Origin of the sequence: Marinobacter alkalisoli (assembly GCF_045449795.1) — a bacterium.
In the GTDB taxonomy this organism is placed as follows: domain Bacteria; phylum Pseudomonadota; class Gammaproteobacteria; order Pseudomonadales; family Oleiphilaceae; genus Marinobacter.
Map to the genome: position 1 here is coordinate 57,672 of NZ_JBJJLB010000021.1, position 57,671 is coordinate 115,342.

48 protein-coding genes and 1 riboswitch (2 of these 49 cut by a window edge) are annotated in these 57,671 nt (G+C 57.1%); of the genes, 17 read left to right on the forward strand and 31 right to left on the reverse strand.

Annotated elements, in window-relative coordinates:
• The 9 genes from gltB to ACJO3M_RS09985 form a co-directional block, all read right to left on the reverse strand.
• A protein-coding gene (gene gltB / locus ACJO3M_RS09945; protein ID WP_407001236.1) for a glutamate synthase large subunit crosses the window boundary here: on the reverse strand, positions 1-3,494 show its 5' portion. 955 nt of this gene lie to the left of the window's left edge; the window shows 3,494 of its 4,449 coding nt (coding positions 1-3,494); it begins with the start codon at positions 3,492-3,494; the stop codon falls past the left edge of the window.
• A 247-nt stretch (positions 3,495-3,741) separates the two neighbouring features.
• Positions 3,742-5,208: an AAA family ATPase gene (locus ACJO3M_RS09950; protein ID WP_407001237.1), complete on the reverse strand. Its 1,467-nt coding sequence runs from the start codon at positions 5,206-5,208 to the stop codon at positions 3,742-3,744.
• A gap of 32 nt (positions 5,209-5,240) precedes the next feature.
• Entirely contained in the window at positions 5,241-6,341 is a 1,101-nt protein-coding gene (aroB, locus tag ACJO3M_RS09955) for a 3-dehydroquinate synthase (protein WP_407001238.1), read from the reverse strand.
• Entirely contained in the window at positions 6,334-6,900 is a 567-nt protein-coding gene (gene aroK / locus ACJO3M_RS09960) for a shikimate kinase AroK (protein WP_407001240.1), read from the reverse strand. Before aroK ends, aroB begins: the two co-directional genes overlap by 8 nt.
• Positions 6,901-7,025: 125 nt before the next feature.
• Positions 7,026-9,101 carry a type IV pilus secretin PilQ gene (locus ACJO3M_RS09965; RefSeq protein ID WP_407001241.1) on the reverse strand — a complete coding sequence of 692 codons (2,076 nt, stop codon included), beginning with the start codon at positions 9,099-9,101 and terminating at the stop codon, positions 7,026-7,028.
• A 65-nt stretch (positions 9,102-9,166) separates the two neighbouring features.
• Positions 9,167-9,715, reverse strand: coding sequence for a pilus assembly protein PilP (locus ACJO3M_RS09970; protein WP_407001242.1), 549 nt, complete (start codon positions 9,713-9,715; stop codon positions 9,167-9,169).
• A 2-nt stretch (positions 9,716-9,717) separates the two neighbouring features.
• On the reverse strand, positions 9,718-10,329 hold the full coding sequence (locus ACJO3M_RS09975) for a type IV pilus inner membrane component PilO (protein ID WP_406988135.1): 612 nt from the start codon (positions 10,327-10,329) through the stop codon (positions 9,718-9,720).
• Positions 10,329-10,892, reverse strand: coding sequence for a PilN domain-containing protein (locus ACJO3M_RS09980; RefSeq protein ID WP_407001243.1), 564 nt, complete (start codon positions 10,890-10,892; stop codon positions 10,329-10,331). Before ACJO3M_RS09980 ends, ACJO3M_RS09975 begins: the two co-directional genes overlap by 1 nt.
• Positions 10,892-11,956 (reverse strand): pilus assembly protein PilM, encoded by a 1,065-nt coding sequence (locus ACJO3M_RS09985; RefSeq protein ID WP_407001244.1) that lies wholly within the window; start codon positions 11,954-11,956, stop codon positions 10,892-10,894. Before ACJO3M_RS09985 ends, ACJO3M_RS09980 begins: the two co-directional genes overlap by 1 nt.
• Positions 11,957-12,151: 195 nt before the next feature.
• On the opposite strand from ACJO3M_RS09985, the gene ACJO3M_RS09990 reads away from it, so the two are divergent.
• Positions 12,152-14,641, forward strand: a complete 2,490-nt coding sequence (locus ACJO3M_RS09990; protein ID WP_407001246.1) for a penicillin-binding protein 1A — start codon at positions 12,152-12,154, stop codon at positions 14,639-14,641.
• A gap of 73 nt (positions 14,642-14,714) precedes the next feature.
• Here the strand turns inward: ACJO3M_RS09990 and ACJO3M_RS09995 are convergent, their stop codons facing one another.
• On the reverse strand, positions 14,715-15,980 hold the full coding sequence (locus tag ACJO3M_RS09995) for a malic enzyme-like NAD(P)-binding protein (protein ID WP_407001247.1): 1,266 nt from the start codon (positions 15,978-15,980) through the stop codon (positions 14,715-14,717).
• Positions 15,981-16,209: 229 nt separating this feature from the next.
• Positions 16,210-16,431 (reverse strand): 50S ribosomal protein L31, encoded by a 222-nt coding sequence (gene rpmE, locus ACJO3M_RS10000; RefSeq protein ID WP_406988142.1) that lies wholly within the window; start codon positions 16,429-16,431, stop codon positions 16,210-16,212.
• Positions 16,432-16,694: 263 nt separating this feature from the next.
• Here rpmE and ACJO3M_RS10005 point away from each other — a divergent pair, with 263 nt between their 5' ends.
• From ACJO3M_RS10005 to hslU, 5 genes are all read left to right on the forward strand, one after another.
• Complete coding sequence (locus ACJO3M_RS10005; protein ID WP_407001248.1) at positions 16,695-18,881, forward strand: primosomal protein N'; 2,187 nt, start codon at positions 16,695-16,697, stop codon at positions 18,879-18,881.
• A gap of 112 nt (positions 18,882-18,993) precedes the next feature.
• Complete coding sequence (gene argS / locus ACJO3M_RS10010; RefSeq protein ID WP_407001250.1) at positions 18,994-20,679, forward strand: arginine--tRNA ligase; 1,686 nt, start codon at positions 18,994-18,996, stop codon at positions 20,677-20,679.
• Positions 20,680-20,697: 18 nt separating this feature from the next.
• Positions 20,698-21,354 carry an SPOR domain-containing protein gene (locus ACJO3M_RS10015; protein ID WP_407001251.1) on the forward strand — a complete coding sequence of 219 codons (657 nt, stop codon included), beginning with the start codon at positions 20,698-20,700 and terminating at the stop codon, positions 21,352-21,354.
• A 114-nt stretch (positions 21,355-21,468) separates the two neighbouring features.
• Complete coding sequence (hslV, locus tag ACJO3M_RS10020) at positions 21,469-21,999, forward strand: ATP-dependent protease subunit HslV (protein WP_406988147.1); 531 nt, start codon at positions 21,469-21,471, stop codon at positions 21,997-21,999.
• Between the two features lie 12 nt (positions 22,000-22,011).
• On the forward strand, positions 22,012-23,343 hold the full coding sequence (gene hslU, locus ACJO3M_RS10025; RefSeq protein ID WP_407001252.1) for an ATP-dependent protease ATPase subunit HslU: 1,332 nt from the start codon (positions 22,012-22,014) through the stop codon (positions 23,341-23,343).
• A gap of 195 nt (positions 23,344-23,538) precedes the next feature.
• Here hslU and ACJO3M_RS10030 read toward each other — a convergent pair whose 3' ends face one another.
• The 3 genes from ACJO3M_RS10030 to ACJO3M_RS10040 form a co-directional block, all read right to left on the reverse strand.
• Entirely contained in the window at positions 23,539-24,783 is a 1,245-nt protein-coding gene (locus ACJO3M_RS10030; protein WP_407001253.1) for a patatin-like phospholipase family protein, read from the reverse strand.
• Positions 24,784-24,883: 100 nt separating this feature from the next.
• Entirely contained in the window at positions 24,884-27,190 is a 2,307-nt protein-coding gene (gene ptsP / locus ACJO3M_RS10035) for a phosphoenolpyruvate--protein phosphotransferase (RefSeq protein WP_407001255.1), read from the reverse strand.
• A gap of 15 nt (positions 27,191-27,205) precedes the next feature.
• Entirely contained in the window at positions 27,206-27,736 is a 531-nt protein-coding gene (locus tag ACJO3M_RS10040; RefSeq protein WP_406988152.1) for an RNA pyrophosphohydrolase, read from the reverse strand.
• Positions 27,737-27,910: 174 nt separating this feature from the next.
• On the opposite strand from ACJO3M_RS10040, the gene ACJO3M_RS10045 reads away from it, so the two are divergent.
• Complete coding sequence (locus tag ACJO3M_RS10045) at positions 27,911-28,567, forward strand: histidinol-phosphatase (protein WP_407001257.1); 657 nt, start codon at positions 27,911-27,913, stop codon at positions 28,565-28,567.
• A 142-nt stretch (positions 28,568-28,709) separates the two neighbouring features.
• On the opposite strand, the gene ACJO3M_RS10050 is transcribed toward ACJO3M_RS10045, so the two are convergent.
• The 3 genes from ACJO3M_RS10050 to ACJO3M_RS10060 form a co-directional block, all read right to left on the reverse strand.
• Entirely contained in the window at positions 28,710-29,906 is a 1,197-nt protein-coding gene (locus ACJO3M_RS10050; RefSeq protein ID WP_407001259.1) for a class I SAM-dependent rRNA methyltransferase, read from the reverse strand.
• Between the two features lie 201 nt (positions 29,907-30,107).
• Complete coding sequence (gcvH, locus tag ACJO3M_RS10055) at positions 30,108-30,500, reverse strand: glycine cleavage system protein GcvH (protein ID WP_407001260.1); 393 nt, start codon at positions 30,498-30,500, stop codon at positions 30,108-30,110.
• Between the two features lie 44 nt (positions 30,501-30,544).
• Positions 30,545-31,435 carry a LysR family transcriptional regulator gene (locus tag ACJO3M_RS10060; protein ID WP_407001262.1) on the reverse strand — a complete coding sequence of 297 codons (891 nt, stop codon included), beginning with the start codon at positions 31,433-31,435 and terminating at the stop codon, positions 30,545-30,547.
• A 136-nt stretch (positions 31,436-31,571) separates the two neighbouring features.
• Here ACJO3M_RS10060 and metE point away from each other — a divergent pair, with 136 nt between their 5' ends.
• Positions 31,572-33,845 carry a 5-methyltetrahydropteroyltriglutamate--homocysteine S-methyltransferase gene (gene metE / locus ACJO3M_RS10065; RefSeq protein ID WP_407001264.1) on the forward strand — a complete coding sequence of 758 codons (2,274 nt, stop codon included), beginning with the start codon at positions 31,572-31,574 and terminating at the stop codon, positions 33,843-33,845.
• Between the two features lie 40 nt (positions 33,846-33,885).
• Here metE and cpdA read toward each other — a convergent pair whose 3' ends face one another.
• The 4 genes from cpdA to thiC form a co-directional block, all read right to left on the reverse strand.
• The gene (gene cpdA, locus ACJO3M_RS10070) at positions 33,886-34,692 is read right to left on the reverse strand and encodes a 3',5'-cyclic-AMP phosphodiesterase (RefSeq protein ID WP_407001266.1); all 807 of its coding nucleotides are present in this window, start codon (positions 34,690-34,692) and stop codon (positions 33,886-33,888) included.
• A 213-nt stretch (positions 34,693-34,905) separates the two neighbouring features.
• Positions 34,906-35,391 (reverse strand): DUF1249 domain-containing protein, encoded by a 486-nt coding sequence (locus ACJO3M_RS10075; RefSeq protein ID WP_407001268.1) that lies wholly within the window; start codon positions 35,389-35,391, stop codon positions 34,906-34,908.
• A complete protein-coding gene (locus ACJO3M_RS10080; protein ID WP_407001270.1) occupies positions 35,391-36,008 on the reverse strand; it encodes an NUDIX domain-containing protein in 618 nt (205 codons plus the stop codon). The genes ACJO3M_RS10075 and ACJO3M_RS10080 overlap by 1 nt, the downstream gene beginning before the upstream one ends.
• Positions 36,009-36,502: 494 nt before the next feature.
• Complete coding sequence (gene thiC, locus ACJO3M_RS10085) at positions 36,503-38,380, reverse strand: phosphomethylpyrimidine synthase ThiC (RefSeq protein ID WP_407001271.1); 1,878 nt, start codon at positions 38,378-38,380, stop codon at positions 36,503-36,505.
• Positions 38,381-38,500: 120 nt separating this feature from the next.
• Positions 38,501-38,612, reverse strand: a riboswitch (TPP riboswitch).
• Positions 38,613-38,784: 172 nt separating this feature from the next.
• Between thiC and ACJO3M_RS10090 the strand changes: the two genes are divergently transcribed.
• Positions 38,785-40,167, forward strand: coding sequence for a TolC family outer membrane protein (locus ACJO3M_RS10090; protein WP_407001272.1), 1,383 nt, complete (start codon positions 38,785-38,787; stop codon positions 40,165-40,167).
• A 41-nt stretch (positions 40,168-40,208) separates the two neighbouring features.
• Here the strand turns inward: ACJO3M_RS10090 and waaA are convergent, their stop codons facing one another.
• The gene (gene waaA, locus ACJO3M_RS10095; RefSeq protein WP_407001273.1) at positions 40,209-41,471 is read right to left on the reverse strand and encodes a lipid IV(A) 3-deoxy-D-manno-octulosonic acid transferase; all 1,263 of its coding nucleotides are present in this window, start codon (positions 41,469-41,471) and stop codon (positions 40,209-40,211) included.
• 137 nt (positions 41,472-41,608) lie between these two features.
• Between waaA and lpxL the strand changes: the two genes are divergently transcribed.
• The 8 genes from lpxL (at position 41,609) to ACJO3M_RS10135 (ending at position 49,377) form a co-directional block, all read left to right on the forward strand.
• A complete protein-coding gene (gene lpxL / locus ACJO3M_RS10100; RefSeq protein ID WP_407001274.1) occupies positions 41,609-42,559 on the forward strand; it encodes an LpxL/LpxP family Kdo(2)-lipid IV(A) lauroyl/palmitoleoyl acyltransferase in 951 nt (316 codons plus the stop codon).
• The gene (locus ACJO3M_RS10105; protein WP_407001275.1) at positions 42,560-43,495 is read left to right on the forward strand and encodes a mitochondrial fission ELM1 family protein; all 936 of its coding nucleotides are present in this window, start codon (positions 42,560-42,562) and stop codon (positions 43,493-43,495) included. It abuts the gene before it with no gap.
• Positions 43,492-44,613, forward strand: coding sequence for a glycosyltransferase family 4 protein (locus ACJO3M_RS10110; protein ID WP_407001276.1), 1,122 nt, complete (start codon positions 43,492-43,494; stop codon positions 44,611-44,613). The genes ACJO3M_RS10105 and ACJO3M_RS10110 overlap by 4 nt, the downstream gene beginning before the upstream one ends.
• Positions 44,603-45,643: a glycosyltransferase gene (locus ACJO3M_RS10115; RefSeq protein WP_407001277.1), complete on the forward strand. Its 1,041-nt coding sequence runs from the start codon at positions 44,603-44,605 to the stop codon at positions 45,641-45,643. The genes ACJO3M_RS10110 and ACJO3M_RS10115 overlap by 11 nt, the downstream gene beginning before the upstream one ends.
• Positions 45,636-46,304, forward strand: a complete 669-nt coding sequence (locus tag ACJO3M_RS10120; RefSeq protein WP_407001278.1) for a YrbL family protein — start codon at positions 45,636-45,638, stop codon at positions 46,302-46,304. Before ACJO3M_RS10115 ends, ACJO3M_RS10120 begins: the two co-directional genes overlap by 8 nt.
• 81 nt (positions 46,305-46,385) lie before the next feature.
• Entirely contained in the window at positions 46,386-47,294 is a 909-nt protein-coding gene (locus ACJO3M_RS10125) for a lysophospholipid acyltransferase family protein (protein ID WP_407001279.1), read from the forward strand.
• 101 nt (positions 47,295-47,395) lie between these two features.
• Positions 47,396-48,226, forward strand: coding sequence for a glycosyltransferase family 2 protein (locus ACJO3M_RS10130; RefSeq protein ID WP_407001280.1), 831 nt, complete (start codon positions 47,396-47,398; stop codon positions 48,224-48,226).
• A complete protein-coding gene (locus ACJO3M_RS10135) occupies positions 48,223-49,377 on the forward strand; it encodes a glycosyltransferase (protein ID WP_407001281.1) in 1,155 nt (384 codons plus the stop codon). Before ACJO3M_RS10130 ends, ACJO3M_RS10135 begins: the two co-directional genes overlap by 4 nt.
• On the opposite strand, the gene ACJO3M_RS10140 is transcribed toward ACJO3M_RS10135, so the two are convergent.
• The 9 genes from ACJO3M_RS10140 to ACJO3M_RS10180 form a co-directional block, all read right to left on the reverse strand.
• Positions 49,374-50,027 carry an HAD family hydrolase gene (locus ACJO3M_RS10140; protein ID WP_407001282.1) on the reverse strand — a complete coding sequence of 218 codons (654 nt, stop codon included), beginning with the start codon at positions 50,025-50,027 and terminating at the stop codon, positions 49,374-49,376. The two genes, ACJO3M_RS10135 and ACJO3M_RS10140, sit on opposite strands and share 4 nt — an antisense overlap.
• A 21-nt stretch (positions 50,028-50,048) precedes the next feature.
• The gene (locus ACJO3M_RS10145; RefSeq protein ID WP_407001283.1) at positions 50,049-50,555 is read right to left on the reverse strand and encodes a PAS domain-containing protein; all 507 of its coding nucleotides are present in this window, start codon (positions 50,553-50,555) and stop codon (positions 50,049-50,051) included.
• 227 nt (positions 50,556-50,782) lie between these two features.
• Positions 50,783-51,865, reverse strand: coding sequence for a glycosyltransferase (locus tag ACJO3M_RS10150; protein WP_407001284.1), 1,083 nt, complete (start codon positions 51,863-51,865; stop codon positions 50,783-50,785).
• Positions 51,866-51,915: 50 nt separating this feature from the next.
• Complete coding sequence (locus tag ACJO3M_RS10155; RefSeq protein WP_407001285.1) at positions 51,916-52,638, reverse strand: protein kinase family protein; 723 nt, start codon at positions 52,636-52,638, stop codon at positions 51,916-51,918.
• A gap of 9 nt (positions 52,639-52,647) precedes the next feature.
• Complete coding sequence (locus tag ACJO3M_RS10160) at positions 52,648-53,925, reverse strand: hypothetical protein (RefSeq protein WP_407001286.1); 1,278 nt, start codon at positions 53,923-53,925, stop codon at positions 52,648-52,650.
• A 15-nt stretch (positions 53,926-53,940) separates the two neighbouring features.
• The gene (locus tag ACJO3M_RS10165; RefSeq protein WP_407001287.1) at positions 53,941-55,557 is read right to left on the reverse strand and encodes an aldolase catalytic domain-containing protein; all 1,617 of its coding nucleotides are present in this window, start codon (positions 55,555-55,557) and stop codon (positions 53,941-53,943) included.
• Positions 55,558-55,583: 26 nt separating this feature from the next.
• Positions 55,584-56,270, reverse strand: coding sequence for an acylneuraminate cytidylyltransferase family protein (locus ACJO3M_RS10170; RefSeq protein ID WP_407001288.1), 687 nt, complete (start codon positions 56,268-56,270; stop codon positions 55,584-55,586).
• 54 nt (positions 56,271-56,324) lie between these two features.
• The gene (locus ACJO3M_RS10175; RefSeq protein WP_407001289.1) at positions 56,325-57,620 is read right to left on the reverse strand and encodes an O-antigen ligase family protein; all 1,296 of its coding nucleotides are present in this window, start codon (positions 57,618-57,620) and stop codon (positions 56,325-56,327) included.
• 20 nt (positions 57,621-57,640) lie between these two features.
• Positions 57,641-57,671, reverse strand: the end of a protein-coding gene (locus ACJO3M_RS10180) for a 3-deoxy-D-manno-octulosonic acid kinase (RefSeq protein WP_407001290.1). It continues 695 nt past the right edge of the window; only the last 31 of its 726 coding nucleotides appear in the window; the start codon falls outside the window, past its right edge — the gene reads right to left on this strand; it ends in the stop codon at positions 57,641-57,643.

Here is a 57,671-nt window from a genome sequence, read left to right on the forward strand (position 1 = left end):
CGACCCACCAGCTCTTCCAGACTGCGAACTCCCAGCTTGGCCATCCACTCGCGGGTTTCTTCAGCAACGAAGCGGAAGAAGTTCATGGCCATTTCCACCGTACCCTTGAAGTGCTCTTCACGGAGGTGCTCATTCTGGGTGGCCACACCGGTGGCACAGTTGTTCAGGTGACAGATTCGCAGGTATTTACAGCCCAGCGCCACCATCGGCGTCGTACCAAAGCCGAAGCTTTCGGCGCCGAGAATAGCGCCCTTAACCACGTCCAGACCGGTTTTGATGCCGCCGTCAGTCTGCAGGCGAATCTTGCCACGCAGATCGTTGGCGCGCAGGGCCTGCTGGGTTTCCGTCAGCCCCAGCTCCCAAGGGGAACCGGCGTAACGGATGGAGGTCAGTGGGCTCGCGGCGGTACCACCGTCGTAACCGGACACGGTGATCAGGTCGGCGTAAGCCTTGGCCACACCAGCGGCAATCGTGCCCACACCCGGCTCGGAGACCAGTTTCACAGACACCAGCGCGTTCGGATTCACCTGCTTCAGATCGAAAATCAGCTGCGCCAGATCCTCGATCGAGTAGATGTCATGGTGCGGTGGTGGCGAAATCAGCGTGACGCCGGGCACGGAGTACCGCAGCCGCGCGATCAGGTCGTTTACCTTGCCACCCGGCAGCTGGCCACCCTCGCCGGGCTTCGCACCCTGGGCAACCTTGATCTGCATGACATCGGCACTTCTCAGGTACTCGGCGGTGACACCGAAACGACCGGACGCCACCTGCTTGATCTTGGAGCGCTTTTCGGTGCCATAACGGGCGGGGTCTTCACCACCCTCACCGGAGTTGGAGCGCCCGCCCAGGGTGTTCATAGCGACCGCCAGCGCCTCGTGCGCCTCCGGGGACAACGCCCCCAGGGACATGGCTGCGGAATCGAAGCGCGGGAAGATATTCTCAACCGGTTCAACCTCGGCAATATCAATGGCCTTGAGGTCCTGACGGAAACCAAGGAGATCCCGCAGGGTCGCCACTGGCCGCTCGTTTACCAGGCCCGCGTATTCCTTGTAGTGACCGTATTCACCGCTGATCACTGCTTCCTGGAGCTTGCCGACCACATCCGGATTGAAGGCATGGTATTCCTGACCATGGACGTACTTCAGCAGGCCACCCTGGGATACCGGCTTGCGGGGCTTCCAGGCTACCGCTGCCAGTTGCTCCTGATCCTGCTGGAAATCAAAGAATCCAGCGCCCTGGATACGACTGGGGACACCTTTGAAGCATAGGTCGACCACTTCATCAGCAAGGCCGATGGCCTCGAACAACTGGGCGCCACGGTAAGAGGTCATGGTCGAGATACCCATCTTGGACAGGATCTTCAGCAGCCCCTTGTTGATGCCCTTGCGATAGTTGTTCTTGGCCTCGATCGGATCCATCAGCAGTTCACCGGTACGTATCAGGTCATTCAGTACCTGATACGCCAGGTACGGGTAGACCGCTGTCGCACCGAAGCCGAACAGGACGGCGAACTGATGGGGATCCCGTGCCCAGCCGGTTTCCACAATGATGTTGGAATCACAGCGCAGGCCCTGCGCAACGAGGTGGTGATGAACCGCGCCGGTTGCCATCAGGGCGTTCACCGGCAGTTCACCTTCCTTGAGATCCTTGTCGGAAAGGATCAGCAGTACCTTGCCGTTGCGAGTCGCTTCCTCGGCCTCTTCGCAGACACGGCGTATGGCTTGCTCCAGCCCCATCTCCGGGCTGTACCCCATGGAAATGTAGGCAACCTCGAACCCCGGGCGATCATTGTTGGCGATCTTGAGGAACTTGGCCGGCGACAGCACCGGTGTGGTCAGAATGATCCGGTCCGCATGTTCCGGTGTTTCCTCGAAGACATTACGCTCAGAACCCAGACAAGTCTCGAGCGACATGACAATCGCTTCCCGAAGCGGATCAATCGCCGGGTTTGTTACCTGGGCAAATTTCTGACGGAAGTAGTCACCAACGTGACGAACCTTGCTGGACAATACCGCCATCGGGGTATCGTCGCCCATGGAACCAACGGCCTCCTGGCCATTCTCCGCCAGCGGGCGCAGCACCTGATCACGCTCCTCGAAGGACACCATGAACATCTTCTGGTGCACCAGAAGCTCGTCGGCGTCCATCAAACGGAACTCAGGGGTGTCCTGATTCAACGTGGATTCAACCCGCAGCGCATTCTCCCGCAGCCACTGCTTGTACGGGTGGGCATTCTTGAGGCGCTCGTCAATGTCCGGGGTATGAAGGACTTCGCCCGTCTGGGTATCTACGGCCAACATCTGGCCCGGCCCTACCCGGCCTTTCGCCACGACGTCATCGGGCTCATAGCTATAGGTGCCGATTTCCGATGCCAGTGTAATAAAGTCATCCTTGGTGATGACCCAGCGAGCCGGGCGCAGGCCATTCCGGTCCAGCATACAGACCGCGTAGCGGCCATCCGAGAATACCAGGCCGGCCGGCCCGTCCCACGGCTCCATGTGCATGGAGTTGTATTCGTAGAAGGCACGCAGCTTGGAATCCATGGTGTCCACGTTCTGCCACGCGGGCGGAATCATCATCCGCACCGCACGGAACAGATCTACCCCACCGGCCAGCAGCACTTCCAGCATGTTGTCCATGCTTGAGGAGTCGGAACCGGTCAGGTTCACCAGCGGTTGCAGGGTCTGAAGATCCGGCAGGTCCGGAGAGCTGAACTTGGCCGCACGAGCAATGGCCCAGTTGCGGTTACCATCGATGGTATTGATCTCGCCGTTGTGCGCCAGGAAACGAAATGGCTGGGCCAACGGCCAGCGCGGCATGGTGTTGGTGGAGAAGCGCTGGTGGAAGACGCATATGGCGGTCTGGAGGTCCGGATCGCCCAGATCCTTGTAGAAGTTCGCCAGATCAGCCGGCATCATCAGGCCTTTGTAGGCCAGCGTGCGGTGGGAAAGGCTACAGATATAGAATTCGGAATCATCCGCCATGTCGCGCTCAGCGTAGCGGCGGCCAATAAACAGGCTGATTGCAAACTCTTTCTCTGCCTTGTCAGCCGGTGCCACAAACACCTGCTCGATACGAGGCAGACAATCCAGAGCCATGGGCCCCAGGCAACTGTTGTCCGTCGGCACTTCCCGCCAGCCCAGAATTTCCAGGCCCTGCTCGGTCAGACGCTTCTCAATGGCATCCCGCCCGGCTTTTGCCTTGGATTCGTCCGGGTTCAGGAAAACCTGACCAACGGCAAACAGGTCTCCGGGTTCCTTGCCAAACGCCGCCTTGGCGGCCTTGCGCAGGAAGGCATCGGGACTTTGAATAAGCAGGCCGCAACCATCACCGGTCTTTCCGTCTGCCGCAATACCACCGCGGTGGGTCATGCAGGTCAGCGACTCGATGGCAGTTTGCAACAACTTGTGGCTGGCATCGCCTTTCATATGGGCGATCAGTCCGAAACCACAGTTGTCCCTGAATTCTTCGGGATGATACAAACCTGTCATCATAAGCGTTCTCTCACATAGAAATGCTTTTCAATCAAAGAGTTATAATAAAGTACCGTTAAAGCCACCCTTTGACACTGAAAATGGGGGGTGGACATTCTACACACGTACAAATACGTACTCAATCTAAAGTCTGGTTATTTTAGGGGTGAGGAAAGGCCAAAGATGCATTAACCCCATTGATTTAAATAGACTTTATCTGGTTGGTAACAAGCCACCCGAAAGCCCCGGAAAGGGGCCCAAAGCAGCGTTAAAAACCACTGAATGGGCGAATCCACGTATCGCGGGAACGCAAATCCTCGGGTAACTTGCTCAAGGCGGAACGGACAGCGCCCACACCGTCAAAATCACCATAGAAAACCACAAACCAGTCCCGGCCCTGACGAGTTGTCCTGGTGTACCAGAGCGCCTCCTGCCCGGGGTATTGCTCAAGAAAGTCCGTTGCCGTCTGCTCGCGGAATCCGGCCACAAACTGGGCCGTCAGACCTGCCCGGGCACGAACCTGATCAACCGGCACAAACCGGCTGGCCAGGGCCGGAACAAACTCATCAGCATCCTCTACTGCAACCTCGGGGCGGGATTCCGCAGTTGGCTCTGGCTCTGGCTCTGGCTCTGGCTCTGGCTCTGGCTCTGGCTCTGGCTCTGGCTCTGGCTCTGGCTCTGGCTCTTCAACAGTATTGACCGCCACTTCCGGTTGCACCAGAGCTATTTCGCTATTATTTTCCCCGACGGTCGACCCCGCCTCCGGGCTCTCGGGGCCAATCGTGACACTTTTCCGGATTCGGTCCGGCTCGCTCGCTACCTGCGCCTCCCGATCCACCGAATCATCGTACTGCTGCGACACAATCCACCAGGAAGCAGCAAGGAGCACCAGAGCCAGGGCAGGCCATCTCAGACCAAGAAGCGGTTGCAGGCTTATCGACCGTCCGGCCTTGGAAGCGGGTGCGATGTCCAGCCAGACTGCTGGGGTAGTTCGCTGAAGCCGCGAGAAGCTACCTTGGCTCAGTTGATGGATCTGCCTTACCCTGGAAGGGCTTAACAGGTCGTCCACACGACCACCAGCCCGATGTACGCGCGGCTCCAGGTACGACCGGATTTCCTCTGCCGTCAATGGGCGCAGGTGTACCTGGTGGACCCCCGTGGACTCATCGCTCAACCCCAGCATGCTGATCAGTTCATTGGCGCCGCTAAAGACCGGCACAGCCGCGGTCGCTCTCTCAGCAGCCAGAAAAGCCGACAGCAACAGACGCAACGACTCGGGTGACGCCCGGTCGGCATCATCAACCAGCAAAACCATACGCTGGCCTTTACGGACCCGGGTTTCAGACCAGCGGAAAAACCCATAAATGGCATCGCGGGGACTTTCGGTGGATTCCAGACTCTTATGGGCTATCGACAGTAATCCCCGGGCCAGAGCGGGGAGGCTTGTCAACGATGCCGAGGACAATCGATGGAAGTCCAGACGGGACGATTCACTTCGAACCAACTCCGCCAGCAATCGGGTCTTGCCAGCACCCGCATCTCCGGTCAGCAGTATGGCAAGATCGCCGAACCCGCAGAGGTGCCTGAGTGTCTCAAGAGCGTGGTGGCGCATCGCGTCCGGGAAAAATGGCATTTCCATTTCCAGCGGATTGGCCCTCAGGCCATAACGCTCCTGAAGCCTCGGAAACAAACCGCCGCCTTCCAGGCTATTCAGTCCTGAATCGTTCACTGTCATTCCCTGTTGCGCTCGGTTCATTTGGTGTGTGGTTAATCGGCCTGTCCCTCACAAAAACTCTCCAGGGTGGCGGCAAGATGTTCCGCACCGGCATCCGCTGTGACAAAGGCATCACCCAGGGCCCTGAGCAGAACCAGACGCAGGGCGCCGTCTACGTTCTTTTTATCAACCGACATCAAATCCATGAAATCTGCAGGGGACATTCCAGCCGGGGGCACCAGCGGCAAACCCGCCTTGGCAATCAGATCACGGGTGCGGGTGACATCCGCCCCGGAAATCATGCCTTCCCGCCATGACAGGTCGGCTGCCATAACCATACCCGCACCAACTGCTTCGCCATGCAACCAGTTACCGTAGCCGGCATATGTCTCGATGGCATGGCCGAAGGTGTGCCCCAGGTTCAGAATGGCCCGCAGTCCGCCTTCACGCTCATCCTGGGCCACAACGTCCGCCTTGCAGGCACAGGAACGGTAAATAGCCTCAACCAGTGATTCCGGAGACAGCGCCAATAACCGATCCATTTCTGATTCCAGCCACTTCAGAAACCCGGTCTCCCGGATCAGGCCATATTTGATCACCTCAGCCAGACCGGCCGATACTTCCCGTGGCGGAAGAGTTTTCAGAGAGTCCGCGTCTATCAGCACCATTTCAGGCTGGTGAAAGGCGCCGATCATATTCTTGCCCAGCGGATGATTGATACCGGTTTTTCCGCCCACCGAGGAATCCACCTGCGACAGCAGGGTGGTCGGTATCTGGATAAACGGTACGCCGCGCTGGTAACAGGCCGCCGCGAACCCGGTCATATCGCCAACCACCCCCCCTCCCAGGGCAACCAATGTGGTTTTTCGGGTATGGCGCTTCTCCAGCAAGGCATCGAAAATCAGATTCAGAGTCTGCCAGTCCTTGTATTTCTCGCCGTCGGGAAGCACGACCGTATCAATCGTTTTGCCGGGAAAGTTGGCCCTGGCCTTCTCAAGGTACAGCGGGGCAACCGTCTCGTTAGTAACAATCATTACCTGACTGCCGGCAACGTATGGCGTCAGATCCGTTTTCCCGAGTAACCCGTCGCCTATAACAATGGGGTAGCTGCGATCGCCCAGGTCAACCTGAAGCTCCCGACTGGCGTTACACATGATTTCGGCCTTCCTTTCTTACTTGTCGACGATGACGCGGAGTTTTCGGATTTATCCGGTTTACCAACTGACGCACCACCAACCTCGGACTCTTCCGGTCGGTGTGCATGACAATGTCAGCCAATTTCGTGTAGATGGGGTCCCGCAGAGCAAACAACCTGCGCAACACGGCTTCGGGGTCGTCGTTCTGCAGCAGCGGCCGATTCCGGTCTTTCCGCGTTCGTTCAACTTGCTGTTCTATTGAGGTCCTAAGATAAATCACGGTGGCGTCCCGCTTGAGGAGATCGTGATTTTCCGGCTTCATGACGGCACCGCCCCCGGTGGCGAGAACTGTGTCAGGTAATTCCGACAGCTCTGCCAGCATGGCTGTTTCGCGCTGACGGAAACCATCCTCTCCCTCCACATCAAAAATCCAGGGGATATTGGCGCCGCAACGCTCTTCAATAATCCTGTCCGAGTCCAGAAAACGATAGCCCAGCTCTCTGGCAAGCATACGGCCAATCGTGCTCTTGCCCGCTCCCATGGGGCCAACCAGGACAATTCGTTTTGGCAGTGACATAACTTCAGCTCATAGACGTTCTGGCGGGTGAGAATAGCACAGGGCAGCGAAATCCATAAGTTTCACGGATTTTCGGACACAAAAAAGCCGCCGGTTTGAAGCGGCGGCTTTTATTGCCAGAGAGCTTACTGAATCAGGTCACTCTTGATGATTTTCGGAGTGATAAAGATCAGCAGCTCACTGCGCTCATCGATATGCTCAGTGCGCTTGAACAACCGCCCCAGGTAGGGAATGTCGCCGAGGAACGGTGTTTTGGTGGTCTGGGTCGCCACTTCTGACTGGAAGATGCCACCCAGGACAACTGTCTCACCATTTCCTACCAACACCTGAGTGGTGACCTCATTGGTGTTGATGGCCGGAATACCCGCTGTGACTTCACCACGGGAATCCTGGTTCACCACCAGATCCATGATGATCTTGTCGTCCGGTGTAATCTGCGGCGTTACTTCCAGTGACAGGGCGGCTTCCTTGAAGGAGACCGACGTGGCACCGCTGGAAGAAGCTTCCTGATAAGGAATTTCTTCACCAGATTTGATCTTCGCCGTCTGACGGTCAGCCGTCACCACACGCGGCTGGGAAACCACTTCCGCCTGTCCATCGCTTTCAAGCGCAGACAACTCCAGGTCCACCAGGAAGTCGTCACTGCCCCAACCGACAGCAAATGAGGATGCGCCATCGCCAGTTACACCCAGATCCACCGCCAATGCGCCCGGGAAAGTAACCGCCGTGGCGTTACCATCCTGCGATGCCTGACGAGCTTCTTCCACGGAGCCCTGGGAACCGCCAATGGCGACCACACTGTCACCACGGACATCATACGCCGCACCGCCCCAACGAATACCGAGGTTCTCGGCTACGTTGGTCTGCGCACGCACGATCCTGGCCTCAATGGATACCTGGCGAACCGCCACATCCCAGGTGGTGACCAGACGACGAATTTCTTCCAGTTTGTCGGACGTTTCACGAACACTGATGGTGTTGGTGCGGGCATCGGAAGAGACAAAGCCACGAGAGGAAATCAGCTCTTCGTCAGCCTGAATCAGGGCCACGATGTCCGCGGCCTTGGCATAGTTGACCTGAATGATATCCAGACGCACCGGAGCCAGTTCTGCAATCTGCTTGCTGGTTTCCAGCTCAAGCTTCTCACGCGCGGCAATTTCGTCAGCCGGAGCAACCAGAAGAACATTGCCAATCTGGCGCTTGTCCAGTCCCTTGGTCTTGAGGATCAGATCCAGAGCCTGATCCCAGGGCACATTCTGCAACCGGAGTGTGATGCTACCGCTCACCGTATCACTGGCCACCAGGTTCAGGCCGGTAAAGTCGGCAATCAGCTGCAAGACCGAACGGACCTCAATATCCTGGAAATTCAGTGAGAGCTTGTCGCCGGTATATGGGAACTTTTCTTCACGACGCTCTTCCGCCTCTTCTTCAGACAGTTTCTCGACGCTTACGGTAAACTGGGAGCCCGACTGGTAGGCAATGTAGTCATAATTCCCTTCCGGACGAATTTCCACAACGGCATTGCCACCTTCGACAAAGGTATCCACCCGGGTCACTGGCGTGGCGAAATCAGTCACGTCCAGACGACGACGCAAATTCTCGGGAACCGTCGTGCCATCCATTGTCAGACGAATCTTGCCGCCCAACTCGGAGAGATCGACAGGTGTACTGGAACGACCAAGATCGACAACAACCTGCCCCTCGCCGTCTTTTCCGCGACGGAAATCAACGCCCGCCAGCGCACCATCGCGACTGGGAGCAGATGATGAGCTTGCCGACGGCTGAGAAGAGCCACCGGAGGTCATTGCAGAGGATCCGCTGCCCTCCCCGCCAATGGTCATCACCAGGGAGTTACCTTCACGAACCGTGTTATAGGGAGACAGCTCCACCAGATTGAAAATCAGGCGGGTACGGTCCTTAGTCTCCACCACGGTCATGCTCTGGGCATTTCCGGAGCCGAGCCCCATACTCCGACTGTCCAGTCCGCTGATGGTGTCTTTCAGATCCACCGCGATCCTGGCCGGTCGCTCGATGGTGTACCCCGTTGGTTCCGGGGGCTGGCCGTCAAATTCCAGCGTTACTTCCAGCTTGTCGCCAGGTAACGATGAAAACGACACGTCTTCCAGCGTGACCGCATTGGCCAGGCCGGACAACAACCCCAGAGCAATCACGCCGACGTATACATTGAGTTTTCTGAACATCGCTAGCCTCGACCCCAAACTTTTTTGTTCATGCATGGTTCTTTCAGTATTCATATTGCCGCTCCTTAGCCTTCGTCTTCATCGAGGGACAGGGAACGAGGACGTTCGACCCATCCGCCCCGGCCATTGGGAACGATTTCGATCAACTCAACATGGGTTTCACTGATTCCGACAATTCTGCCGTAATTCTGCCCCATATAGTTTCCGGACCGGACCCTGTGCACACCGCCCGCATTATCGCGAATCAGCGCAAAAAGGCCACCGGATGTATCCGTGAGCGTACCCACCATATTCAGATTTTTCAGGTCGAAATTCTCGAGCACTTCCCGCGGGCGATCGAGATCGGGCTCGACATCGCTCACTGGCTCGTCATCAACCATAGTCAGTTGCACGTCAATCGGGGGCTCAAACGGTGCCCGCCGGTCTGCAGCCGAATAGCTGAACGCTTCGTACGCCTTGAATTCGGGCAACGGCTCAACGTGCCCCCTTGGCTTGGCTCTGGTATCAGCCATGAATTTGTCAAGATCAGAGAAACCATTTCCCTGGGAACAAGCTGTCAAAAGGGATACCAGACAAATACCCAGCCAGGCTTTTCCCGCATGCTGTCCTGCCATGCTCATTCTCCAGCCCGGTAGCGGTAGGTGCGGGCAACAACCTGCATATCAAGTCGTTCCCCGTCCCCGCCAGTTGGTTTAATAGTTAAATCGTGCAGCGTCACAATACGCGGCAAGCTCGCCACACTACTGACGAACGACGCCAGCTCGTGGTAGGAACCCGACACCCGGATGTTAATCGGCAACTCCGAATAGAAATCGCGACGCTGTTCGGGCTGGAGCTTGACCTCCTGCAACGCCAGGCCACTGCCCAGCGCTGTGTTGGTAATGTCTTCCAGCAACCCCGGCACCTCGGTTTCACTGGGCAATTGCCGCACCAATGCCCCGAAGGTTTCCTCCATTTCTTCCATCTGCGCCCTGAAAACTTCAAGGTTCGCTACCTGGTAGGCCTTTTCTTCATATTTCTTCCTTAATTCCTGCTCGGTGCGCTCCACACGCTCCAGCTGCGCGTATTGGTCTTTTACAAAGAACCAATACCCGCCACCCAGAATCAGGCCAAAAATAAGCAGGGCGACAATTGCCTTTACCGGCGCCGGCCAAATGCCCGCATTATTGACATCAAGGTCATTGATATCAAACTCGTTGAGACTTTTAAGTGAGTCCGCGAGGCTCATTACTTATCCTCCCCTTCGGGCTCTGGCGTTTGTTGCTGGACCGACAGGTTGAACTGGCTGTAGCCCGCCCGGCGGTTATCCGCTGCCGCGACATTTGAGAGATTCGGATCGGTAAACCAGTCCGACTCGTCAAAACGCCTCATCAATGTGGAAATCCGGCTATTGGACTCAGCCATGCCGACAATATCGACACGGTCGCCGGTTTTCTTGAGATCGGTGTAGAAAAGGCCATCTGGCAACGTCCTCACCAACTCGTCAAACACGCGGACGATCACCGGGCGCTTGCCCTGAAGATCCTGAATCACCTGCATGCGAGAGAGCAGCTCGTCACGCTTTCTCTTCAGGTTCTCAATTTCCCGGATCTGCTCGTCCAGTTGTTTGGTCGCAGTTTCGATATAGGCGTTGCGGGACTGCTGATAGGCAATCCGGTTGTCCAGGTCCGTTTTCCAGAGGAACGCCAGGCCTGCAGCCACGATGGCAGCGCCCAGGATCATCACCACAAATTGCTTCTGTTTCTCGGCCCGAAGCTCTTCGCGCCAGGGTCTGAGGTTAATCTTTGCCATCAGTCAAAGCTCCTCATCGCCAGCCCACACGCAATCATCAGCGACGGTGCGTCATTACCGAGTGCCGATGCGTTTACCCTGGAACCTACCGCCATATCGGCAAAAGGGTTGGCGACCAGGGTCGGAGTTCCTGTTTTTTCTTCGACCATTTCTGTCAGCCCCTGTATCGAGGCAGTACCACCGGCGAGAATCACGTAGTCAACCGCGTTGTACTGGCTCGCACCAAAGAAAAACTGCAGAGCGCGGGCAACCTGCTGCACGACCGCTTCCCGGAACGGGGTCAGGACCTCTGACTCATAGTCATCCGGTAGCCCACCCTGCTTCTTGGCGAGTCCCGCCTCTTCAATCGACAAGCCGTAACGACGCTGGATCTCCTCAGTCAGCTGCTTGCCACCGAAAATCTGCTCCCGGGTATACACTGTCCGACCTTCCGCCAGAACACTGAGCGTGGTCATGGTGGCGCCAACGTCAACGATGGCGACGATCAGCTCTTCTCCCTGGGAATCGAGCTGGGGCTCAATGAGTGAGTAGGCCCGCTCAAGCGCATAGGCCTCAACATCGACAACCTTGGTTGTCAGCGAGGCAATCTCCAGCGCATCCTCCCGGATATCCACGTTCTCCTTACGGCATGCCGCCAGAAGCACATCGACCTGATCGGGATTGGTTTCAGAAGGGCCCTGCACTTCGAAGTCGATGGCGACTTCGTCCAGAGGGTATGGAATGTATTGATCCGCTTCCAGCGTGATCTGATCTTCCATTTCAAACTCGTTCAGGCCGCCATCCATCTGGATAACCTTGGTGATGACGGCAGAGCCCGAAACAGCCACAGCAACCTGTTTCACACCGGTACGGGATTTGGAGGCGACGCGCTTGAGAACTTCGCCAACCGCCTCGACATCCGTTATATTTTTCTCAACGACAGCGTTGGCCGGCAAAGGCTCCACTGCATAGCTTTCGACCCTGTAACGGTCGCCGTGCTTTGAGAGTTCCAACAGCTTGACCGAGCTGGAGCTGATATCCACCCCCAACACGGCACTGGATTTTTTTCCTAACAATCCGAACACGCGCTCACCCTATACCTGGTTACATGCACCCGGTTAAGTAACATATGTGTTTTTTATTTAAGAGAATTTCTTCAGTTTTCCGTCTACAATGCGAGTTCTCCTTAAATTGAGAAACATTGCGACGGTGAAGCGACTCATCCTTCCTAAAGCAATTTCTCAAATGATAGACCTATATCCAACAGTTGTCAGAAAAAAATGTCTCATTTGTTACGTACATCCCGCCTGTTTGCCTGGTTATTTGTCACCGGTTTAAGCCTTTCGACAATCGTGACGTCAGGCTTTTATCTTTACCTCCGCCCCGGACTTCCCCCCGTGGATCAGCTTCTTGATATCAAGTTGCAGACACCGCTGAGGGTCTACAGCGCGGACAACAGATTAATAGCAGAATTCGGTGAAAAGAGAAGGGCACCGGTCACAATCGAACAGATCCCTACAATTCAGTTACATGCCTTTATGGCGGCTGAAGACGCCCGTTTCTACGAGCACTTCGGGGTCGACTTCAAAGGCCTGCTGCGGGCTGCCATCGAACTGGTGTCCACTGGTGAGATCCAGTCCGGGGGCAGCACCATCACTATGCAGGTTGCAAAAAATTACTTTTTGTCACGCGACAGGACCTTTATTCGGAAGTTCAATGAGATACTTCTCGCACTTCAGATAGAACGTGAACTGAGCAAGGAACGCATTCTGGAGCTGTATCTGAATAAAATCTACCTGGGCAATCGCGCCTACGGGATCGCGGCGGCGGCACAGGTCTATTACGACAAGCCTGTCGCTGATCTGTCACTCGCCCAGATGGCGATGCTTGCCGGATTGCCGAAAGCGCCTTCAGCCTACAATCCGCTGGCCAACCCCGAGCGGGCACAGATTCGCCGCAACTGGATTCTGGGTCGTATGAAGGACCTCGGATACATTACCGAGGATGCCTACGAGCTTGCTGCCTCCGCGCCACTGACGGCCAGTTACAATGCCGCCGATACCGAAGTGGATGCTGACTTCGTTGCCGAAATGGCAAGAACCGAAATGGTGCGTCGATTCGGAGACAAGGCCTACACCGATGGCTACAAGGTCACTCTCACCGTTGACAGCAAGAAACAACAGCAGGCTACTCTCGCCTTGCGCAACGGCCTCGAAGCTTACGACCGCCGGCACGGGTTTCGCGGCCCGATCGGTCAGATAGAGCAATCGGCGCTCCAGCCAGAGAATCTGGAACAACTGATAGCCAATTACCCAAGGGTTGAATCACTGATTCCAGCGATCGTGACTCGCGTCCAGGACGACGAGGGAGAAGTCGAGCTCTTTGCCCGCACCCTTGGCAAAACAACCATGGCCTTTGAAACCATGACCTGGGCCCGCCGCTATCGCACCGAAAATCTGACCGGCCCGAAACCGGAGAAACCTTCGGACGTCGTCAGCGTTGGCGACGTAGTCTACGTCAAGCCAGCAGCGGAACCCGCACTGAATGCCATGGCCGACAACCAGGAACCGGACACTGAACGCAACGGGCAGATTGAAACCATCGATATCCGCAAGGTGGAACTGGCACAGGTCCCACGCGTAGAAGGCGCCCTGATCTCCCTTGACTCGGACACCGGCGCCATTGAAGCGCTCGCCGGCGGTTACAGCTTCAGCCAGAGCAAATATAACCGGGTAACCCAGGCAAAACGGCAGCCAGGCTCCACCTTCAAGCCCTTCCTCTACCTTGCTGCCCTGGAAAGCGGCATGACGCCGGCCACCATCTATAACGATGCCCCTATCGTCTTTGACGACGAAGAGCTGGACACATCCTGGCGCCCGCAGAACTCTTCCGGCCAATTTTACGGCCCTACCCGCCTGCGTCAGGCGCTATATCAGTCCCGGAACCTGGTGTCCATCCGGCTGCTTCGCGATTTGGGCATCCAGACCACCCTGGACTACCTGGAACAGCTCAAAATCCCCACCAGCGACATGCAGAAAGATCTCTCACTGTCGCTGGGCAGCGGGCTTCTTACCCCCATGGAGCTGGCCAGAGGCTTTGCGGTTATTGCCAATGGCGGCTATGACGTTCAGCCCTTCCTGATTCGCAGCATCTCAGATGTCAATAACGAGGAACTCTTCCGCGCTCCGGAGGTTATCCTCTGCGACAGGAACTGTGACGACAAGATGCAGCAAGCAAACGAGGAAACCCCGGCAGACGAACCACACTCCGTGCAGATAGCCCGACGCCTGGCAGATGAGCGCAGCGTATACATCATGCACTCCATCATGAGAGATGTGATCAAGATGGGCACGGGCCGCCGGGCCTCGGCGCTGGGACGCAGCGACCTGGCTGGCAAGACAGGCACGACCAACGAACAGCGGGATACCTGGTTTGCCGGCTACAACCATGACATCGCTACCACGGCCTGGGTCGGCTTTGACCAGCCCGCCCCTCTCGGCCGCCGGGAATTCGGCGCCAGCACGGCGCTGCCGATCTGGATGGACTACATGAAAGTCGCGCTCGACGGCGCACCCTCATCGCTGATGCCCCGCCCCAACGGAATTGTCAACGTGCGCATTGACCCGGACACCGGCAAGCGCGCAAGACCGGGCCAGGATGGCATCTTTGAGCTCTTCAAAGAGGAAGACGCCCCACCACCTCTGGATTCGCGCGATCAGTCTGGCAACGGCAACAACGGCGACGATGACCTGTCGCGGCAGATATTCTGAGAAAACATCAAGGCACAAAAAAACCGGCGGGATCACCGCCGGTTTTTTTTGTGCTCAGCAAACAAGCCGGGACTTACTGGATTTCATCCATGGACTTGAGCGGGTAGTGGGCCGGGTAAGGGTTGCGGGCAACACCGGAATCAACCGCTGCGCGGGCAACCGCCGCCGGAACCACTTCCAGCAGGCGCACATCCATCGGCTTCGGAATGATGTACTCCCTGCCGAACTCGAACGTGGCCACATCATAGGCCTCGCAGATTTCCTGCGGCACCGGCTCTTTCGCCAGCTCGCGGATTGCGTGAACCGCCGCGACCTTCATTTCCTCATTGATGGCGGTGGCACGTACGTCCAGAGCACCACGGAAAATGAACGGGAAGCCCAGAACGTTGTTCACCTGGTTCGGGTAATCCGAACGACCGGTTGCCATAATCAGGTCATCGCGGGTTGCCAGGGCAACTTCCGGGCTGATCTCGGGATCCGGGTTGGAGCAGGCGAACACAATCGGGTTTGGCGCCATCTTCTTCAACTGATCCGCGGTCAGCAGATCCGGGCCGGACAGCCCCAGGAAGACATCGGCACCATCGATTGCGTCGTCCAGGGTACGACGGTCAGTATCGTTGGCGAACATGGCCTTGTACTGATTCAGATCATCACGACCAGAGTGGATCACACCCTTGCGGTCGAGCATGAAGATGTTTTCAGAGCGAATACCGCAGCTGATCAGCAGCTTCATGCAGGCAATTGCAGCAGCACCTGCACCCAGGCACACCACTTTTGCGTCTTCAATCTTTTTACCTTGAAGCTCCAGAGCGTTGATCATGCCGGCCGCCGTTACAATCGCGGTGCCGTGCTGATCATCGTGGAAGATAGGCACATTGCACTTCTCGATCAGAGCGCGCTCGATCTCGAAGCACTCCGGCGCTTTGATGTCTTCCAGGTTGATACCACCGAAGGTATCGGCGATACGCTCTACGGTTTCAATAAACGCCTGAGGGCTTTCGGAATTGACCTCGATATCAAAGACGTCAATACCAGCAAAGCGCTTGAACAGTACGCCTTTGCCTTCCATAACCGGCTTGCTCGCCAAGGGGCCAAGGTTACCCAGACCAAGAATGGCAGAACCGTCAGAAATAACAGCTACCAGGTTACCCTTGGCAGTGTATTTGTAAGCGTTCTCGGGGTCCTTCGCGATCTCGCGGACCGGCTCGGCAACCCCGGGGCTGTACGCCAGGGAAAGGTCGCGGGAAGTCTGGGTCGGCTTGGTGATTTCAACACTCAGCTTACCAGGCCGCGGCTTGGCGTGATATTCAAGGGCTGCTTCTTTCAGATCTTGAGACATTGCCACTGTTCCGTTTGTCACGTTTAAGAGGTAATAAACCGCCGGGACTCGTCCCAGCGGAGCGCGCCATTATGGCGCGAAGGCGTACATCAGACAAGGGCTGGCTGAGCAATTACTGAACAGTCAATAGGGCAAACTGCGTACAGAAGGAGCTCAGACCACCTCATCAGGAGCACTCAGCCATAAAAAAAGCGCCACAAGGGCGCTTTTTTTGTAACCAGATGCGACTTCAGCTCTTCTTGCCACCAATGCGGCCGCCGAAACGCTTCTGGAAACGGTCGATACGACCACCGGTATCCATCACTTTCTGCTTGCCAGTGTAGAACGGATGGCACTGGGAGCACACGTCCAGCTGCAGGTCGTGCCCGATGGTAGAGCGGGTCTTGATCACGTTACCGCAGGAACAGGTAGCGGTAATGTCTTCGTACTTGGGGTGGATACCTTCTTTCATGGCGAACCTCTGTCGGTCATGCCGCTACCTGATCACGGGAGCTTGATGCTCCGGGTGCCAGGCACCGCATATTTGAATCAATTGAGAAGACGGGGCACAATCATGCCCTGCCGGAAACAGACCGCGAATCTTACTTGCAAACGCTACGGCAGGCAAGTCCCAACCCCGGGGCCTATCAGCCCGATTCATTGCCCGGGCCTGTGCGCAGGCAACATCAAGGATACGCAAATACCGTGACAGCTTCACCACAGCGGAGTTCCAGTGTGCCAGAACGCCCCCCATCAACCGCTCGTATCGCCCTCAACCGCCCACTGCGAAGGCTCTTTGATTACCAGATACCTAACAACCTTGAGCTTGAACCGGGACAGCGCGTCAGCATCCCTTTTGGCAGGCAGTCAGCCACGGGGCTGATTGTCGAAACCGGCGTGGAGCCACCTCAGGGAATCACGCTGAAGCCGGTGCATTCAGCGTACGAGCCCTGGCCGGCACTGCCCGCCGAAACCTTCCAGTTGCTGGCATGGGCGTCGGACTATTACCAGCACCCCCTGGGAGAATGTCTGTTCACTGCCCTGCCCCCGGCTCTGCGCCGTGGCCGGCCTGCAACGGCAAAGCAGGACACCTGGTGGAAAGCAACCGCTGGCCCGGAGGCACTCGCCGGCAACGCTCACCGCCAGCGAACACTGCTGGCATGGTTACAGAGGCAACCGCATGGCGCCAGCACCTCGAACCTGACGGCTGCCGGCTTCACCCGGGAGCAAATCAGGACACTGCATAAGCGGGAACTCATCGAGGAAACAGAAGCCGTCAAGCCCGCGGAGAATCCAAACGACACCGCCAGCACACAACCGGGACCGACACTCTCACCGGCACAACAGGCGGCCGCGGATCAGATTCCAGCCCCCGCCACCGGTTTTTCCGCTTCGCTTGTGTACGGCATCACCGGAAGCGGAAAAACCGAACTCTACCTGCACTACCTGAAACAGCAGTTGAGCGCCTCTGCCCAGGCACTGGTGTTGGTACCTGAAATCAACCTCACGCCACAGACTGTCGCCAGGTTCCAGCGTTATTTCGGTCAACGAATCGTCGTCTGGCACTCAGCCCTGAATGATGGCGAGCGCCTGTCGACCTGGCTGAAAATCCGCCATGGCGAGCCGGTCATCCTGATCGGTACCCGCTCTGCGGTACTGCTGCCCTTTACCGGACTGAAAACGATTATCGTAGATGAGGAACACGACAGCTCCTACAAGCAGGGAGAAGGCTTCCGGTACTCCGGGCGGGACATGGCGGTATACCGGGCTCACCTGAATCAGTGCCCGGTCATTCTTGGTTCCGCAACACCGTCTCTCGAATCCTATCAGAACGCGCTGACCGGAAAGTATCAGCTCATCAGACTGGAAGAACGGGCAGGCAACGCAAGTCCACCCGCCATCAACCTGCTGGACATTCGCAGCCGCCCTCTGGAAGGCGGCCTGTCCCGTCCCGCCCTGCAGGCCATCGATCAATGCCTGGCCGATGGACAGCAAGCCCTGGTTTTCGTGAACAGGCGCGGATTCGCGCCGGTCATGATGTGCTTCGACTGCGGCCACATGGTGGAATGCCCCCGCTGCGATACACGCCTGACCTACCATCGCCGGGACCGCGCCATGCGCTGTCACCACTGCGATTATCAGACCGCCGCCACGGAGCACTGCCCCAAATGCCAGAGCGATGCGTTCAAGCCCGTTGGGCAGGGCACGGAGCGAACCGAAGACATACTGGCGACAGCTTTCCCCGAGACGCCAGTGGTGCGGGTGGACAGGGACAGCACCCAGCGCAAGGGCAGCATTCAGGGCATCCTGAAAAAGGTAAATACCGGGGAGCCCTGCATCCTGGTCGGCACCCAGATGCTGGCCAAGGGCCACGACTTCCCGAATGTTACCCTGGTCATTGTAGTGAATGCCGACGGCGGCCTGTTCAGCGTGGATTTCCGAGCGCCGGAGCAGCTGATTCAGACCCTGCTTCAAGTGAGCGGGCGCGCCGGTCGTGGCGAGAAATCCGGGCAGGTACTGGTCCAGACCTGCCACAGCGACCACCCGATCCTGAAATCCCTGTGCCGCGGCCACTACCTCACCCTGGCTGACCAGCTGCTGGCAGAACGGGAAACCGGGCAATTCCCCCCGTTCCGCGCCATGGCCATATTCCGAGCCGAGGCAGACTCCATGGCAAAAAGCCTGGAACTGCTGGACAGGATCAAACCGCAAGCCAGCGTGACGGGCATCGAGGTCTGGGGACCACTCCCCGCGCTCATCGCCAGACGCGCTGATCGCCATCGCGCACAACTGGTGCTGTGCTGCGACAATCGCAAGCGGCTCAACCACGTGCTGGGCCATCTCTGCCAGAACCTTGACCAGCAGAAGCTGCCGGCGGGCGTGAAGTGGATGATTGATGTGGACCCCCAGGAAACCGGCTGAGGCGAACGGGCCTTTTGCTTGCGGCTTCAGTTTCCGCGATAATACCCGCCTTCGATTCCCGGCGGCGTCCCGCCTTACTCCAATTCTCCTGTAAACCGAGTCGTCCGACAGCATGAAAGAGACCGTATCCGATCTGCTCCAGTCCGCGCTGGCCACACTGCAGTCCGAAGGCACCCTGCCGGCGGACCAGTCATTCACCCCGCAAGTGGGCAACACCAAGGACAAATCCCATGGTGACTATGCCTGCAACATCGCTCTTGTGGCTGCCAAGGCAGCGGGCTGCCCACCGCGACAGCTGGCCGAGGCCCTGGTGGACCGACTTCCGGAGAGTTCTGCGGTGGAGAAAGTGGAAATCGCCGGGCCCGGTTTCATCAACTTCTTCATGAGCACCGCCAGCGCCTTTGGTGTGGTTAATACCATTCTGGAGGAAGCGGATCAGTTTGGCCGCAACCGCAACGGCCAGGACGAAAAGGTGCAGGTGGAGTTCGTATCCGCCAACCCGACAGGCCCGCTGCATGTGGGGCATGGCCGTGGCGCGGCCATTGGCGACTGCCTGTGCCGGCTGCTTGAGGCCAACGGCTATGACGTCACCCGCGAATTCTACTACAACGACGCCGGCGCCCAGATCAACAACCTCGCCCTGTCGGTGCAGTCACGGGTCAAAGGTCTGACGCCCGAGGATGCCAACTGGCCGGCCGATGGCTATCGCGGCGATTACATCATCGATGTCGCCAAGGCCTACCTTGCCGGCGAAACCGTTACGGCGGATGACCGGGAAGTCACCGGCAAGGCCGACCCGGAGGATATGGATGCTATCCGCGAGTTTGCCGTCGCCTACCTGCGCCGGGAGCAGGACCTTGACCTCAAGGCCTTTGGCGTCGAATTTGATGTCTACTTCCTCGAGTCTTCCCTGTACGAGGAAGGCAAGGTGGAAGCCACCGTTCAGCGCCTGCAGGAAAACGGCTACACCTACGAGCACGAGGGTGCCCTGTGGCTGAAAACCACGGAGTTCGGTGACGACAAGGATCGCGTGATGCGCAAGAAGGATGGTGGCTACACCTACTTCCTGCCAGACGTGGCCTACCACCTGGACAAATGGCAGCGCGGTTTCACCACCGTGATCAATGAGCAGGGTGCGGATCATCACTCCACTGTCACCCGTGTCCGCGCCGGGCTCCAGGCATTGCAGGCAGACATCCCCACAGGCTGGCCGGATTATGTGCTGCACCAGATGGTGATGGTGACCCGCTCCGGGCAGGAAGTGAAAATTTCGAAGCGTGCCGGAAGCTATGTCACCGTGCGTGACCTGATTGACGAAGTGGGCCGGGATGCCACCCGGTTCTTCCTGGCGGCCCGCCGGGTCGACTCGCAATTGACCTTCGACATTGACCTGGCCCGCTCCCAGACCAATGAAAACCCGGTCTACTACATTCAATATGCCCATGCGCGTATTTGCAGTGTGCTGCGCAAGCTGTCCGAGGAAGGCGTCAACCGGGGCTGGAACGAGTGCCAGGGCGACCTGTCGTTGCTGACTCTGGATGAGGAAAAGGAACTGGCGAATCAGCTGGCAAAATACCCGGAACTGATCGCCAACTCCGCCGCCCAGCGGGAACCGCACCATCTGACTCATTACCTGCGGGACCTGGCGGGACAGTTCCACACCTACTACAACGCTCACAAGGTGTTGATTGAGGACACCGCCGTGCGGGACGCCCGCATCAGCCTGTACCTGGCCGTACGCCAGGTCATCGCCAACGGGCTGGAGCTGCTGGGCGTCAGCGCCCCGGAAGAAATGTAAGACAGGAAGCACCAGGATATGTCCCGAGATTACGCTCGCAAGAATCCCAGAGGGAAGGCCGCGGCATCGCCCCGCAAGGGCGCTAGGAACAATGCCCGGACGCAGCGGAGCAGCAAACCGGCAAGCCGCCGCTCAGAGCAGCCAACACCGGCTCGCGGGCAGCGCGGGGGACTGTCTCTGAAATGGATCCTGTCACTGGCCGCGGTCGGGGGCTTTATCGGCTTTATTGCCTATCTCAATTCACTCCCTGCCCCCGAGCCTGCCCGGCATGGCAGTGGAACAACGGCCCCCAAGGCTCCGCCTGCCAAGGAGCAAAAAAGCGCATCTGGCGAGGAAGAAAAGCAGCGATACCGCTTTTACGAAATGCTCCCTGAAAGCGAGGTAGTACCTCCCAAAGTGGAAGAGTACACCCCCGGCCCGGCTCAACAGGATTTTCGGTACGTGGTCCAGTCCGGCTCGTTCCGTAGCCAACAGGATGCTGAGCGCCAGCGCGCACAGATTGCTTTCCAGGGGCTTCGGGCCAACGTCCAGCGAATTGACCTCGATAGCGGCAGCACCTGGTACCGGGTCAATGTGGGGCCGTTCAATTCCCGCAGCCAGATGAATTCCGCCATCGACAAGCTGGTCTCCATCAATATCGAACCACTGGTGCGGAAAATACCCAAAGAGGGCTGAATGGCCCTCTTTGCATGACTGTCCGCCCAGCCTGCTCCCTCTGCGCCCTTGAAAAAAAACCACCCGCCTCCATAACTGCTGAATACCGTTTTTCATCAGGCAACTGGAGCCCACATGACTACCATTCTTTCCGTCAGGCGCGATGACGAAGTCGCCATGGGTGGCGATGGCCAGGTATCCCTTGGCAACACCGTAATGAAAGGCAATGCCCGCAAGGTTCGCCGCCTGTATAACGGCAAGGTACTGGCAGGATTCGCCGGCGGCACCGCCGATGCCTTTACCCTGTTCGAGCGCTTTGAAGCCCAACTGGAGAAACATCAGGGCAACCTGACACGAGCAGCGGTAGAGCTGGCCAAGGAGTGGCGAACGGATCGCGCCCTGCGCCGACTTGAAGCGCTCCTGGCCGTCGCCGATAAAACCGCCTCGCTGATCATTACCGGCAACGGCGATGTTATCGAGCCGGAACAGGGTCTGATTGCCATCGGCTCCGGCGGCCCATTCGCGCAGGCCTCGGCCCGCGCCCTGCTTGAGAACACCGACCTGAAAGCCAGTGAGGTTGTGGAGAAAGGCCTGGATATAGCCGCCGACATCTGCATCTACACCAACCACAATCGCACCCTTGAAGTGCTTTCTGCCAACGACTGATTCGGAGCAACCATGTCTGCAATGACTCCCCGTGAGATCGTTCACGAACTCAACAAACACATCGTAGGTCAGGAAGAAGCCAAGCGGGCGGTTGCCATTGCGCTGCGGAACCGCTGGCGTCGCATGCAGCTGGACAGCAGCCTGCGAGAGGAAATCACCCCCAAGAACATCCTGATGATCGGCCCCACCGGCGTGGGCAAAACCGAGATTGCCCGCCGCCTGGCAAAACTCGCTGATGCCCCGTTTCTGAAAGTCGAGGCCACCAAGTTTACCGAGGTGGGCTATGTCGGCCGCGATGTGGAATCCATCATCCGTGATCTGGCGGACATGGCAGTGAAGATGCTTCGCGAGAAAGAAAAGAAGCGTCACGAGCATCGCGCCCTCGACGCGGCAGAAGAGCGTATCCTCGATGCCCTGCTGCCACCGGCCCGGGACTTCAAGGAAGACAGTCAGCGCACCGATGGGGAATCCTCCACCCGTCAGCTGTTCCGTAAAAAGTTGCGCGAAGGCGAACTGGATGACAAGGAAATCGAGATCGACCTGCGCAGTGGTGGAGCGGGCGTTGAGATCATGGCGCCTCCTGGCATGGAAGAAATGACCAGCCAGTTGCAAAACATGTTCTCCAATATGTCCTCAGACAAGCGCAAAACCCGCAAAATCAAAGTGGCGGATGCCCTGAAGCAGGTTCAGGACGAGGAAGCCGCCAAGCTGGTGAACGAGGAAGAGATCAAGCAGAAGGCGGTTCAGTCGGTCGAACAGAACGGTATCGTGTTCCTTGATGAAATCGACAAGGTCGCCAAGCGCTCCGAGAATACGTCGTCTGATGTTTCCCGGGAAGGCGTGCAGCGGGATCTGTTGCCATTGATAGAAGGCAGCACCGTCAGCACTAAATACGGCGCTGTCCGCACGGATCACATCCTGTTCATTGCCTCTGGCGCATTCCACCTGTCCAAGCCATCAGACCTGATTCCGGAACTCCAGGGCCGCCTGCCGATCCGGGTTGAGCTACAGGCTCTGACCCCAGATGACTTCAAGCGCATCCTGACCGAGCCGGATGCCTCGCTGGTGCAACAATACGAGGCACTGATGGGCACGGAAGGCGTGAAACTGACCTTCGCCGAAGATGCTATTACCCGGATTGCGGAAGTGGCCTGGAAAGTAAATGAAACCACCGAGAATATCGGTGCGCGCCGCCTGCATACCGTGCTTGAACGACTGCTGGAAAGCCTGTCCTACGAAGCCGGTGACAACGTTACCGACGGCTTTGAGGTAACGGCGGCGTTCGTGGATGAGAAGCTTGGGGGACTGGCGGAAGATGAAGATCTGAGCCGCTATATACTCTAACGCAGATGATGTCGGATTACGGCTTCGCCTAATCCGACCTACCACTGACCGTGATGGCCAATTGTCGGATTACGCTTCGCTCATTGTGCCGTTCACCGGTAAATCCGACCTACGGGTAGAGCGTGTGGTCATGCAGGTAGGTTGGATTAGCAAAGCGTAATCCAACAACAAGGCCGCACGCCCCACCGCCAGCGTCTACTCCGCGCGCGAGAACAGGTGCGTCACGTTCTCCAGCCCGCTCACCAGCTTGCCCTTCTGCGCCTGTTTTTTACGTCCCTTCGCCACATACAACGGCAACATTTCCCCATACAGACTGGTACTGATGGTGCGCTGCTCGTCCTCAAGGCGGTCACGGCGCAGCTTGATGCCGTATTTCGCCAGCCGGGGCTCCAACTCGTCCGCGCGGGCCAGCAAGTCACGACGGGTCATCTGGTAGGCGTGCTCACACACCATCCGGCGGGACTGGAAACTGAACACGTTGGAGAAAAACAGCTTGGCATCGTCACGGGTGGGCTCGAACAGCAGAATATCCTTGTCCGGGTAATCCCGCGCGTACTGGGCAATGCCGGACTGCATGCGGGAATACACCATGGTCCGGAACATCTGCGCCAGCAGGTTTGGCATGCCCGAGCGGGTCAGCTCACCCGGTTTCATGGTCCCGGTCCTGACCGCCGCGCTGGCGTCAATCGGCACCTGGGGGTTCACCGCAAACACCAGGTCGGCACCGTCTTCAAACGCCACCGAGGCGTGAAGCCCTTTACGCAGGGTGCCGTCCACGTAGTAGCGGCCATCAATGTTTACCGGCACATACAGGCCGGGAGAGGACATGCTGGCCTGTATCGCGCGGGAAATCGGCACATGGTCAAAGCCTGGCGCTCCGAAACAGACGGCGTCGGTGCTCTCGACATCCGCTGCCACAATGTAGAGGCTGCGCTTGAGTTGGCGAAAATCATTGGTGCGCCCGAGCATGGTGAACGCACGCTGCAGGTACTCATGCAGCCCCTCGTTATCAAACAGTCCCGCAGGCGCTGCCTGAGCAAGAATAGTCATCGCTTCCAGCAGGCTTTGATCGTAAGGGTTATTGATGAAGCGACGGACCGCCGTTGTCAGCAACCCGGGCACAGCGAGCAGGCGACCACCAAATTCGCGAAGGGCCGGGCGATAGAACACTTCCGGGTGGAAGGGGTGTACCTCGGCCTCATTGCGTACAAAAATACGACACAACTGCGCGGTTGTCATCTGGTTCGCCAGGTTCGCTGCCGCGAAGGAACCAGCATTCACACCGACATAAACATCGATGTTATTGAAATCGAGACCATCGAGAGCTTCGTCCAGCGCACGCAGGGCACCAATCTCATAGATGCCGCCCAACGGGCCGCCACCGCCAAGCGCCAGGCCGATGCGGGGTTTCGATTTAGTCTCTGTGGTCGCTGACGTCATACAACTTTCCCTTCCGGGTTTTTTATTTACTGCGTTTCCGCACGATACCAACCGGTTTTAGAGCTTACACCCTATTATCCGGCGCCAACCCATCAGCAACTCAGGAAGCGGCCTGCGCGGCCAACGCTTTCGTAGTCGACTTTCCGGGGCGGAGGTAACGGCCGAACCCGGCGTTGCGCAATGCCAGGTCCACACAACTCTTGATGACATGCGGCGAGTCCAGCAGCAGCACGTCCTCTAGCAGCTGGCTGGCCCACTCACGGCTGATACTGCGAATCACTGATTTGACCTTGGGCAGGCTCGCGGCATTCATCGACAGGGAATCGTATCCCATGGCCATCAGCAACAGGGCGCCGCCGGGATCACCGGCCAGCTCACCGCATATACCAACCGGCTTACCGACAGAATGAGCGTCCTGGGCAATACGAACCAGCGCCTGGAGCACAGCCGGGTGGTAAGAATGATACAACTGGGCAACCCGGGGGTTGTTGCGATCAACTGCCAGCAGGTACTGGGTCAGATCGTTGGAGCCAACCGAGAGGAAGTCCACCCGGTCCGCCAGCTCACGGATCTGGTAAACCGCGGCCGGGATTTCCACCATGACGCCAACCTTGGGCATATGGATCTCGTAACCTTCCTCCCTGACCTCGTGGTATACCCGGTAAATCAGGTGCAGCGACTCTTCCACTTCCGAGATGTTGCTGATCATCGGCAACATGATCTGCAGGTTGTTCAGCCCCTCACTGGCCTTGAGCATGGCTCGCACCTGCACCAGGAAGATCTCCGGATGATCCAGGGTCACCCGGATACCGCGCCAGCCCAGGAAGGGGTTCTCTTCCTCGATCGGGAAATAGGTCAGTGCCTTGTCACCGCCGATGTCCAGAGTGCGCATGGTCACCGGGCTGGGCGCAAAGGCCTCCAGCTGTTCGCGGTAATACTCACGCTGTTCCTGCTCGGAGGGAAAGCGATCCTTGATCATGAACGGCACTTCGGTGCGATAAAGACCAATGCCTTCAGCGCCATGATTCAGGGAGCGGACAACGTCGGTCATCAGACCGGTGTTGACGAGTAACGATACCCGATGGCCGTCGATGGTCTCACAGGGTTTGTCACGCAAGACCTCGAGCCCCTTGATCAGCTCGTCTTCCTCGTCACAGATTTCCTGGTAATAGGACCGGAGATCGTCGGAGGGCGAAGCAAAAATTTGCCCCTCGAAACCGTCAACAATGAGTTCCCGGCCATCAAGCTGGTTAACCGGGATATCCACCAGCCCCATGACAGTGGGCACACCCATCGCACGGGCAAGGATAGCAACGTGGGAGTTACTGGACCCCTTGACCGACACCAGGCCCACCAGCTGTCCCTTCGGCACCTCACCCAGCATGGCAGGCGTCAGCTCTTCACTCACCAGGACGGTTCGCTCAGGGTAAACCTGGTCTTTCTGTTCACCTTCCTGCAAGTGCGACAGCAACCGACGACCGAGGTCGCGGATATCCACCGCCCGCTCCTGCAGGTAGTGGTCATCCATCATCTCGAAGTGGCGCACATACTGCTGAACGACCTGCTTCAACGCGCCCTGCGCCCAAAAACCTTCACGGATCTTGTTGGCGACCTCGCCGGGCATGGCGTCATCCCCCAGCATCCGCAAATACACGTCAAACAGCGCCTGCTCTTCCGGGCGTAGCTGGGAGGCAAGGCGATTGGCGACCCGTTCGATATCTTCGCGGACGGCGGTCACAGCTCCTGCAAACTGCTCCAGTTCCAGATCGATATCATCCGTCGGCTTTTCGGGAACCACATCAAGATCCGCCGCCGGATAAACCACCACGCCTTTGCCGATGGCCACACCCGGCGCGCCGGGCACGCCGCTGAAACTGACATCCTTGGTCTCTTCCCCGGTCAGGGACAGACCGCTGATGGCGCCAGTTGCCTCACTGTGAGCAATAACGCCGGCCAACTGCGCGGATACCGTAACCAGGAAGGCTTCTTCGCCCTCATCGAAACAGCGGGAACTCTCACGCTGCTGGACCACCAGCACACCAAGCACGCGGCGGTGGTGAATGATGGGCACACCAAGAAAAGAACGGAAGCGCTCTTCACCGGTTTCCGGAAAGTAGCGATAACGGGGATGGGATGGCGCATCTTCCAGGTTGATCGGCTCCTCGCGGGAGCCAACCAGACCGACAAGACCCTCAGAATAGGCCAGGCTGACCTGCCCCACTGCTTTGCTGTAGAGCCCCTCGGTGGCCATCAGGATGTAGCGGTTGGTCGCCGGATCCAGCAGGTAGACGGAGCAGACTTCGGTCCCCATGGCTTTCTGCACCCGCGATACAATGATCTCCAGCGCTTCCTGCAGGTCGCGGGCGCTGTTTACCTCTTGTACCAGATTTCGCAGTATGCTCAGCATGGCGGTTTCAGCCCGTCATTTCTGTTGGTCCTTTAAGCGCCGGTTCTGCTCGCTCCGATGCCACTGCTCCATGTTATAGAACAATCGCGGTGCAAGCTCCCTCAGCGCACGTCTGTACACTTCACGCTTGAATGAGACCACCTGTCCCAGGGGGTACCAGTAGCTCACCCACTGCCAGCCGTCGAATTCCGGCGAATCGGTGCCGTCAACGCGCACTTGCGCATCCGGCGATAACATCCTCAGCAGGAACCATTTCTGTTTTTGTCCCACACACACGGGATGCGAGTTATGCCGCACCATCCGCCGCGGGAGGCGATACCTCAGCCAGCCCCGGGTACAGCTGATGATTTCGACATCCGCCGCACTCAAGCCTATCTCTTCCCCCAGTTCCCGATACAACGCGTCTTCCGGCGATTCGTTGTACTGGATACCGCCCTGCGGGAACTGCCAGGAGTCCTGCCCTATTCGCCTAGCCCAGAGAACCTCGCCCCTGTGGTTGGCCAGAATGATTCCGACGTTGGGTCTGAAACCGTCTGAGTCGATCACGGCACAGTCCTCTTAAAAGTCGGCGGACCAGTGCAAAAATTGACCGGTCGGAATTGTCCAAGTTGCTATCATTCTTACAGAATCCCAAGGGTTCGGCAAACGAAGCCGTCACCGATGTGTCATGGTAGACTGTGACCTTTCCACCAACCCCTGCCATGACCGGAGGTAACACCCTTGACGCTTGCGATCTTTGACCTTGATAACACCCTGCTCGCAGGAGACAGCGACCACGCCTGGGGCGAATTTCTGGTGGAGGAAGGCATTGTAGATGCCGAGGAGTACCGCAAGGCCAATGATCGCTTCTATCAGGAGTACCTGAACGGCGAACTGGACATCCTGCATTACCTCGGCTTTGCCCTGCAGCCCCTGGCAAAGCATTCCATGGAGGACTTGCTGGCCTGGCGCGACCGCTTCATGAACAAAAAAATCCGCCCCATGCTGCAGGATAAAGCATTCCGGTTGCTGGAAAAGCACCGAAATCAGGGCCATACCCTGATGATCATCACCGCCACTAACCGCTTCGTCACCGAACCGGTTGCGGAGCTCCTGGGCATTGAGCATTTGATCGCCACCGATCCGGAAATGATCAATGGCCGCTATACGGGCGAAGTGGCAGGCACCCCCAGCTTTCAGGACGGCAAAGTCACCCGCCTGAACGACTGGCTGGCTTCGAACAGTGAGACACTGGACGGCGCCTGGTTCTATAGCGACTCCCACAATGACGCGCCATTGCTGAGAAAAGTCGACAACCCTGTGGCCGTTGACCCGGATCCGACACTGGAAAAACTGGCTGTGGAGAATGGCTGGAAAGTGATGTCTCTCAGAGACTAACTGCCGAACTTTGGGCCCGCCAGCGGGTACAGTGCTCCGGGATCGTCAAAAACAGGGATGTTTTTGTCGAGCGTACAGGGACGTATTCACAGCGTATCCCGGAGCACTGAACCCGCTGGTGGGCTTGCCCGAAACTTGAAGGCTAGAAAAAACCAGTCAAAGACCGCACAAAGCACGATTTGATGTAATCCGTTTCCGGAATGCCCGGAATCACCGGGTGGTCCGGCGCCTGGTGGCCCTGCTCCAGCAGCTGAACAAACCGATCAATCTTACGGCCGCTGCCACGAATGATATCGACCAGCTTGTCCTGGGACAGATGCATCGAACAGGATGCGGAAATCAGTAACCCATCCCGCTCCAGCAACCGCAGTCCCAGCTGATTCAGCCGAGCATAGGCCTGCTCACCGGCTTTCTGGTCACGGCGTCGAGGAATCAGCGCCGGCGGGTCCAGCACCACAATGTCGAACTTTTCTTTCTCATCCGCCAGCGCCTTCAGGGCTTCAAACGCGTCTCCCTCAATGGTTTCCACGTTATCCAGCCCATTTAACCTGGCATTATGGTGAACCGACTCAATCGCCGACGCAGAACTGTCCACACAGGTCACCTGGGTGGCACCGGCACAGGCTGCCTGAATCCCCCAGCCACCGACATAACTGAACACATCCAACACCCGCTTACCGGGCGCATAGGCCTGCAGACGCTGACGATTCATACGGTGATCGTAGAACCAGCCGGTTTTCTGACCGCCTTCCAAAGGCACCTCGAAACGCACACCGTTCTCTTCCACCTTAAGCAGGCTGGCTTCCGCCCCGTGGGCCTGCTCAACATAGGTGTCCAGCCCTTCCACCTTACGCATCTTGCCATCGTTTTTGAGGATGATCGCAGCAGGATGCACCAGACGCTGGACCGCCCGAACAATCGCCTCCTTCATCAACTCCATACCAGCGGTGGAAATCTGCACCACCACGGTATCGTCAAAGCGATCAATCACCAGCCCCGACAGCCCGTCGCTGTCGCCGAACACCCAGCGGTAGAAGGGCTTATCGAACAACCGGTCACGCAGTGCCAGAGCCGCCTCCATCCGCTGGGTAAGACGCTGCGGCGTCATACCATGGCTGGCATTCCGACTGATCAAACGGCCACAGATCAGCGCGTGAGGATTCACAAACACCGTGCCTAACGGCTTGTCATTAGCCGCCCGCAACTCCGCCTGCGCCCCGGCCTCGAAGTCCGTTAACGGTGATCGGCGGGTGTCCACTTCGTTGCTGTAAACCCACAGGTGACCGGCTTTCAGCCTGCGCTCAGCGCCTTTGCGGAGATAAAGGACGGGGAAATTCATAACGGCTACCTAATGGATTACAAAAAAAGGGGGAGGATTATACACGAACAGTGATCCCGATCGCCTCAGCAACGGGAGGGAGCGGGCAGGGCTGCCCAAAACTGTGCGGAGCCAGGGATGGCGGAGCCAAGCGTACAGGGACGTATCCACAGCGTGTTTTGGGCAGCCCTGCCCGCTCGCTCTTTCACCGTAAGTCAGCAGTTACCCTTCGGCAGCCACATGCTCCGCATAGGCAGTAGCGTCCATAAGCCCATCCAGTTCACCCTTGTCTTCCAGACGAACCTTGAACAGCCAGCCATCACCGTAAGGATCCTCGTTCACCTTCTCCGGCTCGTCTTCCAGGCTCTCGTTCACCTCGATCACCTCACCGGTGACCGGACTGAACACATCCGACGCCGACTTGACGGATTCCGCCACACCGGCCTCTTCAGCGCCATTTACAGTAACGCCAACTTCCGGCACACCAATATAGACCACATCCCCCAACTGCTCCTGGGCGAAATCGGTAATGCCCACGGTGGCCGTGCCATCGTCGGAAACGCGAACCCATTGATGAGTCTCGATGTATTTAAGATCTGCAGGTATATCACTCATGATCGGATTCCCTATTAATTTTTCGCGCAGTTTAACCGAAGACGCTAATACCAGCGAACCCCTCGAGCGGTATTCATGAAGGAATTCAGGTAATCCACCTCGCGATCGCGGTCACGAAGGCCCAAAAAGATCTGTTTCTGAATGCCCTGGCTTCCCAACCGAACGGGCTTCAGCGGCATTTTCTCCGCGTACTCATCCACCAGCCACCGTGGCAAAGCCGCCACGCCACGGCCGGCTGCCACCATCTGCAACATGATATCCGTGGTTTCTATGGTTTTGTGTTTGGCCGGACTGGCGTGGGCCGGGAGCAAAAACCGGGTATAGATATCCAGCCTTTCGACTTCCACCGGGTAGGTAATCAGGGTCTCCTCCGCCAGGTCTGCCGGTTCCGCCCAGTCTTTCACGGCCAGTTCGTGCCCACTGGCCACCACCAGCACCTGCTCATAATCGAACACCGGTTCAAACACCAGGCCAGGCCGGTGCAATGGGTCCGGCGTTACCAGAATATCAATATCGTGCCCGAACAGCGCCCCGATGCCGCCGAATTGGAAGCGTTGCTTCACATCCACATCCACCGTGGGCCATTGCTCCAGATAGGGCCCCACAACCTTGAGCAGCCATTGGTAGCAGGGATGGCATTCCATACCGATCCGCAGGGTGCCGCGCTGCCCTTTTGCAAACTGCCCGATCAGCATTTCCGCATGCTCGAACTGCGGCAACAACCGCGTGGCCAGTGACAGTAAGTACTGACCAGCCTGGGTCAGCCGCAACTGACGCCCTTCCCGCTCCCACACTGGCGTGCCCAACTGCAACTCCAGTTTTTTGACCGCGTGGCTTAACGCCGACTGGGTCAGATGCAGCGCCTCGGCTGCTGCCGTCAGCGAGCCCTGGCGCTCCACTTCCCGGAGAATTTCCAGATGATTCCGTTCAATCATGGCCCGCAACCTTATCGCCATTAGCGTGAATTAAATTCATGGATTGTTGAAATAATACCATTATTTTTCATCATACCAGATGCGTAATCTTGGTGGTTCTTCCCGAAACCCCATGAACACACGCAAGGACAACATCATGATTACGACACACAACCTGGGTTTCCCCCGGATCGGTGCAAGGCGGGAACTCAAGTTCGCCCAGGAGGCATTCTGGAAAGGCCAGCTCAATGCCGAGGAGCTGAACATTACCGCCGCCGACCTGCGCCGTCGCCACTGGTTACAGCAATCGTCCCTGACGTTCGCCCCGGTTGGCGACTTCTCCTACTATGACCAGGTTCTGGACATGAGCTTCACTCTTGGTCACCTGCCTGCCCGCGCCCAGGACACCAGCGGCACGGACCTGGACCGCTATTTCCGGGTCGCCAGGGGCCGATCCGCCAACGACACCGCCTGCTGCGCCATTCATGCCGGTGAAATGACCAAGTGGTTCGACACCAACTACCACTACATCGTGCCGGAATTCGACAGCGGCACCCGGTTCCAGCTCAATCCGGAACGCCTGCTGGCGCAACTGGCCGAAGCCCGGGCCCAGGGCGTGAATGCCAAACCCGTTATCATTGGCCCCGTCACCTATCTCTGGCTGGGCAAAAGCAAGGATGACAGTGACCGGCTGGCGTTGCTGGACGATTTGCTGCCGGTGTATGCCGAACTGCTCAACCTGCTGGCGGAACAGGGCGTGGACTGGGTACAGATCGACGAGCCGGCGCTGGTCACCGAACTCAACGGCGACTGGCGGCATGCCTTTAATCTCGCCTATCACCAACTGAAGGCCTGCCCGGTCAAACTGTTGCTGACCACCTACTTCGGAGAGCTGAAGGAAAACCTGCAACTGGCCTGCGAACTGCCGGTCGCCGGCCTGCACCTGGATGCCATCAGCGCCGCAGGCGAAGTCAGCCAGGTCACCGACTGGCTACCGCCCCACAAAATACTCTCCCTTGGCGTCATCAATGGTCGGAATGTCTGGAAAACGGACCTTGAAGCCACATTGGACTGGCTCGAACCGGTGCATGAACGCCTCGGCGAACGGCTCTGGCTGGCCCCTTCCTGTTCGCTGCTCCACGTCCCCGTGGACCTTGAATCGGAGACCGCGATGGATCCGGAGGTTCGTTCCTGGCTGGCGTTTGCGGTACAAAAACTGGATGAGCTGCAAACCCTGGCCAACGCCCTGAACCATGGGCGTGCGGCCACAGTCGAGCCCCTGGCAAAGAACGCTCTGGCCGTTGCCAGCCGCAGGAACTCCACCCGCGTGCATAATCCCGACGTCACCCGGGCCGTTGCCGCGATCACACCAGAGCTGGGAAATCGAAAAAGCCCCTACGCCCAACGCCTGGAACGACAGAAACAACAGCTGGACCTGCCGGCATTCCCAACCACCACCATTGGCTCTTTCCCCCAGACCCGGGAGATCCGCCAGACCCGCCTGCAGTACCGGAAGGGCGACCTCAGCGTGCGGGAGTACACCACCCGCATCCGTGACGAAATCGCCCGCTGCGTGCGGGAACAGGAAGCACTGGGGCTGGATGTACTGGTGCACGGCGAAGCCGAGCGCAACGACATGGTGGAATACTTCGGCGAACAACTGGAAGGCTACGTTTTCAGCCAGTTCGGCTGGGTGCAGTCCTATGGTTCCCGCTGCGTGAAGCCGCCCATCCTCTTTGGCGACATCCAGCGCCCTCAGGCGATGACAGTAGACTGGATCCGCTACGCCCAGTCACTGACCGACAAGCCGCTGAAGGGCATGCTTACCGGCCCGGTGACCATCCTCAACTGGTCGTTCGTGAGGGATGACCAGTCCAGAAAAGACACCTGCCTGCAACTGGCACTGGCAATCCGCGAGGAAGTCCTGGACCTCGAAGAATCCGGCGTGCGAATCATCCAGATCGACGAAGCCGCACTGCGGGAAGGCCTGCCATTGCGACAATCGGACTGGCAGAACTACCTGGATTGGGCGATCGAGGCTTTCCGCATCAGCGCCAATGGCGTCAGCGACGAAACCCAGATCCACACCCACATGTGTTACTCGGAGTTCAACGATATCATCGAGGCCATCGCCCGCATGGATGCCGATGTCATTACCATCGAAACATCACGCTCGGACATGGAACTGCTCGATGCCTTCAAGGGCTTCCAATACCCGAACGACATTGGCCCCGGCGTGTACGATATCCACTCGCCCAACGTCCCGGAAAAGCAGCACATCGTGTCACTCATGCAGAAGGCGGCAGAACGGATACCCACGGAAAGGCTCTGGGTAAATCCGGACTGCGGGCTGAAAACGCGGAACTGGGAGGAGGTCATCCCGGCACTCCGGGAGATGGTCGACGCCGCCCGTGAGTTGCGGGAAGCCTGAAATCAGGAGGGAGGCCTTTAGGCCTCCCTCAAAACTGTGATCAGTAGCCGGTGCTATTGATGTCCAGATCAAACTCAAAGTCGGTTGCCCGTCGCACTTCCGTATGGCTCTCTCCAGAGGCATCAAGCTCGAACCAGCGATAGCCTGGCGACAATGCCTCCACGGCAAACTCGCGCGAACCGGAAGTAAACTGAATACAGGTGGATGGCGTGGCCAGTAACCTGACCCCGTGTCTCTCAAGGTCGTGTTCCTGATGGATGTGGCCCCACAAAACGATCTTGACCTGAGGAAAACGTTCAACGACGCGCCAGAACGCATCCCGGTTGCGAAGGCCGATATCTTTCATCCACTCCGATCCGATATCCACCGGGTGATGGTGCAGCGCAATCAGTGTTGGTAAATCCGGGCCCTGCTCCAGGGTCGATGCAAGAAATTCCAGTTCCGACTCTGCCAGCTCACCATACACCTGCCCACGCACAGACGAGTCCAGCAATACGAACTGCCACCCACCCTGAATAATATGCCGGCGGTTCGCCTGATACTCACTGGCCACCTGCGCCAGGACATCCGGCTTGTCGTGGTTGCCCGCTATCCAGGCCGAGGTGCAGGAGAAAGCGCTCAACCTCTCACCAAAAACGCGGTAAGCCTCTTCCGATCCATCCTGCGCAATATCCCCGGTCGCCAGTATGAGGTCCGGCTGACCGCGATCTTTAATGACCTTATCAATAACGGCATCAAGGCTGTCCCGGGTGTTCACGCCGAGCAACCCGCCAGCGGGATCGGCCAGGAGGTGGGGGTCAGTGATCTGCAGCACCCGGAGAACCCGGGATTTGTCCTTTCTGGTCATGGCGCTCTGTTTCGTAACTGGTCAACACGCTTGGCTTTAGACCGACTATACGGTGAGAATAATCCGTTTGCTCACCTCTGAACTGAACCATGATCACATTATGCCTATAGTTACAGGACATATTGCATCATTTGACAACTATGACACAGCCGCTGCGCTTCGCCATCACACCTTAGTCCACTTTTCCCTTAATCCAGACTTTACCCGCGACCTCTAGTCAACGCCCTCACCAGCCGACCAGAGGGAGTGCTCCATGGGCAGATGCCCGAAGCGCAGACAGTAATCCAGCCAGTCGGCCAGAAAACTGTTCACCTGGACCTTTTCATCCGGGTGGTGCATAAAACGGTTGGGGTAATCGTTGACCGGCGCGATCTGGCGATCCCGGTAACAGCTGATCACCTCTGCCATGGCAGCGTCGTGATAGACACGCACGGTCAATTGAGGGTTATTGAGCCATCGACCGGCGTTGTGGATCTGCTCCAGCAGGAGGGTTTCGGTAAACCGTGCGGTCTGGAGCACTTTGATCCGGACACGGCCGAGGTACTGCTCTTCCCGATGCAGTTCAAACTCGGACACGGGCTTTCCGGCCGACTCCAGCTTCCGCAGTTGGTTCAGCCTTAGATAATTGCCATCGCACAGCGCTCCCAGCCGCCGGAGGTCTGGCACATAACGCCTGGGCTTCATGGTCCACTCCCCCATCAAACCCATCCTTCCCGTAATCGGGTGCGGTTGAGTTGAAGCCACTGCAACGCAATGATCGCAGCCGCGTTGTTGATACGGCCATCCTGGATCATGGCAATAGCCTCCTCTGAGCTGACTACGTGGGCACGGATGTCTTCGTGCTCGTGCTCAATTCCGAACAGCCCGCCAGCAGATTCGGTGCTGATACGGCCGCAATACAGGTGTATAAGCTCCGTGCTACCGCCTGGGGAGACAAGATACTCGCAGATTTTGTCCAGTTTGCTGAAGGTCAGGCCCGCTTCTTCCTGCCCTTCCCTTTGCGCAACTTCTTCCGGTGTTTCACCGTCTTCGTTCATGCCGGCGACCAGTTCCAGCAGCCAGGGCGACTGGTCACGGCCCATGGCGCCAAGGCGAAACTGTTCCAGCAATACCACTTCGTCCCTTTCAGGATCATAGGGGAGCACGCAGGTGGCATCACCACGGATAAACAGTTCCCGGGTGAATACGGGCATGTCACGGCCGTCAAAACGCGGGTGTGTCAGCCACAGCTTGTCCATGCGGAAGAAGCCCTGGAAGACGGTTTCGCGTTTTTCGACGTTGACGTCGCTGGCGTTGAACTGAAACGGTTTGGTCATCGTGCATCCGGTTACTAGGTCGATTTTGAACGATAGCCGGTACACGGGGGCAACTGCAAGCTCTGGCTCTGGCTCAAGCCTGATGCTTGCGGGGGAGGGGCGTGTCGGGACCTGCCTCCCAAAACATGCAGCTTCCGGTGCAAGACAGGCATTGGGGCCCTTCTCCCAAAACACGCTCAAGCACATCCGTGTGGCGCTTGGGCTCCGCCATCCATGGCTCCGCACAGTTTTGGGAGAAGGGCCCCAATGCCTGCCCCATATCTTGGAAAATACTTCAGCAGACTAGGTCCGAATCTGGACCATCCAGACTGTAAGAAACTGCCGGTATAACTCGACAGTTTGCTTGAGCCGGGGTGGCAGGGCTGTTCAGGAGTGTGCGGAGCCAGGGATGGCGGAGCCCAAGCCGAACAGGACGTCTTGAGGCGTCTCCTGGACAGCCCTGCCACCCCGGCTCCCCCACTAAACCATCAGGCTATCGGATCCACACTCCACAGTCAGATCTTGTCGTAGAGCTTGCTCCCGGATTCAACAAACTCCCGGGACTTCTCCTGCATGCCAGCGTCGACCGCAGACACCTCGTCAAGGCCGTGCTCCTTCGCGTACTCCCGAACCTCCTGGGAAATCTGCATGGAACAGAACTTCGGCCCGCACATGGAACAGAAGTGAGCCACCTTGGCGGATTCCTTGGGCAGGGTTTCGTCGTGGTAGGCACGGGCGGTGTCCGGGTCGAGGCCGAGGTTGAACTGGTCTTCCCAGCGGAACTCGAAACGGGCTTTGGACAGGGCGTTGTCACGGATCTGGGCGCCCGGATGCCCCTTGGCCAGGTCGGCGGCGTGAGCGGCGATCTTGTAGGTGATGATGCCGGTTTTGACGTCGTCCTTGTTGGGCAGCCCCAGGTGCTCTTTCGGGGTGACGTAGCAGAGCATGGCGCAGCCGTACCAGCCAATCATCGCGGCGCCGATGCCGGAGGTGATGTGATCGTAACCTGGCGCGATGTCGGTGATCAGCGGGCCAAGGGTGTAGAACGGGGCTTCGTCACAGCATTCCAGCTGCTTGTCCATGTTCTCTTTTACCAGCTGCATGGGCACGTGGCCGGGGCCTTCGATCATGCACTGGACATCATGCTTCCAGGCGATTTTGGTCAGTTCGCCCAAGGTTTCCAGTTCACCGAACTGGGCCGCGTCGTTGGCATCGGCAACAGAGCCGGGGCGCAGGCCATCACCGAGGCTGAAAGACACGTCGTAGGCTTGCATGATTTCGCAGATGTCTTCGAAATGCTCGTACAGGAAGCTTTCCTTGTGATGAGCCAGACACCATTTCGCCATGATGGAGCCACCGCGGGACACAATGCCGGTGGTGCGCTTGGCGGTCATGGGCACGTGGTGCAAACGTACGCCGGCATGGATGGTGAAGTAATCCACGCCCTGCTCCGCCTGTTCGATCAGCGTATCCCGGAAGACTTCCCAGGTCAGGTCTTCGGCGACGCCACCGACTTTTTCCAACGCCTGGTAGATGGGCACTGTACCGATGGGTACCGGAGAGTTGCGAATGATCCACTCACGGGTTTCGTGGATGTTCTTGCCGGTGGACAGGTCCATGATGGTATCCGCGCCCCAGCGGATGCCCCAGGTGAGCTTTTCCACTTCTTCCTCGATGGAGGAACTGACGGCGGAGTTTCCGATGTTGCCGTTGATTTTGACCAGGAAGTTGCGGCCGATGATCATCGGCTCGGTTTCCGGGTGGTTGATGTTGGCGGGAATGATGGCGCGCCCGCGGGCAACTTCGTCACGCACGAACTCCGGTGTGATCTCCTCCGGCAGCGATGCCCCGAAAGACTGGCCTGGATGCTGATCCTTCAGCAGCCCGTTGTCCCTCGCTTCCTGCAACTTCATGTTTTCCCGGATGGCGATGTACTCCATCTCCGGGGTGATAATACCCTGCCGGGCGTAGTACATCTGGCTGACATTCTTGCCAGGCTTGGCTTTCAGAGGCTTGCGCTCGTCCATGAAACGAAGCGGATCAAGCTGGGGATCTTTCATGCGCCGACGGGTGAACTCGGACGTGTAACCATCCAGTTGCTCGACATCGCCCCGCTCTTCTATCCAGGCGGCACGGATCGGTTGCAGGCCTTTGCGCAGATCAATGGTGGCTTCGGGGTCGGTATAGGGGCCGGAGGTGTCGTACACCATAACCGGGGGGTTCTTTTCACCCCCCATTTCGGTCGGCGTGTCCTGCACAGTAATTTCCCGCATAGGCACTCGGAGGTCCGCTCGGCTACCCTGCACGTAGATCTTTCGTGAGCTTGGTAACGGTTTGATTGCGGCCGAATCAACTTTGGCTGAATCACTCAGGTAGGAAGGTAAGTCTGTCATCATGCGCTCCCGGAACAGTTGGGGGAATATCGGGTCGCGTATGACGGAGCCGCAGGCACTGTGTTTTCCCTGTCAGGGCCCCGCTGAAGGATTTCATCCAAGGGGGTTCCACGTGGCTTACAGCAATGTTGTCTTAATCCCTACGCCGGTATTATCCGGATCAGGTCGCGGGTTCTGCGTTGCAATCTCAGCCAGCCTGATTTCCTTCAGGCCAGCACCCCGTCAAGACGCGAATTCGTGTTACATGACACTCTAAATGAGTGCCGTTTGCAAGTGTAGAGATGCGGGCAATTATTGTCCATAATGACCAGCCAAACTCGTTCACTGTTGACCGAAAGTATCCATCAGATTGCAACATAAGCGCTCCGGAGTGGAGCAGACGTGCTTACGTACCAGGAGACACAATGAAGAAACGATTGCTTTCAGGAATGATTGGCTTGCTCGCGGCACAACCCGCCTTGGCCATGGATTTGATCGAAACCTACGAGAAAGCGCTTTCCTACGACTCCGGAATCGCAGCGGCACGTGCCAGCTTTGAGGCCCAGGAAGCCGGCACGGATGTGAGCCGCGCAAATCTGCTACCCCAGGTCAATGCCTTCGGTGAAGCCAATTACACCGACTCCGAAAGCTCCAATCAGGACGTGGACTACACCACACTGGCCTATGGTGTCCGGCTGACCCAACCCCTGTTCCGGGCCGATGCCTGGTATGGCTACGACGCCAGCAAATTTCAGAGCGAGGCGGCCCGGGCAGAGTACAACCTGGCACAACAGCAGCTGATTCTTGACGTCGCAACCGCCTATTTCAATGTACTGAGGGCTGCGGACACCCTGACCACCGCCCGGGCGACCGAAGCGGCAATTCAGCGCCAGTATGAACAGGCCCAGGAACGCTTCGATGTCGGCCTGATCGCGATTACCGAAGTGTACGAGGCCCGCGCCAGCTACGACGACAGCAAAAGCCAGCGTATCGCCGCCGAAAGTGACCTGGACATCGCCCGCGAACAACTGGCGCGCCTGACCGGCGAGTACACGGAAGAGCTGGATAATCTACGGGAGAATTTCCCACTGGGTCGCCCCGAGCCGATGGACCCCACCAAGTGGGAAATGACCGCACTGGAACAAAACTGGTCCATTCAGTCAGCGATGTATGAGCTTAACACCAGCGAGGCGAACCTGAAGGTATCCAAGGCCGGCCACTACCCGACTCTGGACCTGAACGCCTCATACGGTAAAAGCGAGATTGATGGCCTGGACAATGGTTCGGCTCCGGTACAACAACGGGCAGACGGCACCACAACCGAAGCGGTGATCGGTGTAACCCTGAACGTGCCACTGTACATGGGGGGCGGCACCCAGGCCGGGGTTCGCCAACAGCGCTCACTGGTCACCGTGGCCGAACAGGGCCTGGAGACCACGCGCCGGGATGTTCGGGTCAACACCCGCAGCCTGTTCCGCACGGTGAATACCAATATTGAAACGGCGTCCGCCCTGGAACAGACCATCATCTCCCGCCGTAGTGCGCTGGATGCCACCCGCGCCGGTTATGAGGTCGGTACCCGCAATATCGTGGAAGTACTGGATGCAGAGCGTGCTTACTACGTAGCGCTGCGGGATTACGCCAATTCCCGTTATGACTACGTCATCAACACCCTCAGCCTGAAGCAGGCCGCCGGCACCCTGAGCCCTCAGGACCTGATCGACCTCAACAACTGGCTGAGCGCCTCGGCTCCGGGCATTGAGGCCCTGGCCAACGAAGAGGAAACCATCGGGAACCCGACTCAGTAAGTCGACTTTCTTCCCTCCGGCGCCCTTGCGCCGGAGGGGCATCACACCCGCTCGACAATACCATCCACGACCTTTTCCAAAGCGCCGCGATTGGCATTCACTACGGCCAGGGCGCTGTCTCCCGTCCGCTTGGCGGAGTCCGGATCGGCCAGCAGAGCCATTACACAGTCCGCCAGCGCGTCAGTGGATGGTGTTAGATAAAGACCATGCCCGGCATTCAAACGGTTGTAGATGGTTTCAAAATTGAAGATGTGAGGGCCAGACAGCACAGGCATACCCCAGGCAGCCGGCTCCAGGGGGTTGTGGCCACCCCGCTCGATCAGCGAGCCGCCGACAAAGGCAATATCAGAAGCGCCATACAGCATCAGCAACTCCCCCATGGTGTCGCCGAGATAGACCTGGACTTCCGTTGAGACGGGACCTGCCGCTGCTGACCGGCGTGACAGCTGCAAGCCCACCGATTCCGTCAGCTCAGCGACGTCATCAAAACGCTCAGGATGCCTGGGCACAATCACCAGCAAGGCATCGGGAAATTTCCGGCACACAGCCTTATGGGCTTCCAGAATCTTGCGATCTTCCCCTTCGTGGGTGCTGGCAGCGATCCAGACCGGGCGGTGCTCTCCAAGCTGGTTTCTCACGGCCGCAGCTTCCGCCCTGAGTGATGCGGAGATATCCACGTCAAACTTGATGCTCCCTGTCACCGAGACGGATTCCCGCGTGGCGCCGATCCGCAGGAAGCGCCCGGCATCTTCCTCTGCCTGGGCGGCAATCCAGCAGATGCTCTGCAATAACGGTCGGACCAGCGACGGCACCCGCTCGTAGCCCCTGGCGGACCGCTCAGACAAGCGGGCATTGATCAGGAATATGGGCACATCGTGGCGGAAGGTATTGGCAATCATATTGGGCCAGAGTTCGGTTTCCATAATCACCAGCGCCATCGGGCGAACCCGCTCGGCAAACCGACGGACCGCGCCGGGTGTATCGTAGGGGGAATAAGCGTAGCGAACCTGGTCGCCGAACATGGCTTTTGCCCTGGCGGACCCGGTCGGCGTCATCGCAGTCATCAGGATTGGCGTGTCGGGATTACGGCGTAGCAACGCCTTCACCAGCGGCGCTGCGGCAATGGTCTCTCCCACTGACACAGCATGCACCCAGATCACCGGTTCCGACGACTGCTCAACGTACCCCAGACGTTCCTGCCAGCGCTTCCAGGCCTCGGGGTTACGGCGCCCTTGCCACCACAAACGCAACAATACAAATGGCAGCGCAAGGCGAAAAAACAGAGAGTAAAAAAAGTGCAGCATGGAGTCTCCGGGACGGCGATTCGGGGAGCATTCTACCGAATCACAGGACCGTTCGCCTGCATTCCTACTTTAGTCGACAGGAAACACCCTGCTAAACTCCGGTTTCATAACCGAAACACAGACGAGATGACCCGAGCGTGAGCAAGCGCCCCGCAAAAAAACGCGATACCCGATATACAAGTTATCGCCACCCTCGCTGGTGGCCAACCTGGATTGGCATTGCCCTGATGTGGCTGATGTCGAGGCTGCCCCTGGGATTGCAATGGCGGATCGGCAAAGTGATCGGCGAGCTTGCGTACCGCCTGATTCCCCGCCGCCGTCATATTACCGAGGTGAATATCCGCCTGTGCTTTCCGGAGCTGTCGGAGCGGGAGCAACAACAGCTGGTTCGCAAGGCCTTTCACTCCAACGGTATCGGTATGATGGAAATCGGATTGGCATGGTTCCGCGACCCAAAAACCTACCTGCCGGTGACCACCGTGCATGGACTGGAGCATGTGGATGCCGCACTGGCCAAGGGCAAAGGCATCCTGTTGCTCGGTGGTCATTACAGCACACTGGATCTGGGTGGCAGCCTGGTCACCGAATTCATCGAGGCCGACGTCATGCAGCGGGACCACAACAATCCGTTAATGAACGCCGTCATGACCCGCGCCCGTGAGCGGCGCTACGGTATTGCCCTGGACAGCAGGAACTTGCGCGGCCTGCTGAAGCAGCTCAAACAGAATCGCATTGTCTGGTATGCCACCGACCAGGACTACGGGCGCAAGGGCATCGTGTTTGCGCCCTTCTTCGGCGTGCCGGCCGGGTCCATTACCGCAACCTCGCGAATTGCAGAACGCAGCGGGTGTGCGGTGGTACCATTCAGCCACTTCCGACGGGATGATCAACCCGGATATGACATCTACTTCCATCCACCACTGGATAACTTTCCCTCCGGTGATGACATGGCAGATGCCACACTGGTCAACCACACTATTGAACAGCAAGTCAGACGCCATCCGGATCAGTATCTCTGGATGCACAGACGCTTCAAAACCCGGCCCTCGAAAGACGACCCGGATCTCTATCGCAAGGACCCGCATTGAATGCAGACTGATGCCCCAGTGGTCTGGTTACTGACCGATAACAAACCGGGACACCGGAACCAGCTCAAGGGAATCGGCAATCGCCTGCGGGTTCGGGCCGGGGCCGCACTCCACTGGGTTGACGCCGGGGAGCATCGGGTATCCTTGTGGCATGCCCTTTTGGGCATAGCGCCCGCGTCCATGCCTTCACTGCCCTCCCCCACGCTTATCATTGCGGCCGGCGCCTCCACACATCGGCTGTTGCTGGCGCTTCGTCGTACCGCACGGGCAAAAACCGTGGTGCTGATGAAACCTGCGTTTCCCATGAGATGGGCAGACGCCGTGATCCTTCCGGAGCATGACGGAGTCAGCCCCGGCAAACGGACTCTCACCACACAAGGTGTTATCAACAGCATTACGCCCCTGGCACGTATCACGGAAAAACCCGAGGCTCTGGTCCTGATAGGCGGCCCGTCCCCCCACTTTGAATGGGATGACAACGTGGTGTTCGACCAGATCGGTCAATTGATCGCGGATTACCCGAGCTGGCGCTGGACCATCAGCAGCTCCCGCCGCACGCCAAAAGCCCTGGCGGAACGCCTTGAAGAACTGGACAGCATCCGGGTGAGCGTAGTGGACCCCAAGCGTACTCACGAAGACTGGCTTGCCCATCAGCTATCCGCCTCTGGCGCCGCCTGGGTCACTCCCGACAGCATGTCCATGGTGTGTGAAGCGGCCACATCCGGCGTTCCGACCGGCCTGTTTCAGCTGCCCCCGAAGGCAGGCAGCCGGGTAGCACGGGGCATTGAACTGTTGGTAGAACGGGGCCAGGTTGCCCGCTGGAGCGATCATAGCAACGTTATGGACCGTTCGTCCGGGGAAAAGCTCCGGTTGTGGGAAGCAGACCGGGCTGCCCAGTGGCTGATCCGCCTTTTCCTCAGTCGAGGTTCGCGGTGAGAGTTCTCCAGATTCTGCCCGCCCTGCACAGTGGCGGTGTTGAGCGTGGCACCGTGGAATTCTCCGCCGAACTGGTCAAGCGGGGCCACGAGTCATTCGTGGTGTCCAACGGGGGGCCCCTGGTTGGGCAACTGGAAGCCCAGGGCTCGGTCCATGTCACCATGCCGGTTCATCGCAAATCCCCAGCCTCGTTCGGGCAAATCCTGCCCATGCGACGCTTGCTGGAGGACATCCGGCCGGACGTAGTCCACGTTCGCTCCCGCATGCCCGCCTGGATCACCTGGCTGGCCTGGCGCGGACTGCCCGCACACGAACGCCCGGTCCTGGTCTCAACGTTCCATGGCATGTATTCCGTCAACCCCTACAGCGCCATTATGGCCAAGGCGGACCATATCATTGCTGTTTCTGATTGCGTGCGGGATTACATCATTCGTAATTTCCACGTTCCCGAGGACAAGCTGACCGTTATTCAGCGCGGGGTCGACGTGGATGGATTCCGGAGCCAGACTCTGGATTCCGCCTGGCACGCCCGGCTGATGGAACAGCACCCGCACCTGCGAGACAAACGCATCATCATGATGCCCGGGCGAATCTCCCGCTGGAAAGGCCAGTTGATGTTTCTGGAAGCCATGGCAGAGATTGTTCAAAAGAATCCCGATTGCCACGGAATCATTGTCGGCGGTGTGGAACCCGGCAAGGACCGCTTCATGGAAGAGCTGGAACGGCGACGGGAGGAATTGGGACTGGCACAACACATTACGTTCCTGGGGCAGCGCAATGACATGGCCGAGCTGTACCTGTTGTCGGACCTGGTCTGTCACATGTCCACCAAGCCGGAACCCTTCGGTCGCACCGTCACTGAGGCCCTGGCCTCCGGCACACCGGTGGTAGCCTTCGATCGTGGCGGTGCGGCGGAAACCCTGCGAGCCTGTTTTCCGGAGGGGCTGGTGGAGCCTGATGATACCCATGCCTTCGCACAGGCCGCCTTGCGACTTCTTACCACGCAGGGCGACGACATCCGGGTGCCCCGGCGATTTCGACTGGAAGCACAGACGGAAGCAACCCTCTCCGTTTATGAACGCCTGCTGAAGACCAAAGGCGAACTTTGTGACTGCTGAGCTCCCGCTGACCATCGCCATGGTGCTTGCAACCCCCGGCACAACCTGGGGAGGCATGGAAAAGCACACAGCCGAGTTGGCGGACGCACTTGCCCGGAGAGGTCATACCCTTCACCTGATTGCGCACCCGGCCTACCAGAACCAATTCAGCAACAACGTGCATGTCCACCCGATGCCAATGCATCTGGGCAGGCGCAATCCCATTCTGTACCTGAAACTTCGGAGTTTGCTTCGCCATTTAGCCCCCGATCTTTGCCACGGACAGGGCAACAAAGCCATCGCTTTGCTGAGCCAACTGAAGCTGCCGGCCAAACGCATTGGCACCGTCCACGGCATTAAAAAGAGCCATCGAGGGCTTGAGAGGATGGACGCCGTTATCGGCGTTAGCCAGGCAGTTATGGCAACACTCAAGCACCCGAACATGACACTGATCTACAATGGGAGCTCCGCGTGCCAGGGCTCGTCTGTTTTGCCCTCGCCCTTTAGCAAAAGATCCTCCATACAGGCCGTCGCGATTGGCCGCCTTGAGCCCGTCAAAGGCTTTGATTTACTGATCCAGGCCTGGAAACGGCTTAACAACGACGCGCAGCTCACTATCATCGGGGAGGGTAGCCAGCGAACCTCGCTGGAAGCGCAGATTGCCGCCACGGGCCTGTCGTCGCGAGTGTCACTGGCCGGCTTTCAGAGCACCCCGGAGACCTGGCTTCAGCATGCCGACGTTTGCATCATCAGCTCGCACCGGGAAGGGTTGTCTTACGTTCTCATTGAAGCACTGCAATCCGGGTGCGCGGTCCTTGCCACCCCCGTGGCCGGAGCAAAGGAGCTGTTACCGGCCATAGCCTTGGCAGAGAACCATTCTGCCGAAGCCCTCTCTCAACTACTGGCCACGCACCTGTCAGCACTGGAACAACTCCGTGACGCCGAGCGCCACGCAATGGAGTATGCGAGGACAGAATTGACGATCGACAGCATGGCCTCCCGAACCGAAGACACTTATCGACAGCTTTTCAGGAACCATCACCATGATTGATCTGTCGACGGAGACACCGTTTGCTTCCGGCGCCAACCGGCATTGTTTTCGGCACCCCGACAACCCCCGGCTGTGCCTGAAAGTGCTGCGCCCTGAAAACATAGAGGCCCGCTTCCAGCGCCAGCCCCTGGCCAAAAAGCTGCTGGGCAAAAAACGGATTGATGATAATGCCCAGGAGCTGAAGGCCCACCATCAAAGTGCCATTCGTCAGTTGGTTGCGCAGGGACAGGCCGAGGCAGTCTGGCAGCACCTGCCCCGTTTCCATGGCGCGGTACAAACCTCTCTGGGAAGCGCTAACGTCAGCGAGCTCTTGTTGGACGACCACAATCAGCCCGCCGAAACCCTGGAACACTACCTTCAACGCCAGGGATTTGATCATCCCATACAGGAAGCTGTCGGGCGCTTTTGTAACTGGCTCCTGAACACCGGCATCCTCACCCGCAACCTGCTGCCCCATAATCTCGTTGTGGTAGAGCCGGAGCGGCGGCCGGAACTGTACCTGGTCGACGGACTCGGCGCCCCTACTATCCCAAACAAACTCTCGGCCATACCCGCCTGGCGGCAGCGGTATATCTCCCGGCGCATCCAGCGTTTCTACCTGCGGATAGAATGGGAGCTAAGCGACCGGCAACAAAGCTGGGAGCGTTCCCAGAAACTGTAGTTTCCCGGTACCGCCTTGCCGCACGGGGCCGATGGTGATAGCTTCCGCTCAGTCCGACTATTAGAGATGATGTCCCTATCCATGGCCGTTTCCAAAGCAACATTCCTGATCCTCGCCCTCAAACTGGCCGGCAAGCTATCCTTGCGAGGCGCGCAATTGATTGGCCGTATGCTCGGCACGCTGGGCTGGGTATTCAACAGTAAGTCACGCAAAGTGACGGACACGAACCTGCGCATCTGCTTCCCAGAGATGCCCGAACACCAGCGAAGGGACCTGGCTCGCTCAAGCCTGCGCCATACCGGCCAGACCCTGATGGAAATTCCTCTGATGTGGGAATGGCCAGTTGAAGATTGCCTGGGGTTGATTCGGGAGATTGAGGGTGAACATCTGGTCAACGACGCACTCGCCAAAGGTAAAGGGCTGGTGCTGCTGGCACCTCACCTGGGCAACTGGGAACTGACCGGTCTGTATTTTTCTTCCCGCCATAAAATGGCGGCGCTATACAGCCCGCCCCACATCCGTGAATTCGAGGATTACATGATCCGGGTGCGCGGACGTATTGGCTCTGAACTGGTGCGTGGTGACCGGCGCGGTCTCGCACGCATGATTACCCTTTTACGGGAAGGCGGCGTTACCGGGATTCTCCCTGACCAGAGCCCCCGCGCGAAAGGGGTCGCCCATGCACCGTTTTTCGGACTGAACGTTCGGACCATGACCCTGGTATCAAAACTCCTTCAGAAGTCCGGCGCCACGCCGCTGATGACTTTCTCCGAGCGGTTGAAAGACGGCAAGGGCTTCCGCCTGATCATTCGCGAATGCGAACCGGATATGGATGCCACCGATCCTGTCGTCGCGACGACCGCACTGAACCTGTCGATCGAAAACTGCGTGCGCGAAATTCCAGAGCAGTATCAATGGGAGTACAAGCGTTTCCGCCACCTGACGCCGGGAACCCCTAATCCCTATAACCCCAAGAAGCTGTGTCGTTGATCCGTCCCGATCGTAAGAATCCCTGACAGGAAACAAGCCGCGAGCGCGTGTATACTAGGTCCCTGATTTTAATGCGACACCGTCACGGGCCCGACTAAGTTATGACACCACAATCCATTGGCGTGGTTATCACCACCTACAATTCCCCCTTGTGGCTTGGCAAGGTACTGACCGGGTATGAAAACCAGACCTGGAAAGACTTTCGTGTCATCGTGGCCGATGACGGCTCCACAGACGAAACCCGACAACTGATCGAAAGCTTCAGGGAACGCGGCATTCTCACGATTGATCACGTCTGGCATGAGGACGACGGCTTCCGTAAGTGCCAGATCCTCAACAAGGCGATCCATGAAACCAGTTGTGATTACCTGATCTTTACCGACGGTGACTGTATTCCCGAGCCGCGCTTTATTGAAAGCCATCGCACTCTGGCAGAGCCCGGGTACTTTTTGTCCGGTGGCTACATCAAGCTCACCATGCCGGTGTCTGAAACAATTTCCGACGATGACATCCGCTCCGGGGTAATCTTTGACCCCAAGTGGCTCGTCGCAAATGGCCAGCCCAAAACCCACAAACTCTGGAAGCTATCGCCTTCTCCGTTAGTGAAAAAGCTGATGAACTCCGTTACCCCCGCTGCCGCCAGCTGGAATGGCATGAACAGCTCCACCTGGACGAAAGACCTGATCGCGGTGAACGGATTCAACGAGGATATGCAGTACGGCGGACTGGACCGGGAGTTGGGCGAACGCCTGTGGAACTACGGCCACAAATCGAAACAGATCCGCTACAGCACCGTGTGCCTGCATCTGGATCATGCCCGCGGCTACTCCAAACCGGAGATCTGGGCAAAGAACCGCGCCATTCGTAAAGCGGTGAAAGATAACCGCACGTTCTGGGCGGTCAACGGAATCGAGAAGAAACCCACCGCATGAGAACCCTGGTCGTCATTCACAGCCTCAAGATGGGTGGTATGGAGCGCGTTGCCGTCAATCTGGCTGACGCCTTCGCCGAAGAGGGTCACGAGAGCCACCTGTTATCCTGCCGGAACCGTCCCAACGACCTGCAGCCTGCCCATGAAGGGGTGAAGCTTCATCACTTTGATCAACAGCAGGCGCTGCTCAAGTCGGTGATTGGCATTCCGGTTTTCCTGCTGTCCCGCCTTCTTCTTGGCGTATTGCTACCAAAATCCCACTTCATGTGGGTCGGGTGGCTCAGCGGATGGTTACTGAAGCGCCATATCCAGAAACTTGAGCGACAGCATGGCCGCTTTGACCGTATCGTGTTTCGCGGACTGGGCACTTTCAAGTATTTCTGGTCCTTCCGCGACGACCGCAACATCTACGTACTGGAAAATGTTATCCATTACGACCGGCCTCTGTGGCAAAAAAAGCTGGAATGGAAGCTGGTGTTCCACAATCGGCACCTGGCCTGTGTTTCGTCTGGTGTTCTGGAGTCGGCTCAGGAAGCGTTCGAGAAAGGCAATATCGAACCGAAGAGTCTGCGGGTGATCACCAACCCCTGCCCTGTTGAGCAAATCCAGGCCATGGCCCGGGATAACGATCCGGACATACCTTCAGCACCCTACATCGTGAACGTCGCGCGACTGGTTCCCCAAAAAGGCCACGCCCTCCTGCTGGAGGCCTTTGCAAAAGCCAGGATTCCCCATCAACTGGTGATTGTAGGGGAAGGCCCGTTACGTCAGGAGCTTGAACAAAAAGCCCGGTCACTCGGAATAGCAGACCGGGTGATGTTCGCCGGCAAGCGCACCAACCCCTACCCCTGGATGCATCGGTCCGACCTGTTTGTGCTTGCTTCCGAGTACGAAGGACTGGGCATCGTGCTGACCGAAGCGCTGGCCTGCGGTACGCCCATTCTGTCCACGGACAGCCGTGGCGGCGTGCGATTTGTGTTCCAGGGCGAGCTTGAACAATACCTGACACCGAGCACGCCGGAAGGACTGGCACAGGGGCTTGAATCCGCGATTGGCAAACTGCCTATTGAGGTCAAACCGGAGTGGCTTGAGGCGTTCAGTGCCAGGACGGTGGTTGAGGCGTTTTTGGCGGAACCCGAACTCAGCCCCTAGGCCATGTGCTCAACAATGGATTCGATAGATTTCAGCCTGAGTGACGCGCCCTGAAAGTTATAATCGGATTCACTCCACTGGCTGAGATATATAAAATCCAGCCCGGCCCGGGATGCAGCCTCAATATCATACTGACTGTCGCCCACAAAAACCGCAGGCAATGCAATGGCGCCGGAAGCTATCTCCCTGCTCAGTATTTCATCCTTGTTGTCGGGACTACCGAAAATACCGCCGTCAAAGTGAGCAGCCAGCCCTCTGGCACTGAACACTTCTCTTAATTCTTCCTGGTCACCCCCAGAGACGACCAGCCATCTTGTTCCCCGAGTCAATATCCGAAGCCGTTCCAATCCTGACGCGGCCTCACAATCCCGCAACCCCTGCTTCACATACCCAGCGTAGCGATCAAGCAAATCGCCCAGCTCATCGTCGTCAACGGCTTCCCGCCCCACTATCTCGGTTAAAAAAGCTTCGAACTTCACGTAACGGGAAATGCCCCCATGCCGGACATGATAGTCCACCAACGCCTGTGCCTTGTCCGCGCCGTATGGCTTTGCGGCCTCAAAAAATGCGTCAGTCTTTACCCGGTTCGAGTTCAGCAGAACCCCATCACAATCGAACACCCAGGTCTTGTACTGATTCAAAACAGACATCCTTTAGCTCCAATGATCACTTTAATCAATCTCGGCCCCACGCGGCGATGCCTGGGTACGTGTCGACTCTGTGCGAAAGTCGCGAAGACTCTCCAAGGCAGACACGTGTACAACTCCAAGCTGAGCCGGAAAAGGCTTGTCCATCATTAGCGCCATGGCAAAGCGGTGGCAGCCCGCGCCGGAAAATATCGGCTCACCACCGGGCCCGAGATGCACCAGAACGCCCCCAACCTCACGAAAGTTGGTGGGGTCCAGATCCCTGCGTGATGGAAGACTGCCCCGGGATCTGACATCGGCCCAGATGGCATCAAGCGCGTCAAAACGCTTGGCAACATCTTCAGGAGTACGGCACTTATCTGTCACTCCAGTCGGCGAAACCGCAATTTTTCCAAGCATGAACCCGATTGCGCCAGACTCTTCCCAATTCTTCCCGTCACGCCAGTGAGACCAGCAATAGGTCAGCTTGGGATGCCGATCAAATGACTGCTCCAGCGAACTCGGCCATTCAGTCACAACTCGACCAGACATCTGCCGAACCCGGGAACCAAAGTGGGCCGTCAAATCCGCGGCCTCAATGTATCGCTGACATTGTGAGGGCTTCACCCAGATCCGTTCCGCGTAACGCGGCGCTTCAGTGCCAAACCGCAGCCTGTTCCAAGTGTCTATCCAAAACGCCCGAAGCCGATACTTAGTAGCCAAAGATTACCCTTAATACGAAAAATGAACTGATGCCTTTTTAGTGTCCCGCATGATAATCAACACGGTTCAGACTCAAAAAAGAGCCTGTTTGTTTCGCGAATCATTCGGTGGAGCCCGAACTCCTGATGAATCCAATCCCGAAGTTCCTCCGGAGAGTAGACATGCTCCCCGTCAACGATTGCCCGAATCCCCCGAGCCAAGGCTTCTACATCATTTACATCTGCCAGAACACCGTATTTACCGTGTGCCAGCAATTCCTCGCTTCCTGGCACAAGGGTTGAAACCACGGGCTTACCGTGACTCATTGCCTCGTTCAGAACATTCGCCATACCCTCGTTCCTTGAACACAGCAGGAAAAGATCAATTCCCTTGAAGAAAGCGTGCATGTTTTTCTGGTAACCAAGGAAATGGATTCTCGCAGCTTCCTGCCTATTATTGATGGCCGACTTGATCTCATCTTCAAATTCTCCCTCTCCCGCGTGAACGACATGCACATTGTCCGGAAGCCTGGAAAGGATATCCGGCAAAAGGTCGAATCCCTTTTGCGGACTGAAGCGTCCAGCACAACCGACAATGACGGTGTCGGATGGAAGGTTGAGGAGCTCTCTGAAATTCATTGGTTTTTCTTCCGGAGGAGGAAGATCAAAGCCGTTGCAAACCTTGAAAACATTGCGGTCGTCGAAAAAGCGGGGATACTTCAACATTTCATTCTTGAGAGAGTCGCTGTTAACCATCAAAACAGCTTTCATCAGCCGGAAGATCGCAAAATACTTGATAGGGCTCTTCACTCTTCGCGAGATCCCTAGGTAGAGCACAACGCGATCAACACCCGCAAGGCTCGAAGCCAATGTCACCAGCCACCAATCCTTTTTCAGAGCAGCGAAAACAACATCAGGCCTGATTTTCCTGAGAATCTTCACATAATTTGCGACAACGAAAAGATTGAGATCCCCACCTCGTGATTTAACTTCAATGACTGTGACATTCTCCAGATCAGCAAAGCGATCTGCGAAATACCCCTGAAGCAGGACCACATATACCTTTACACCGGCCTCCCCCAGAAACCGGGCCCTGAGATGTACATTTTTTTCAATGCCACCCCAGACACGGGAAGGACAGAAAAGAACCGCTTTTTTCATACTTCAGTTATCCTTGAATCCTAACAAGACAGTTTGCGCCTGCGGTTCTCTCAGCGTGTCGCTTTCCTTCGTTCCCGTATCCGCCGTTTCAGGCTCCGCAAACTGAAACTGGCTGCTTCCAGGCCGGAGGCCAATCGAAGCCAGAAAGACGAGATCTCTTCGCGGGAGAGGAAGCCGCGAGCCTCGGGACAGCTTCTCAGGAAACGATCTATTTCCCTCGCTTTCTGTAACCGGGGTAGGAATCGCGGCTTCTTCAACCGAAAATCAATAAAGGTGACCGATTCTTCCACAATCAGGAAGTTAGCCAGTTGCGCATCACTTCGAAGATATCCACGTTCGTGCAGCGCCCGGAGTGTTGCGAGAATTTTGCTCGCATCTTGCGGACCAGCCGGCCGCCCCTCGACGAATCGATAACAGACGAAAGAATCGACAACGACACCTTTGTGCCGGTACTCGCATGCCAGGACCGGATCCGGTGCGCCAAATCCCATACCAGACAACTGCTCTATGTGCCGGAAAGTTCGCAACGCGTCACTCTCCCGAAAGCGCGTCAGGAAACGCTCCCAGCGCCGGCCATTTCGTGCCCGGGGAACCTTCAGCAACAATGACTCGTCAAGAAAACGTACCCGTGCACTCAGCGTTCGCCAATTGTCGCGGAAAACTTTTTCCCGAGGTAATTCACCCTCAAAAACTCCATCAACGAGCCTGCGGCTCGCCAGTTCGTCCAGGTTCGAAACTACACGACACTGACGGTAATCGAATGAACAAGACATCGTTAGCCCTTAAATGAGTGCTTGCTCCCTGGCTCCATGTGCTTGCTGGAGTTCATCAAGGTAACGTTGGAGCCCCATGCCCATCACTTCGTTGAAGCGATCGTCGCCTGAAAGATAACCCACCTCCCAGAGTCGCTGCATGACTTGGTACTGCAGTATGGGATCATGGGTTTTGATGAAGGAGCGAGTATAATCGACGGGCTTGGCACCGGCCGGGGTATACCCTACAAACCGGCCTGAGGACAACATCAGGTCCGTATTGAACACACGGATGCCTGCAGGACGAAAGCGGAGCATATCTATAATCGCATTGGGCCCCGCATTAAAATGGGTATCCGCCAGCAGCCACTGAAAAGATGCAAGCTGCCTAACCCCGGGATAATCTGCGGGAAACAGAGCACGTCCCTTTCGATTGTGGCATACCGCCCAGCGAATAGAGGAGAAAACCGCGTCATAATCAGACTGCGCCAGTTGTTGAGCCTGGGTGTTGTTGTAATAACTGACGTCCAGACGCTCCCCCTGCGTTTCAGGATCACGCCCCTTATCGCCCCCTCTGTAGCCAAACTTCGCAACGACATCGTGGCTATCAATTTCAGCTCCCTGCGCTTTTTCACTCGGCACTGGTCCGACCAGAGCGATTCGCTTACCTTCGATGAAGCTTCCAAACTCTAGATCAATCGCTGTTGCGGAACCAACGAAGCCATGAGTGTCTTGCTCCCAGTTGCCCTGCAATAGTTGAAGAAACCAACGGGCTTGCGAACGCCGCTGTTCATTACGTTCCATGTGTTCCAGGTTATTCAACAAAGATGTAGCAGCCCCGAAGTTGCCATTCTCAAGCTCTGCGTAAATCCCCAACGCCAGGTTCTCAACACTCACTGCATCGTCCCGCGTGGCGTCTGAGGCCATTCGAGCTAATCCATGGTCTCTGAGAATTCTGCCGGGCTGAAAAAAACCAACCCCGATACACAGCCGATAAAGGTCGAGCCAGCAGCTGGCAGGGAGCGTCTCGGGGTTTAGCTCATGAGCAAGTGCCTCGATCTTTATTACATCGCCAGCCTGGAGCTGCCTCTTCCGTACAGCACCATGGTTCACCAGTTCACGCCAAAACGGAATCAGACCCTCAGGAGCGCGAGCATAGCCAATGCGGCGGAGCGCACGGTCCAGCACGCGAACCTCTTTTTTCGAGTTCGCGTTAGCCTGCTGAGCCGTAACAAAGGCATCCTTCAAGGTATTGAAGCGCCACCATCGGTCGCGGCGTTTTTTGGCAAACAGGAAGTTTTCGATCATTTTAGACGGAGAATTTTAGCTCATTCCATAAATTGATTGAGACGTGAGTTCATACCTGGTGGGTGTTACCGATACAAGCTCTCTGGCTCCCGGAGTCCGTTGGTATAGGTCCAGCAATTCTTTCATTTCGCGATTTCGTGGGTCATCTGCACCGTAGCCATCAAAGCCGGCCATCAGAACCCTGGAAGCCTGTCCACTCGCGGCAATCGCCAGCGCATACGCCACGACGAGAGAAGTCGGTAAAGTGCACGACGCCTCCGAGAATTCAAACACGCCCGGCTCGACCGAAAGTCCGAAGTCCAATACATCCTTACCGTGCAGCGCGAGCTTCACGTCTTCAGGCAGCATCGCCCAGGGCGTTATCAAAGGCTGGGGAAGCAACGTGTGAGCATGGCAATCAGCCAGTAGCCGAACAGGATGGCATGCGACCCTGAGACTGATTAGCTCCGAGGATATTGCAGCCTGCGTATTGAGCGCTATGACCACCGGGTTATTTTCCCGAATGTAATTTTCCAGTGCCCACTTATGACGTCGGACCCCGGGACCAGTGCCAAGCAATAGCACCTCGGTGTTACGAAGCAGCGAGGCCGGATTCCAGCTGCCGCTTTGCACATCGCCATAAAAATGCTTGGCGGCATCAAGGGTATGAATACTGAATTTTTTCCCGCCCTCAACGCGCAGATGCTCTATGGCAGCGAGAATATCTTCTTCATCATAACGGGAGTCCCCCAGCATCTCTTGAATGTAGGTAGGGTGGATACCGTATTTTCCAGCAAGGTAGTAAAATGGGTTTGTCCCCCAACCGTACCGCTCCTGCATTGGACGGAAGTCGCTCCGCAAGATCCGCATTAAGGGCACAAGTGAAACCTGCTGCTGGCGCAATTGCGCTATCTCTATAGCCAATTCTTCTGTTTTGGCGTTCCCCGGGCCTCTCCCCATTCCGGTCACAGTAGAGTCAACCCAGGTCGCACCTTCCCCCAAAGCCGCCAGAGTATTCTGTAATGCCATACGAAGATTATCGTGGGTATGTATACCCAACTCGCCCCGCCAATGGCGGCGTAACCAGGAAATGATACGAGCTGTCTGCTCCGGGGCCATGCTTCCCATACTGTCCGCGAAATAAAGGACATCAATCGGGTACAACGATGCTTTCTTTGCAATCGTTTCAATTTCGCCCTGGGCTCTATCGGCAACCTGCATCAAATTAAATCCAACACGGTAGCCACGGCTCTTCAACCACCCACTCACCTCGACGGCTTCGTCGAACTCGTGAATATGACATGCAATACGTACCACACTGACTGGCGAATCATCCGCACAACAGGGAAATAGCTGTTGCAACCGATCCTCCAGCGAGCGAGCGCCAACCAGTTCAGAGGCGTTCACCATGACCCCGACTGACAGAGATTCTGGAATGTGTAAACTGACAAGAAATTCGTCGGTGGTATAAGCGCAGGCGCCTTTGAACCCCTGGTTTTTCAATGTCCTCAATCCCATCTCGACGACATCGACTCCAGCAGCTGCCATGGCTTCAAGGTATCGGGAGATCAGATCCGTATCAAAATCCCAGTCGTTGTAATAACCACCATCGCGTAAAGTGCAGTCTAGGAACGTTATTTTTTGCGTATTCATAGATTTAGTCATCTTGAAGCGCGGGATTAAATTTCGGATATCCCGGCAGAGAGCATTGCATCCGCCATCAGGAAATCTTCTTCCCAATCGATATCGAAGCCCTGAATTTTATCCAGAATATACTTGTATGGCCGATCACCTATTCGATCGCCTTTCACCTTATACACGTTTTCCGGGGCCAGAAAGACACCACTATTAATTTCGTACAAGGGTTCCAGCGTCTGGGTCCGTGGCCATTTCTCAACATTCCGATCATAATTAACCGGCCTGGACTCATCCCATATAAAGCCACGCAACTCGTTGACGGACATCAGAGAATCGTATCCACATTCAAGTTGCTTCAGGTATTTTTCAATAATTGCGTCATAAAGGCGTGTGGTCAAAAAGGGGGACGTGACATGAGTCCATAGAATATGCCCTTCTTCAATCTGCGAGCCGGCATATTCAATCAGCTCATCTGTGCTGGTGCTGCTGGAAGCCAGGGCATCATCTCTCAGACGGATGTCCAGTTTTGACGTCTCAAACTTTTCGGCATACTCAATAATCTCTTCATCATTAGTCGAGAGTATTATTCGATCAATAAGTTTGGTGGCCAGGAGCTGCTCGAGCTTTATTTGCAACAACCCGAAAGGCTTATCGGCAATCGGCCGAATGTTTTTTCTTGGCACCCTTTCGCTACCTTTTCGGCACGGCAAAAAACAGGTAACAGTCAAGTCGTCTCTCCCAAACTTTTATCCAAATTGGTCGTGGGCATGCAGCGTGCCGCTCTAGACAGTATCGACGGACTCAATCTGTCTTGCTTCTTCTCGCTTCAGTACAGCCCAGATGAATACAACCATGAACACGAACATCGTAACGCCTATGTTCCTCTCAAGCATGCTCTGGGTTAAATTCACGACCGCATGAAGAGTGACAAAAAAAGCCCCACCCAGCGCCAAAGCTTTAACCTCCGGGACATCCGAGTTGGTTTTTTTCAAGAAAAGTCCGAAGGTGACGACCATCAGCAAAAGGTAGGACGCAAGCCCTATCACCCCGTACCGAGCCATCACGTCAATATATTGATTGTGCAGGTGGCGAAAATTCTGTACGGCAGGATGTATCTGGCCCGAAACAATAAGGTCACTGATAACCGCCTCTGTCCCAGTGGGACCAGAGCCAATCAGAGGGTTTTCCTGAAACGCCTTTACGCCTGCCTTCCACATGTCCAGTCGCAGACCAACTGAAGTGCCGTTTCGGCCATCTTCGTAGTAATCAATGAACTCATTGACTGCAATCGTCATTCTACGCTCAACCAAATCAAATTGAGACGCCGCAACGAGCCCTGCTGCAATCATAATCGTCAGAAGGACGAGAATAAGCTTTCGCTTGATGAGCGGCTGCCGGAAAACATACAGGCCAATAAGAGCAATAACTGGAAAGGCAATCCAACCACTCCGCGTTCCAGAGACAAGAGAGGCATATATTCCCCCAACAGAGCCCAGAATAAGAATCGCCAGCCAGAAACGCCGATGCGTTTGTTTTGCAGCCCAGACAAAGCCCGAGAACGCTATTAGCGCAAGGGCCATCGCCCCATTGCCATAATGGATGGGGTTATCGAATGCAGTCACGCGACCAATACCCTGAAACTCAGCCTGGTATATCCCATAAGCACCGGCCATCAGCGCACCAAGCGCCCCAAACAGGAAAAACCAACGGGCACTGATGGCGTACTTCAATACAAACAGCATCACAAGGGAGGCCGCGACATAACGAGTGGAAAGATCAAATTCCGACACATCCTCGCCATGCAGCGTCAAAGTCAGCGCCTGCATCAGAAAAAATAGCCAGAGAACGCCGATCAACGCCAAACTTTCTCTATCTACGCCATCAAGGAGCTTTTTCCATCGAAAGACCAGAAGGGCCAACAAAAGCACCAGTGACGGACCGAATGCGTAGGCATCGGGCACCAACACGTAGAAAAGCAGGTATGAGGCCAGGGCAAGAAATGCCAGCCAGGATAAAACTCTATCCCAGGCGCTACTGGATCCGACCCAATCTGGATTTGTGATGGTGTTCTGGGTCAACGTGGTACCATTTAGGTTGTTCAAGGATTCATATCGCATTTACGTGATGTA

What these genes read in the sequence shown, in the direction of transcription:
- ACJO3M_RS09950 (WP_407001237.1), bottom strand. Translation starts at nt 5,208, where the DNA reads ATGACAGTGAACGATTCAGGACTGAATAGCCTGGAAGGCGGCGGTTTG.
- aroB (WP_407001238.1), bottom strand. Translation starts at nt 6,341, where the DNA reads ATGTGTAACGCCAGTCGGGAGCTTCAGGTTGACCTGGGCGATCGCAGC.
- aroK (WP_407001240.1), bottom strand. Translation starts at nt 6,900, where the DNA reads ATGTCACTGCCAAAACGAATTGTCCTGGTTGGCCCCATGGGAGCGGGC.
- ACJO3M_RS09965 (WP_407001241.1), bottom strand. Translation starts at nt 9,101, where the DNA reads ATGTTCAGAAAACTCAATGTATACGTCGGCGTGATTGCTCTGGGGTTG.
- ACJO3M_RS09970 (WP_407001242.1), bottom strand. Translation starts at nt 9,715, where the DNA reads ATGGCAGGACAGCATGCGGGAAAAGCCTGGCTGGGTATTTGTCTGGTA.
- ACJO3M_RS09975 (WP_406988135.1), bottom strand. Translation starts at nt 10,329, where the DNA reads ATGAGCCTCGCGGACTCACTTAAAAGTCTCAACGAGTTTGATATCAAT.
- ACJO3M_RS09980 (WP_407001243.1), bottom strand. Translation starts at nt 10,892, where the DNA reads ATGGCAAAGATTAACCTCAGACCCTGGCGCGAAGAGCTTCGGGCCGAG.
- ACJO3M_RS09990 (WP_407001246.1), top strand. Translation starts at nt 12,152, where the DNA reads ATGTCTCATTTGTTACGTACATCCCGCCTGTTTGCCTGGTTATTTGTC.
- ACJO3M_RS09995 (WP_407001247.1), bottom strand. Translation starts at nt 15,980, where the DNA reads ATGTCTCAAGATCTGAAAGAAGCAGCCCTTGAATATCACGCCAAGCCG.
- rpmE (WP_406988142.1), bottom strand. Translation starts at nt 16,431, where the DNA reads ATGAAAGAAGGTATCCACCCCAAGTACGAAGACATTACCGCTACCTGT.
- argS (WP_407001250.1), top strand. Translation starts at nt 18,994, where the DNA reads ATGAAAGAGACCGTATCCGATCTGCTCCAGTCCGCGCTGGCCACACTG.
- ACJO3M_RS10015 (WP_407001251.1), top strand. Translation starts at nt 20,698, where the DNA reads ATGTCCCGAGATTACGCTCGCAAGAATCCCAGAGGGAAGGCCGCGGCA.
- hslV (WP_406988147.1), top strand. Translation starts at nt 21,469, where the DNA reads ATGACTACCATTCTTTCCGTCAGGCGCGATGACGAAGTCGCCATGGGT.
- hslU (WP_407001252.1), top strand. Translation starts at nt 22,012, where the DNA reads ATGTCTGCAATGACTCCCCGTGAGATCGTTCACGAACTCAACAAACAC.
- ACJO3M_RS10030 (WP_407001253.1), bottom strand. Translation starts at nt 24,783, where the DNA reads ATGACGTCAGCGACCACAGAGACTAAATCGAAACCCCGCATCGGCCTG.
- ptsP (WP_407001255.1), bottom strand. Translation starts at nt 27,190, where the DNA reads ATGCTGAGCATACTGCGAAATCTGGTACAAGAGGTAAACAGCGCCCGC.
- ACJO3M_RS10050 (WP_407001259.1), bottom strand. Translation starts at nt 29,906, where the DNA reads ATGAATTTCCCCGTCCTTTATCTCCGCAAAGGCGCTGAGCGCAGGCTG.
- gcvH (WP_407001260.1), bottom strand. Translation starts at nt 30,500, where the DNA reads ATGAGTGATATACCTGCAGATCTTAAATACATCGAGACTCATCAATGG.
- ACJO3M_RS10060 (WP_407001262.1), bottom strand. Translation starts at nt 31,435, where the DNA reads ATGATTGAACGGAATCATCTGGAAATTCTCCGGGAAGTGGAGCGCCAG.
- metE (WP_407001264.1), top strand. Translation starts at nt 31,572, where the DNA reads ATGATTACGACACACAACCTGGGTTTCCCCCGGATCGGTGCAAGGCGG.
- cpdA (WP_407001266.1), bottom strand. Translation starts at nt 34,692, where the DNA reads ATGACCAGAAAGGACAAATCCCGGGTTCTCCGGGTGCTGCAGATCACT.
- ACJO3M_RS10075 (WP_407001268.1), bottom strand. Translation starts at nt 35,391, where the DNA reads ATGGGGGAGTGGACCATGAAGCCCAGGCGTTATGTGCCAGACCTCCGG.
- ACJO3M_RS10080 (WP_407001270.1), bottom strand. Translation starts at nt 36,008, where the DNA reads ATGACCAAACCGTTTCAGTTCAACGCCAGCGACGTCAACGTCGAAAAA.
- thiC (WP_407001271.1), bottom strand. Translation starts at nt 38,380, where the DNA reads ATGACAGACTTACCTTCCTACCTGAGTGATTCAGCCAAAGTTGATTCG.
- ACJO3M_RS10090 (WP_407001272.1), top strand. Translation starts at nt 38,785, where the DNA reads ATGAAGAAACGATTGCTTTCAGGAATGATTGGCTTGCTCGCGGCACAA.
- waaA (WP_407001273.1), bottom strand. Translation starts at nt 41,471, where the DNA reads ATGCTGCACTTTTTTTACTCTCTGTTTTTTCGCCTTGCGCTGCCATTT.
- ACJO3M_RS10105 (WP_407001275.1), top strand. Translation starts at nt 42,560, where the DNA reads ATGCAGACTGATGCCCCAGTGGTCTGGTTACTGACCGATAACAAACCG.
- ACJO3M_RS10120 (WP_407001278.1), top strand. Translation starts at nt 45,636, where the DNA reads ATGATTGATCTGTCGACGGAGACACCGTTTGCTTCCGGCGCCAACCGG.
- ACJO3M_RS10125 (WP_407001279.1), top strand. Translation starts at nt 46,386, where the DNA reads ATGGCCGTTTCCAAAGCAACATTCCTGATCCTCGCCCTCAAACTGGCC.
- ACJO3M_RS10130 (WP_407001280.1), top strand. Translation starts at nt 47,396, where the DNA reads ATGACACCACAATCCATTGGCGTGGTTATCACCACCTACAATTCCCCC.
- ACJO3M_RS10135 (WP_407001281.1), top strand. Translation starts at nt 48,223, where the DNA reads ATGAGAACCCTGGTCGTCATTCACAGCCTCAAGATGGGTGGTATGGAG.
- ACJO3M_RS10140 (WP_407001282.1), bottom strand. Translation starts at nt 50,027, where the DNA reads ATGTCTGTTTTGAATCAGTACAAGACCTGGGTGTTCGATTGTGATGGG.
- ACJO3M_RS10145 (WP_407001283.1), bottom strand. Translation starts at nt 50,555, where the DNA reads ATGTCTGGTCGAGTTGTGACTGAATGGCCGAGTTCGCTGGAGCAGTCA.
- ACJO3M_RS10150 (WP_407001284.1), bottom strand. Translation starts at nt 51,865, where the DNA reads ATGAAAAAAGCGGTTCTTTTCTGTCCTTCCCGTGTCTGGGGTGGCATT.
- ACJO3M_RS10155 (WP_407001285.1), bottom strand. Translation starts at nt 52,638, where the DNA reads ATGTCTTGTTCATTCGATTACCGTCAGTGTCGTGTAGTTTCGAACCTG.
- ACJO3M_RS10160 (WP_407001286.1), bottom strand. Translation starts at nt 53,925, where the DNA reads ATGATCGAAAACTTCCTGTTTGCCAAAAAACGCCGCGACCGATGGTGG.
- ACJO3M_RS10165 (WP_407001287.1), bottom strand. Translation starts at nt 55,557, where the DNA reads ATGAATACGCAAAAAATAACGTTCCTAGACTGCACTTTACGCGATGGT.